The following is a 54,640-nucleotide window of genomic DNA, read 5'->3' as shown; positions in this document are numbered from 1 at the left end:
CGGCAGACAGCGTCAAATTTTGCATGCTGGATGTTCAGATTGCCGGAGATTTTTCAGGTTGCGGGTCAGGTGGTCTATGCTGTGGACCACCACGGTGTCTCCCCATCGGCATGGCTTAGCAGGGCAGTCGATATGCGCATTGCCCGCCTGACAACTGTTGTTGGCCAGAGGTCCTTGTTCCTGCCGTGCAGAATCCAACGTGTGGCCAGCCCGGACCCCCGGTTGCGGACGACACTCCCTGGGGTGACGCCGTGGTGTCGGGCTGAGTGAGCACTGACCTCAGCCCCTGGGCCGCCGCTGAGATTCGCAGCTGGGGCAGAAGAAGCTGACCCGCCCTACACCTCCTGAATCCACCGCCCGGACCGGAAGCGCCCCCACAGCACCGCCGCCCGCAAGTAGTTGTCCAGCCGGATCGCCAGCCAGACGCCCGCCAGTCCCAGGCCCCACCGCACGCCCAGCAGGTAGACCCCCACCGTCCGGACCCCCCAGATGCCAATCAAAGTGGTCCACATCGGGAAGCGGGTGTCCCCGCCCGCCTGCAGGGTGGCAGTCAGGGCCGTCACCACTCCTGTCGCAGGCTGGGTCAGCACGTCGATCCCCAGGGCCAGCACCATCAGGGTAACCACCTGCGCCTGACCCGTGAAGAGGTGGGCCCCCCAGAACGCGGCGGTCCAGGCCAGCAGCGCGAGCCCCGTCATCAGGCCGGCGGCTACCCACACGCCGGTCCGCGCGTAGCGCTGGGCTGCCCCCTCTTCTCCAGCACCCAGGCGCTGTCCGACGCGGGCACTGGTGGCCGCCGCGAGGCCCGTCCCGGCGACCGAGGCGAACAGCGTGAAGTTGCCGGTGAGGGTGTGGGCGGCGTAGACCTGGGTGCCCAGGCGCAGGATCAGCCCGAAGTACACGATCTGCCCGAAGCGCAGCGCCAGGCGTTCCAGGGCACTCGGCGTGCCCAGGCGGGCCATCCGCCGCAGCACCCTCCAGTCGGGCCGGGCGTTCCGCCAGGAGGGCGGGAGCGCCCCGGCCCGGGAGAGGCGCCGCAGCAGCAGGGCGAGGACCGTGGCGACGCCTGCGCCGACCAGGCCCAGGCCCGTGAAGCCCAGGCCGAAGATCAGCAGCGGGTCCAGGACGACGTGGGCAGCGTTCATTCACAATCCTGCCGTGAGGGCGGCGCGTGTGTCCCCCGATCCTCGGAGTACGGCCCCAGCGGTAGACATCACGGCGATGACCACCGAGGGGACGGCCACGATGCGGAAGTACAGCTCTCCGGCGGCCCGGACCTCCGGCGCGGCGCCCATGACGGTGAGCAGCGGTCCGGCCAGGATCAGGGCGAGCAGGCCGCAGGTGAGGCCCACGGCGACGGCCAGCCACAGGGCCTGCACGGTGGCCTGCTGGAAGGCGCGTGCGTCCCTGGCCCCGGTGGCCCGGGCACTGAAGGTCCCCGAGGCGGTGGCGACCGCCAGTACCACCGCCAAGAAGACCTGCAGCAGGGCGTTCGAGACGCCGACGGCCGCGACGGCCTCCAGACCCAGGCGGGAGACGAAGAAGCTGTCGGCAAAGCCGACGGCGCTCTGGAGCAGGTTCTCGGTGATGGCCGGCCAGGCGACCAGCAGCAGGTCGCGGGTCACGGAGAGCGGACGGGGGGCTGGGGTGCCGCATCCCATCATGTCCTGACCTCAGGCCCCCGCATCGGGACCCATGTTGGCAGACGGGGCCATACGGTGCGGGGAGTATAGGGGTCAGTCGGCCCAGGCGCTGGCAAGCGCCCCTGACTTTTTCTTGTTCCGTCGCTCGGCGATCAACCGCGGTTCGCTGAGAGCGGGTTAGATGGATTCTGCGCCCGGTCCGCCCGCAGCGGGGCTTCCTGCCTTGCCCTGGGGCCGCAAAGCGACCACCACAACCACCAGCAGCGCCACGGCCAAGCCACCCCCGACCAGAAAATTCGCCTGCGGCACGCGCGTCCCCAGCCATCCCGCCACGGGGTAGGTCAGGGCGTACCACAGGTGACTCCAGGCGAAATGCGCGCCGTACACCCGGCCCTGCGCGGCCTCCTCGGTGCGTTCAGCCAGCAGCGTTTCGGCGGGAAGGTTCACCCAGTTCTGGCCGACGCCCGCCAGCAGCCACAGAATCAGAATGACCGGCAGCGGCGCGATGTTGCCCGGCAGGATCGCCACACTGGTGATCAGCCCTCCCAGCAGAATGAATCGCGTGCGCGGCCAGCGTTTCCCCACGAACCCCACCACGAGCGACGCGAGCGTCGCGCCCAGGCCGTAAGCCGCCATCACCCAGCCGTAGGTGGCCTCACTGAGCTGAAGATCGCCCTGAATGCGAGTGACCGTGTTGACCAGGATCAGTGCGCCCGCGATGGCCGCCACCAGTTCCAGCAGCAGGGCAAAGCGGATCGGCGGGTCGCGCCACAGGCGGGCGGTGCCGTCCCGGATGCCCGCCCATGTGCTGCGCTGGTCCTCGCCCTGCGCAGCGCGCAGCGCCGGAAGGGTCAGGATCAGCAGTCCCGAGAGCAGGAAACTCGCCGCGTCCACGAAGAACAGGTTCCGCGTTCCCAGCAGGGCGGCAGTCGCGCCTGCCAGACCTGGGCCGATGATGTTGATCAGTTCGGTGGTCGCGCTTGAGAGCGCAAACGCTGGCCCCGCCTCGTCCTGACCCACCACCAGGGGCACCGTGGCCTGGTTGGTGGGCGTGAAGAAGGCGGTCAGGGCGTTGACCAGGAACAGGGGTCTGACTAGCGAAGGAACAGAAATCCGCCCTTGGGTTCCAGATCACAATTCAATCTGCTCAAGGTACGCCTGCACGGTGTCAGGATCACGCAGGGGACGCAGTTGACCTTGGGCAATCTCCTCTGGCAGCTTGAATTCGTAAGTTCCCAGCATGCGGATATGCCCATGCAAAAGCGGCGTCAGGCGGGAGATGTCCCGCTCGTTCTCAATCTTCCCGGCCTGTCTCAAGTCGTCCAGGGCAACGCCCATATACCGGGTGTTCCATAGCACGATGGCATTGACCACCAGCCCCAGCGCGCCCAGTTGATCTTCCATCCCTTCCCTGTATTTCTGCCGCAGTTCGCCCTTGCGTCCGTGGAACACAGCCCGGCCCACGCCGTGCCGCTGTTCGCCCCGATTGATCTGCCGCAGGATGCGCCGCCGGTACGCCTCATCCCCGACGTAGTTCAGCAGGAACAGGGTCTTCTCGACGCGGCCAAACTCAGCGATAGCCCGTCCCAGACCCGACGGGCTGCCGCCGCGCTGTAAGGTTCGCATCACCGCCGTGGCCTTGACCTTGCCCAGCTTGAGTGATCCGGCCAGGCGCAGCATGTCCTCCCAGTGGGCGGCGATCAGCCGCTCATCGACGACGTGACGGCTCAGGTCATCCAGCGCGCCGTAATCGGCCTCGCGGTCCAGTCTCCAGAAACGCTGATCGGGCAGATCGGCGAGGCGAGGGCTGAAGCGGTAGCCCAGCAGCGCAAACAGGCCGAATACCACGTCGCTGGAGCCGTGGGTGTCGGCCATGATCTCGCGGGGGTCCAGGCGGGTCTGCTGTTCCAGCAGGCCCGCCAGAATGAACAGCGAATCGCGCAGCGTCCCCGGAATCACAATGCCGTGAAAGCCCGTGAACTGATCGCTGGTGAAGTTGTAGTACGTCACGCCGCGCTGGGAACCGAAATACCTGCGGTTCCATCCGGCGTGCAGGGTCCTCACCGGCACCACGAAGCGCAGCCCATCGGCAGACGCCACCTCACCTCCGCCCCAGGTGTGCGCCAGCGGTAGGGCGAACTGGACGTCCACCAGGCGGGCATTGGCCGCCGTGATGGTCTCGGCCCGGACGTAGTTCTGCTGCACCCACGACAGGCGCGACAGGGTGAGCGCCTGAACCTCTGGCGCGGCCACCGCCGCCAGACCGATGTTGCATGCCTGAGCCAAGAGAACCGCCGTGACGCTCAAGGGCAGCTCCGGCAAGGTGGAGGTGCCATCGGTGACGTGCGTAAAGGCGTCGGCCAGCCCCGTGAAGGCATGCACTTCCAGCAACAAGGCGGCCAGCGGCACGGCAGGGAGGCGCTGGGCAACCGCGTGTTGAAGCCGCTGGAGGCTGGGCGGATCGGGAGCTGGTTCCAGGGGCGTCAGGCGCAGCCGGGTCAAACCCGGTGGGCCGTCCAGTTGCAGGGCCGTGTTCTGGGACAGGGTCAATTCCACTTCCCGGTAGGCACCATCCAGCTCAAGGCGCAGACGTTCCAGCTCTAGTTGGGGATCCAGCGAACGGTTCAGGGCGCGGCACACATCGTCGCTCACGGCGTCCCAGGACGCTCCTTGCAACAACTCGGCACGGGGATCGCCGTAGCGGTCACTGCCAGGGGCAAAGACCTCACGCCGCCGCAGGGCCTGTTGAAGCCGCTCCAGCAGACACAGGGTGTACGCCTGATGATCAGTCTTCCCGCCGTGCGGGAAAACCCGCCGCTGCCAGACCCGCGACACGAATCCCCTGGGGGCGTCTTTCCACTGCGGTCTATCCCGGCCACTCGTTTCCAGCTTTCTCAAAAAGGTCCAGGCGTCTAGCAGGGGCCGGGCGCTGGCCGTGCCGTCCAGCTCGACGGTATGGAGAAAGGCAGGCAGGAAGCGCCGCACAGTGCCATAAGCGTTGCTCAGCGCTTCTGGGCTGGTGTCGGCATCCTCGCTCGCCAGTGCGCTGACGGTGGCTACAGCCTGACGGAGTTCACCTGCACTCACCGCGCGGAAAGCCAGCTCGCGCAAGTCTCCATCTGAAATGGTTTCGTCTAGCAACACCCGCACGGCGTCACGCAGTCTCAGTGCAGCCTGGTCCAGATCCTTGAGTGTCCGTAGCCGTTCCTGCTTACGCCGCACTTCTCCCGTTAGGGTGAGGTGGGTCATAAATTGATCGAACAGATCCAGGGCGTCGTCGGTGGCGCTGCGCTCCAGGGCTTGCAGAAAGATCAGCAACGTGGCCTGACGACGTGCCGGGACCATCCGCAGCAGGGTCTGCGCCCAGGCGCTCTGCGCGTGGCGGGTCAATAGGGCCTGCCGTGACTGGGGAACCTCGCTCAGATCAATGTCGCTGACTCCAAGATCGCGAATCTGCTCAATGCGATGCAGCGCGGCTTTCAGAGCGGGTGAGGAGATGCGGGTGGGGGAGGTGCGAAGCACCTCCAGCGGCGTGAACCGCGCGTCTGACGGAAGGATCAGCAGATTTTCCAGCGCCTGTCGCTGTGCCGGGCTGAGCTTCTGGCCGAGTTGCTCGAAGGTTTGGGCGTGGAAGCGTTCGCGCACGCGGGCCACCAGCCGGGCCAGAACGGTGACGCCGGGCAGCACAACTTTTCTTTGGATCAACTGGGCGGTGGCGAGATCAAAAAGGACCGATGGCCGCAGCGCGGTCAGCGCCAGTTGGGCGTACAGCCAGCGAATCAGCCGCATGGCCTGCCCACCGTCGAAGTCGCGGTAGCTCAGGGCGGCCACGATGATCCGGCGGTGCTGGTAGCGGGTTTCCTCGCGCAGGGCGTAGCGGGCGATCACGCGGCTGGGCAGGTGGAGTTGATCGGCGAGGTGGCGCACCACGATGGACGGCACCTGCACAGGGTTGGGCAGGAATGAACCGAGAAAGCGCAGGGTGCAGAGCTGCACGGCAAAACCGAGCTGGTTGTGATCGCGGCGGCGTTCGGCAATCAGGGCCAGTTCGGCTTCGCTCAGGAAAAAGAAGTTGCTGAGTTGTTCGGGGGTGGGATCGCCCGCGTAGCGTCCGTACTGTGCGGCCTGTTCGTCGCTCAGAAACTCGACGGGCATCGCCTTAGCTCTGGCGTTGCAACAGTCGGGTAATGGTGCTGGGATGGACGCCGAACAAACGGGCGCACTGGGCCGCAGTGCGCTGCCCAGACCCCACCGACTCACGAATGTCCTGCTCCTGGTGCGGCAGCAACTTGCGCTTGCGCCCACCAACGCGGCCTTCCAATCGGGCCTGTTCCAGCCCAGCATTGGTTCGCTCGCGGATCATGGCCCGCTCAAATTCGGCGAACGCTCCCACCATCTGCATCATCATTCGGCCTGCGGGCGTGGTGGTATCTATGGCCTCAGTCAAACTTCGGAACCCCACGCCTTTCTCTCCCAGCAGCTCCATCAGGTGCAAGACATCCTTGAGGCTGCGGCTGAGGCGATCCAGTTTCCAGACCACCACCACATCTCCAGCGCGGAGCTGATCCAGCATCTTGTGCAGCTCAGGACGGTCCCAGCGGCCACCAGAAGCATGTTCGGTAAACACGCGCTCTGCTCCTGCCGTCTTCAATGCACGAAGTTGTGCGGCGGTGTCCTGCTCATTTTGTTTACTGACGCGGGCGTAACCGACTTGCATGGAGCCTCCAGTGTTGCGAAAACGTGTTGCCAGTGTAAATCATTGTGCAACAGAGTTTCGCAAGGCGGGGAGGCTGTCGGGATGGGAGCAGCCAATTCGTTGCGTTATCGGGCGTTATCGCACGCCTCGTCCCGGATCATTCAGATGGCTCTTCCTCTCTCAGACCTCCGCAAAAGGTTGGCTGACAGGCGGGGCCGAGATCTGGGACTCCCCTCCCCTCCCTCATCCGGCGGGTTCCAGGAAAGTCACGAAGACCTGCACGGCCCTCGACAGCAGTTCAGTGGGCGCGCCCACCACGTCCAGCCGGCGGTCCAGGCCGGGCAGTTCCAGGGGCGGATTGGCCAGCACCCCCGCCGCCACCTCCCGCCGGACGATCAGTTCCGACATGAACGCCGCCCCCAGGCCGCTGATCACCGCCTCCTTGACCGCCTCGCTGCCCGTCAGGGTCAGAACCTCCCGCGTCTGAATGCCCGCTCGCTCCAGCGCAGAGCGCGCCACTTCACGGGTTCCTGATCCCGGCTCCCGCCAGACCAGCCCCAGCCCACTCAGGTGCGCGGCGTTCAGCGCCGAATGCTGGGCCAGCGGATGCTGCGGGGCCAGCACCAGCCGCAGCGTATCCTGGGCGAAAGTGCGCCGGATCAGGTCGGCAGGCAGCGTTCCGGCCACCCCCTCGATCAGTGCCAGCTCACAGGCCCCGTCCAGCAGCGCGGCCAGCACCTCCCCGGTGTTGCCCTGCTGCACGCGCAGGGTGACCCCCGGGAAGCGGGCGTGGTACTGCGCCAGCACCCCCGGCAACAGGGCTGCGGCGATGGTGCTGCTGGCGGCGATGTTCAGCGTGCCTGTTTCCAGGCCGCGCAGATCGGCGGCGTAGCGCGTGGCCCCGGCCAAAGCGCGTTCAACGGCCACCGCGTGCGGCAGCAGGCCCTGGCCCGCCGGGGTCAGCCGGACGCCGTAACGGTGGCGGGTCAGCAGCGGCTCGCCCACCGCCTGCGTCAGCAGCTTGATCTGGCTGGACACGGCGGGCTGCGTCAGGTTCAGTTCGCCCGCCGCCGCACTCAGGTTGCCGTGACGGGCCACCCGCACGAAGGTCAGCAGATGATCGGGGTTCAGGGGCATGATCCAGATATACACCAAATTTGGGTTGCTATAGCGAATGGCTATTTGAGTTTATAAAGAGGCGGGCCTACGCTGACGTCATGATTGCCCACCCTTCCGCACCAGACACTTCCAGAACTGCTGCCAGCGACGTGCTGCGCGGGCTGACTCCCAACTGGTTTACCGCCAGCATGGGCACCGGTATCGTGTCCCTGATGCTGCCCCACCTGCCCCTCCCCGGCACAGCGGCGCTGGGCGAGGGCCTGTGGATCTTGAACATGCTGATCTTCGCCGCGCTGACCGTGCTGTCGCTGGCCCGCATCCTGCTGCACCCGGCAGACAGCCGCGCCACCCTGCTGCACCCGGCCCAGAGCATGTTCCTGGGGGCCATCCCGATGGGCCTGGCCACGATCATCAACGGCCTGATCGTCTTCGGCGTGCCGCGCTGGGGCGTGGACGCGGCGCTGCTGGCCCGTGACCTGTGGGTCTTCGACGCCGCGCTGTCGGCGGCGGTGGGCCTGCTGGTGCCGTACCTGATGTTCACCCGCCAGGACCACGCGCTGGAACGCATGACGGCGTTATGGCTGCTGCCAGTGGTGGCCTCGGAAGTGGCCGCCGCCAGCGCCGGGCAGATCGCGCCGCACCTGGGCGTGGCCGCCGCCACGCCGCTGATCTACGGCGGCTACGTGCTGTTTGCGCTGTCGGTGCCGCTGGCCCTGATGATCCTGACCGTGTTCGTGTTGCGGCTGGCCCAGCATAAGCTGCCGGGGGCCGAGCTGGGCGTGAGCATGTTCCTGCCGCTGGGGCCGCTAGGCACCGGCGCGCTGGCCCTGCTGCAACTGGGCGAGGCCGCCCCCCGCGTGCTGAGCGCACAGGGCCTGGGAGAACTCGGCCCGGTCCTGACCGGCGCTGCCCTGCTGGGCGGGCTGGTGCTGTGGGGCTTCGGAACGTGGTGGCTGGCGCTGGCCACGCTGACCACGCTGCGTTTCATCCGGCAGGGCCTGCCGTTCAACCTGGGCTGGTGGGCGTTTACCTTCCCGCTGGGCGTCTTCACCGCCGCCACCTTCAGCCTGGGCAGCCTGACCCGCCTGGGATTCTTCATGAATCTGGGGTACGTGTTCGTCCCCCTGCTGGCAGTCCTGTGGTTGCTGGTCACGGTCCGCACAGCGCACAGTGTCTGGCGTGGGGAACTACTGGGAAGCGTCCCCGTCTCGCCCGCCACTGGCCTCCCCCGCGTCTGAATCCTGCACCTCAGCCTCTCCCCCCACCCCGTTCCAGGAGGTCCACGTATGTCCGATTCATCCGCTCCACTCACCCGCCGCAGCGCTCTGGGACTGCTGGGCACCGCTGGCGCTGCCCTGACGCTGGGCCGCAGCGCCCTGGCCCAGCAGAGCCTGCTCAGCGCGCCCGCCCCCACCTTCAGCGGTCCCGGCCCCCTCGACGCCTGGAACGGTCTGGGGCCGCTGATCGCCCTGCCGCAGAAGGTGCCGCTGATCCGCCTGGTGGACCGTCCACCGCTGTACGAGACGCCGCGCAGCTACTTTCAAAGTGCGTTCACGCCCACCGCTGCGTTCTTCGTGCGCACCAATCTGTCGGGCTTTCCGGCCAGCGTCGACCTGGGCACCTGGCGGCTCAAGCTGAGCGGCAACGTGAACAAGCCGGTGTCGCTGAGCCTGGCTGAGTTGCTGCGTGACTTCGAGGCGGTCAGCGTGAACGCGGTGATGCAGTGCACCGGCAACAGCCGCGCCCGCTTCCAGCCGCGCCGTCCCGGCGGGCAGTGGGGCAACGGCGCGATGGGTTGCGCCACCTGGACCGGGGTACGCCTGCGGGACCTGCTGGACCGCGCGGGCCTCAAACCCGGCGGCGTACAGGTGCAGTTCCAGGGGCTGGACACCGGGGCAGGTGCGCCCGGCAGCGGTGGGGCCAGCTACCAGAAGAGCCTGAACCTGGACGATCCGGTGCTGGACGAGTGCATCGTCGCCTACGCCATGAACGGCCAGCCGCTGCCGCTGGTCAACGGCTTTCCGGTGCGGCTGGTGGTGCCCGGCTACTTCGCCACGTACTGGATGAAGACCCTGAGCTTTATCCGGGTGCTGACCCAGCCGGACGACAACTTCTGGATGACCACGGCGTACCTGCAACCCGACAACGCCCGGGGGAACACGACGCCGCAGGCGGTCAAGGACAAGACGGTCAAGCTGCGCCCGGTGGGGAGTATGCCCGTGCGCTCGTTCATCGTGACCCCGGACGAGACCGTCAAGGTGCCCGCCGGACTGCCCATGACCGTGCAGGGGCTGGCGATGAGCGGGCGCGGCAAGGTCAACAAGGTGGAGGTCTCCAGCGACGGTGGCAAGACCTGGAGCGCCGCGAAGCTGGGCGAGGACCACGGGCGCTACGCCTTCCGCCCCTGGACCTTTGCGTGGACGCCCAAGAAACCCGGTCAGTACACGCTGGCCGTGCGCGCCACCGACACCAGCGGCGGAAACCAGCCGGACGGGGCCATCTGGAACCCGTCGGGCTACCTGTGGACCACGGTGGAGCGTCAGACGGTCACCGTGGGCCAGGCCGGTTAAAGGAGCGTCATGAAATATCCTGAATTGATGGGGCTGCTGATGCCTCTGGCCGTCCTGGCCGTGGTGGTTCCGGTGGTCACGCTGAGCGTTCGTAACAACAGCGTGCCAGCAGCCACGGCCACCACTGGCGCAACTCCGGCTACGGCCCCCGTCTCCGCCCCTGCCCCCGCACCGTCCCCAGCACAGGCTGCCCCAGCAGCGCAGGCCGCTGCGAATCCCAAATCCGCCGCAGTGTCCGCGTCGCCTGAAACTGCGTCCGGCAGCGCTGAGACGGCCAGACCACAGACCTCCACGGCCCAGACCGCCACAGCTCAGACCACCAGCTCCCAGACCACCCAGCCTCAAAACACGATGGCCCAGTACGCCGAGCAGATGCGCGGCGTGATTGACCAGGCCGCCAGCGGCGCGTACACCACGGACGCCAGCTACGCCATCGGCCCCATTCCGCAGGACACCCCCGCCCTGGTCGAGGGGAAAGACGTGGAACTGGTTCGCAGCAATTGCAGTGTGTGCCACGCCACCACCCTGATCACGTCCCAGCCGCCTCTGCCCAGCGAGGTCTGGCACGCCGAGGTCTACAAGATGAAGGAGAAATACGGCGCGACGTTTATCAGCGACGAGAACGCCGACAGGATCGTGACCTACCTGAGCGCCCACTACACGCCGGAAACCCGCAAAGCGGAGAGCAGCACTGCGCCGGACCGCACCAGCCCGTGACACAGCGCCAGAACGCAACACCGGGCTAGAAAACGACATCGGGCCAGTAGCCCAGCAGGACATGGACGCCGTGGACGTCCCCGTTCAGGAGGTTTGCAGATGAATGACGCCGCCGCCCACCACCGCCCCCGGATGCTGGCCTCGTTCACCAACCACATGATCGGCGTGCTGGACGATCCTGATCACGCGGAGGCCGCACTGCGTGACCTGCGGGTGCAAGAACACCTGCGCGATCAGGATCTGGAGTTGCTGGTGGGGGACGCCGGCGAGGAGCGCCTCGACTTCACGGGTGAGCGGCACGGCCTGCTGGCCCGCCTGCGCCGCAACGTGCAGAAACTGACCGACGAGTACGAGCATGCGCGGCGCTACGAGCTGGAACTGGCGCGGGGGCACGTCCTTATCGTGGCCGCCGTGCGGTATGAAGTGCAGGCCCAGCGCATGTGTCACCTGCTGCGCGCCCACGGCGCTCACTTCATTCACTATTACGGGCCGCTGATCGTCGAGTCGTTCTGCCCGGACCCGGAAGCCTGACCGCGAGGGGCGAGACGTAGTCCTGGTTACTGGGCGCGTCGCGTGAGACCGTCGTGACCGGGCCAGCGTTGATCTGATCGCCCCCGGTCCACTGGAATTCGCCTTCAAGAAAAGGAGAAACCTGCTTTTGATGGGCGGGCGATCAGACGCGGCGTACTGTTCCAGCGCGGCGCAGCTTTCGAGGCCAGCGCAGGCAGATCGCAGTATTCATAAAGATCCGGTAAAGACGGTGGTGCATCCACAAAAGGCACGCGGGGCATACGGGTCATGAAGCCGTTCACCCGAGCAGTCTGCTCCGCCTCTACTCCATTTCTGAGCTGTCCCTTCGGAGGTTGTCATGTTCCAGATTCACCGTCCCGTCCTCATCACCGTCCTTGCCGTCAGCCTGACCGGCGCACTTGCTCTGGCTCAGCAGGCCAGGGGGGGAGGCACCCCGGGCCTGATCCCGCAGCCCCCGGCGCTCAGTGGCCCCGCCCTCTCCGCGCGCGACCGGGTCTATACCGCCGACCAGACCTCGAACACCGTGACCGTCATCAACCCCGCAACCAACGCCGTGATAGGCCAGATCCCGCTGGGCCATCCCCGGCCCGGGGTGCTGGGGGCGCTCGACGACATGCAGGTCAATGTCCACGGCCTGGGATTCTCACCCGACGGACGCTATCTGGACGTCATCAGCAACGCCTCGAACGGCGTGACCATCATCCGCACCCGCGACAACACGGTCATGGGAACGGTGTACATCGGGCGTGGCCCCCACGAGGGGTTCTTCACGCCGGACGGCAAACAGGTCTGGGTCACGGTGCGCGGCCAGGATTACCTCTCAGTCATCGACGTGGCGAGCATGAAGGAGGTTGACCGCATCAAGGTGGCCGGGGGTCCCGGCATGGTGGTGTTCAGCCCGGATGGACAGCGCGCCTTCGTGGATTCCAGCCGCACGGCACAGCTCGACGTGATCGACGTCCAGACCCGCAAGGTGATCGCCCGCGTGCCGGTGGTCAGTCCGTTCTCGCCCAACCTGGTGGTCACGCCGGACGGCAAGGAGGTCTGGTTGACCCACAAGGACGTGGGCAAAGTGAGCGTCATCGACGCCCGCACCTTCAAGGTGCTGCATGTGCTGGACACCGGCAAGGTCACCAACCACGTGAACGCCGTGACCACCAAAGCGGGCGACTTCATCTACGTTACGGTGGGCGGGGAGGACGTCGTCAAGGTGATCAAGCGTGGTCCGCAGCCGCAGATCGTGGCCACCATCCCCACCGGCTTCACGCCCCACGGCCTGTGGCCCAGCGGCGACAACACGCGCGTGTATGTGGGCCTGGAAGACCAGGACGCGGTGGACGTGATCGACACGGCCAGCAACACGGTCATCAAGACCATTCCTATCGGGCAGATGCCGCAGGCGCTGGTGTACGTGGCCAATGCGGTTCCCAGCGGCCCCGGCACCCAGAACCTGAAGACCGTGCGGGTGGGCCTGCCCTCGGTGAAGATCAAGCTGGGCGTGCCAGACAAGCCCTTCGCGTTCCTTCCGGCGGCCCTGAAAGGTCTTTCTGCCCACGTCATCGTCCGCTCCCTGGAGGGCACCGACGACCTGACCCTCAAGGCCGATGGCCTCACGCCCGGCGCTCAGTACAACCTGTTCCTGACCGAATCGGCGGTGGCCCCTTTCGGGATGATGCAGCATGTGCTGGATTTCAAGGCCGACGCCAAGGGCAAGGCTGAGGCGAGCGCGATGACCAGTGTGTTCGAGGCGTTCACGCTGCGGGGCACGGCAAAGGACGGGAAGCCCGACGGTGCGGCCATCAAGGCCAGCAAAGTCAACCTCGACCACCTGGTGGTCTGGCCGAAAGACCCCCAGACCACTGCGAAGCTCTTTGCCAATCAGGGTCAGCCGTATGCCGTCTCACCTTTCGACACCGATCTGGAAGCAGGTCCAGCGATCCTGAGCGACAGCAACGACGCTGCCGCCACCAGCCCCCTCACGCGCTAAAAGGACCTGTCATGCTGAGCCTCATCCGTTCCATGTTGCTGCCCGGCCTGCTGCTGACCCCTGCGGCGGCTCAGACCCCGGCCACCCCGACCCCGACAAGCCAGGTCTTTCCCTTCACCGTGGTGGGCAAAGTTGCCCAGGCGGCTGGGCAGCTCAGCGTCCGCACGGTCTCGGCGGCTCAGTCCCTGTCGGTGCTGAGCCTGCGCGGCCTGACCCCCGGTACGGCCTATGTGGCCCACTACCACGCCCTGGGAGCGGGGGGCGGCGAACCCTGCGCGTCCAACGGACCCATTACCCTGGGCTTTCCGGCCTTCAAGACCGATGCCCGGGGCCAGGCCACCGTGAGCCTGCGGGCCGATCCTGCACGTGTGCGCGGCACCCTTGGGGCCTACGTTAACGTCCACACCGCGTCTGATCTGACCGACATCCCCCTGTGTGCCGCTGTCCTGAAGACCGCTGCCACGCCAGCCAGTACCGCGTCCCCAGCAACGGCGATAACGGTCAACATCGCCGATAACCGCTTCCAGCCTGCCACCCTGAGCGTCAAGGTGGGCACCACGGTGACCTGGGTTCATACTGGGCAGGTCACGCACAACGTCCTGTCGGTCCAGGTGGCTGACCTGCGCTCACCGGACCTGCGTCCAGGGGACCGCTACAGCTACACGTTTAAAACGCCTGGCACCTACACCTATTACTGCTCGTACCACGAAGGCATGAGCGCCGCAATTACGGTGACCAACCGCTGAGGCGGAGTCAATGCACCATGGAGGAACGTATGTTTGTACACAAGATTGTTCTGGGACTGACCGCCACCGCCCTGCTCGGCTCATGCAGCATGATGATGGGGGCCGGGGGCAGCACCTACACCTTCAAGCATAAGGCCAATGCGGCTGACCCCACGGCAATGGGCAAGGCCGTGGCCACCACCAAGGACGGGATGGTCAGCACCACCCTGACCCTCACGGGCCTGACGCCCAACAAGGCCTACATCGCGCATTACCACGCCTTTGGACCGGAATCGAACACCGATCCGTGCGCCTCTAACGGCCCAGTGACCCTCGGCTTCCCGGGCTTCACGGCGGATGCCAGCGGCAACGCCACCACGGCGGTCACGGGCGACATGGCCAAGATTGCCGGTGACCAGGGGGCCTACCTCAACGTCCATTACGCCAGCGACCCCAGCGTCGTGCCGATCTGCGCGCCGGTCAAGATGACCAAGGGCTGAGCGCCCACATTGAGGCGGCCCACACGGAGTCGTGTGGGCCGCCCTTGGTCATCCACCGGGCAGGGTGACACGGCCCAGCGGGTGGGTCGGGGCCGGGCTGCCCCCGGCGGGTTCCACGCTGATGCCCACGGACGCGTAGCCCCGCCAGGCCACCTGCATCACGGTTCCGCCGGTGAAGCCCAGACTGACCGGCTTCCTGGCCTGCACCGCGTCGGTCTGGCGGCCCCACGCCTGGTACACCTGTCCGTCCGGCGCGGGAGTCAGGAGGACCACCAGGGCCTGCCCGTCTGCGCGGACGAGCAGGGTGCCAAATGCCTGGCCGTCCCGTGACGCGAGCGTGAGCCGTGACGCGCCCCGCGCTTCCCACTGCTGGACTGTGGCCTGCTGGGACGGCGCGGTCATGAGGCGGGTCCCGACGGTGCCCAGCGCCAGCACGATGACAGCGGCGGCGGCCAGCCACGGCCAGCGTGGACGCTGGCCGTGGGGTGATCTGCCGACTGGCTGCCAGAGCTTGCTGGTGCCAGGAGTCGCGATAAGACGGCGGGCCTGAATGCGGTCCCAGGCGTTGTCCGGCAGGGCCGCCCCGGGCAGATCGTCAGCCAGCGAGAACAGCGCGTCGCGCAGCCGGGCCACCTCGGCGCGGCAGGCGGGACAGGCGGCCAGATGGGTTTCGACCGTGTCGGCCTCAGACCCGTCCAGATCTCCAAGGACGTACCCGGGCAGCAGGTCCGTGGGATGGCCGTAGGCGGTCATGGCTGCATCCTTTCACGCAGTTTGAGCAGGGCGCGGCGCAGGCGACTCTTGACGGTGCCCAGGGGCAGCCCGGTGCGGACCGTGAGTTCGGCGTGGGTGAACCCACCGAAAAACATGTCCTCAAGAAGCTGCCGGTCTGACGCGTTCAGGGCGCTCAGGGCGGATTCAATCAGGGCCTGATTCAGGGGGTCATGCCTGGGAGCGGATGCTGGCAGATCAAAGGCTGGATCGCCCAGCGCGCCGTCCCGGGCCTGGGGCCGGGCGCGCCGGGCGCGCAGGCGCTCCAGGCACAGGTGATGGGCGATGGTCAGCACAAAGGTCTGCACCGTCCCGCGCGCCGGATCGTAACGCCCAGCCTGCGCTTCCAGGCGCAGGAAGGCGTCCTGGAGGACTTCCTCGGCGTCCTCTGGAGAGGCCAGCATCCGCAGGCACACACGGTAGGTCACGCCAGCGAAAGCGTCGTAGAGGGCTTTGAGGGCACCGTCCTGCCCCTGCTGGAGTTGCGCGATCAACCGCTGATGATCCAGAGCGGTCGGCAGGGTGGCGGGCATAACCGCAGTCTGCCGCACCGACTGCCCTTGCCGGGCATGAAGCCCAGAGGGAAGGGCAGATGCGGAGAAGATGGGCATACCTCTTGTATGCGCCCAGAGGGCTGGCTGGATGCACCGCTCAGGCAGGGAGGGGAAACGCTGCGCCTTGGATCAGCCCCGGCACAACCGAGCGACAGAACTGGTGAACGGCGGCGCAAATCTGGCCATCATCCACAAACGGCTGAGACACCAGCACTTTCAAACCACGCTCCGCTCCGCCGAAATCAGCGGTGGGGCCGCAGACCAGGAAGGGCGGCCATAGCGTTGCCAGCGCAACTGAAACGTAGGAGACCTTCACGAATGGCGGCGTGCCTACAGCGCTCGTCCCAGGAACAACAGCCCGACTACCAGAAGCGGCACCCGCGCTCAACACTCCATAGAACGGTCACGACATTGCCCAGGCAGCAACTGCCCTGCGGGTTGTTGACCTCGCACCCGCAACGCCCGGCCTGCACGTGCGCGCGGATCGACGCCTCCAGCGCCTGACCCGTGCCTGTCACTGCGGCCCGTTCAAGGTCAGCCCGCGTGTGAGCAAAGCAGTAACAGACCGGAACTCCAGCCGCCTGATCCTTCTGGAAGACCGGCACCTTGAGATCTCCCGTGCCGTAGGTCTGAGACGGGCTGAAGTACACCACGTCGCAAACCGGGTCCGGGCACAGCCGGAAGGTCTCTTCCGGCGTGAGTCGCGCCAGGGCAGGCGGGGTCAGCAGGGCCTTGAGCGTGATCAGCGGCACCGCTTTTCCACGGATGCCACTGGCCGGATAGGCCGTGGCGTCGTGGACTTCGGGGGCGCAGCAGTTGGATTCCATGCCCGAAGCTAAAGTCTCCCCCCAGGGGGAGAGTCAAGGGACCGCTGGATTCAGGTACACGCAGCCGGGGGAATCGCACTCGGGATCAGGGTGTGTCTGGGCATACGCCAGCCGCCCGGCGAGTTCCGCTTCCAGCGCCTGAAGCTGGGTCAATTGCCGCCGCACCGCCTGAAGATGCACGCGCAACTCTTCGTGCACCTCCGCGCACGGCTTGTGGCCGTCTGCGCGCACGCGCAGGATGCGGGCGATCTCGCTGAGGCTGAATCCGACATGCTGGGCGGACCGGATGAACTGCACGCGCTCGACACTCTCGGTGCTGTACGTCCGGTAGCCGCTCGCGGTGCGCCCATGCTTCAGCAGGCCGAGGTCTGTCCAGTAGCGCAGGGCCTTGACCCCTTCACCGGTTTCGGCGGCCAGGTGTCCGATGGAAAGCGGCGCGGGATGAAGGGTCATGTCCCGAGTGTCGCAAGTTTGTGGGCAGGGCATCGTGGGATGGGTTGCCCCGCCCAGGCTGACTGGAAGTGAGCTGGCCCCTTCCAGTGAGGGCACTCCCCGGTAGCCCTCCCCAGGTCTTATTTTCGTTCAGGATTGAAAATTTGCTGGATCGTGCCTTGACCCCTGCGAATTCAAACTCCCCAAAGAAATTGCCCAGGGCCGACTGCGTCCCCTGCGCGATCCTGACACCGTGCAGGCGTATTTTGAATAAATTGAATTGTAATCCGAGTGACAAGGGCGGATTCCTGTTCCGCTGCTAGTGGAGCGTCGAACATCAGCACGTACACCTGCCAGACCGCGTTGACCAGGGGCAGCAGCCCGATCACCACCACCCGCCCGAAGTCGCAGGCCACCAGCACCCATTTGCGGTTGATGCGGTCAGCCAGGACCCCCGCCAGAGGACTGAAGACCACGAAGGCCAGCACGCGCAGGGTCAGGGCCACGCCCAGCACCACGGCGGCGTCTTTGCCCCCGGTCAACTGGTAGGCCAGCAGCGCCAGACCGATCCAAGTCAGGGCGTCACCGATCTGACTGACCGTCTGGGCGGCATACAGGCGGGCGAAGCGCGGATGTCGCAGGGCGCTCAACATCGGCAGGCCGCTCAATGGACACTTCCTGCTGGGCTGGGGGTTGCGGTGTGGTCTGCCAGGCCCAGCCGCTCGTGTTGGGCCTGGCTGAAGGCCTGCTCGACGAGCTGCGCGACGTGGGCGTCCGCGAGTCGGTAATACACTGAGCATGGCGGACGTGCTGGGACCCGTTGGCGGCGCGCTTACGGTGCTGGTGTTGCCTGCAGCGGCACTGACCTGGGCCGCGCCCCTGGCCCTGACGCGCTGGGCTTTCGGGCCGCGCACCCTGCTGGTCCTGCCCTTCGCTTGGGTCCTGACTGAAGCGCTGCGGGCCACCGGTCCGTTCGCCTTTCCCTGGGGAGCGCCGGGGTACGCACTGGCCAGCGGGCCACTGGCCCAACTGGCCAGCCTGGGAGGCCTCTCGCTGTTGCCCTTGCTGGTGACCCTGACCGCCAGCGTTCTCGCTGGCCTGGAAACGGCGCAGCGGCCAGCACTCGGCGCTGGCCTGGCCGTCGTCTGGCTGGGCAGCCTGGCCTGGGGCCTGGGGTTCCCCCGCCTGAACAGGCTCCCACCCGCACCGCCGTCCTCGTCCAGGGGGCCGTTGATCCGCGCGTGAAAGCCCAGGGGCGTTCGGCAGCAGAGTGGAATCTGTACCTGAAGCTCACCCGCGCTGCACTGGCCGCTGGCCCAGCACAACTGGTGGTGTGGCCCGAGACGGCCAGCCCACGGGCACCTTCCGAACCTGCGGCCCTGAGCGCCCTTCAGCGCCTGAACGTCCCGATGGTCGTCGGCGCACCGGGAGACGTACCCGGACAGGTGCGCAACAGCGCCTACGGCGTGTACGGGCAGGTCACGGGCCGTCAGGACAAACGGGTGCTGGTCCCGTTTGGGGCAACCCTGCCGTTCGAACACGCGCTGGGCGGCGTCTACCGGGCGGTGCTGGGAGGGCTGGGGATGTCCGGCTACACCAGCACCACGCCGGGCACGGCCCTCACGGTGCTGCCGCTGGGGGCGCTACGCGCGGGCGTCAGCATCTGTTACGAGTCCGTGTTTCCCGCGCTGGCCCGGCAGGCGGTGCGGGCCGGCGCAACTGTTCTGATGGTGATCTCCAACGACGCGTGGTTTGGCCGGGGGGCCGGTGCGGAGCAACATTTTCAGATGGGCCGCCTGCGTGCCATCGAAACCCGCCGCTTTCTGCTCCGCGCCGGAAATGATGGGGTCAGCGCCGTGGTCGATCCCTGGGGCCGGACGGTGTTCCGTGCGCCCAGGGGGGAGCGCGCCGCCTACCGCGTTCCGTTCGATGTGGCGACTGGAGTGACGCCGTATGTGAAGTTCGGTGAGTGGGTGCTGATGGGCAGTGTGGTCACGCTGCTGGCGCTGCTCGCGGCCCGGCTGGTTGCCAGTTGCCTGCGCCTGAAACTCACCTGACCATCCGGCGCTCAACTTCTCTTTGGCTCCGGCACAGTTGCTTCGGTCCACATGCAGAGCGGCACTCTGGAGGGCCTGACGGGCTTCGATGTGATCCTGGGAGACCACACCAACTTTCAATACAGCGGCACCATCGGCGGCGCGCTGGTCGTCGAGAATCTGAGCAAGGGGGCCAGCTACGCCCGGGTCAGCGTGACCTATGACCCGGCCACCAAGAGTGTGACCAAAGCGGCCAGCACATTCATCACTCCCTTTGCCAGCGAGGTCACGCCTGACCCAGCAGTGGTGCAGGTGCTGGCCCCCTACCGCACCCAACTGGCCGCGCAACTCGATGCCAAGATCGGGGTCGCCACCGACACCTTCCCGCGCGGCAACAACATCGAGCGCCTGGGAGAAGTCGCGCTGGGTGACCTGATTGCCGACGCTTACCGCACGACTTATAACACCCAACTGGCGATTGTGAACGGCGGAGCCATCCGCAGTTCCCTGCCGTCCAGCTACGCGCCCCAGGACAAGACCCTGCGCCGCCCCGCGCCCGGCTACCAGGCCGGACCGCCCTACGACGTGGTCAAGGGCGACATCGACAGCGTGCTGCCCTTCGGCAACACCGTCACGACGCGCACCGTGACCGGCACGCAACTGTATGCCGTGCTGGAAAACAGCGTCTCGGCGTTGCCCGGCTCCAGCGGACGCTTTCTGCAAATCTCGGGCTTCTCGTACACCTATGACGTCAGCAAGCCTGTCGGCTCCCGGGTGGTCAGCGTCAAGCTCGACAGCGGCGCGGCCATTGGCAAGGACAGCGCCACCTACACCCTGGCCCTGCCGGACTTCACCAACGAGGGCGGCGACGAGTACACCATGCTGGCCGACGGACAGGGCGTGACCCGCGAACCCGACGCCCTGGTGCTGCTGAACTACGTTCAGAAACTGGGGACCATCACCCCCACGGTGGGCCAGCGCATCAACGCCGTCAAGTAGTCCACCTGGAAAGCCAGCGGCTCCGGTTACAGGGCCGCTGGCTTTCATCTGCTTCAGTTCTTCAGGGTGTCTGTGCCTGTTCGCCTGCGGGCAAGTTGCCCTTTGCCTTCACTGGAACAGGATTGTCCGGCTGCTGACGAATACGGATCAGCATGATGATGCTCACGATGATCAGCGGAATGCTGATCAGTTGTGTTTCGGTAAACAGGCCGATGCCTGCTTTATCCGGCCCCTGGCTCAGGTAAGTGTTGGGCAGGAGAGGGTTCAGGCGGAAGGTTTCTTCCCACCCGGCGCGCAGAATGCTGTACCACAGCCAGAACTGCCAGAACGCCCAACCTGCCTTGCGTGAGCGCAGCCAGAAGTACGAGGCGACGCTCAAAATGATGCCGATGATCACACCATAGAGCTGCGTGAAATGGACCGGGGCCGTCATCACCAGTTGTCCACCGATCTGCTGGCAATACTGCGACAGATCCATATTCGGGTTGGCATTGGGCTGGCACATGCCGTCGTGAAAGGCCCGCGCGCTGTCGGGCCAGCGGTAGCCAACTGCCCAACCGGTCACGCGGCCCACCGTATCGGTGCCGTTCATGATGTTGCCTAGCCGCCCGCCGATCACCCCGAAAGCCACGCCCGGCACGCACAGGTCCGCGTACTGGTAGAAGTTGAGCTTGTAGCGCCGGGTGTAATAGATCAGCACCAGGATGCCGCCGATCAACCCGCCGTGGATGGAGATGCCCCCGGCCCGCAGGTTGATGACGTCAAACAGAATGCGCGGAAACGGCGTGCCGGAAAACTGTCCCCAGGAGGTCAGCACGAAGACCAGGCGCGCGCCGACCAGCCCCCAGATGATCATCCATAGGATCATGTCGCTGAAGAGATTGACGTTCAGGCCACGCTGGCGGGCCATGCGCGTGCCGAGCCACACACCCGCCACGATGCCCAGCGTGATCAGCACGCCGTACCAGGCGATTGTGAAGGTGCCGATTTGAAGAAATACGGGATCCATCCTGCCTCCAGAAGTGAACGCATCAAGGGCGTCCGCAGGAACCCTAGCGGGCCTGTGTAAAGCGTGTATAAAGCGCGGCTAGCGTTGCGCGGGTGGCTGAATGTACTTGAGCTTTGTTTTCCAGTTGGTATGGCTTATAAGTTCATCGTCCTCCGACGATCAGGGCAGCCGGGACCGGGCCTTGAGAACGACGAGCAAGAGCACCACGAGCAGTGCTTCCAGAGCCGTAGTGGTCAACCCGAACACATCCCACGCCTCGATCTCACCGGACGCGGGACCGAATCCAGGAATGCCAGCCGTTCGGGTCACGACATAGAGCGCTGCAATCAGAAGATTCCCGATAATCCCAGCCCAGAGGTATGAGTTCTCCCAGGTGCTCTCTCCCACGCGGGGAAAAGGATCACGCTGCGCCGCCTTGGTTTCGAGGAAGCGGATGAGCAGGAGGCCGCCCCAGACGAATTGCGTGATCGTGGCCACCAGAAAGAACACACCGTATCCCACCCATTCCGTGAAATGTGCCCCCGTCACGCCCCCGTGCAGGGCCGCCGCCAGCATCGAGAGACTCGCTGCGAGTGGCAAGCGAGGATCGGTGAAGGAATGAATGGATCTGCTCACGGTGAACCGTCTTCCAGAAGCTGTGGATATTCGATGGTGCGGTTCACACCATACCCTGGGCCGACGATCCGTTCCCGGCGGATGCGGCGGTGCCCATCGACATGCAACTCGTACCACAGGCTTGATCCGGGGACAAACAGGGACAGCACGGTATAGCCCTGGGCATCGCGCCCGACCTCCCGGACATCTTCCGCCCCACCACCGACGTAGACATCGGTGGCCGCCAGGGTCTCCGCCGTCAGCGGAAAGGTGTGGGGCGTCGGATCCAGGCTCCTGGGTGCCTGCTCCGTCACATCGAAGGTTCCAGCGTGTTTCATGGCCTTCACCACCTGTGCAAGCTGCGCCGTCTGATCCGGGCCTGGCGGCCAGCGCAGCTTCACTTCGGCAGTTCCTCCAGGCCATTCTGGATCTGTCGCCTTTACGCGTACCGTTGTTTCCCCGGGTTTCCACCCGAAGGGAGCGTGGAAGCACCCCCGGCCACACGACCTCAGAGGCAGCGTGAAGGCCCCGCCCGGGGCCTCACCATTGACCCACAGCCGCGTCCGGTCACCAGGTTTCCCGGTGGGTTGCACCACCTCCACCCGCAGGTCTCCCTCGGCGGCGAGGACGTACACGCTGAGCGAACCCGCCTGATCCGCCGCGCGCACCGCTGGACCAATGGGGGGCGCAGCGCTGAGGATGTTCGCCGCCGTGAGCGCCCGGGGTGGGGTGGCGTTGACCAGTCCCGCGCTCAGGACCAGGATGACCAGCAGCGTGCCGACCTCCGCGAGGACGAGCCGTGCCAGGCGCAGGGGCTGAGCTGTCCGGGCAGGCACCAACCGGCTGCGGGCCAGCACGGCGAGTCCCAGGGCGGCGAGCACCAGCGTGACTTTGGCCAGCAGCAGTTGTCCGTACCGGGTCGTCCACAGGTCTCCCGGCGCGTCCACCTGTGACCAGGCCAGGAGCAAGCCGAGCAGCAGCAGCGGTGGGACGCTCCAGGCGGCGAGCTTCGCGTATCGCCACGCGCCGCGCCTGAGGGCGTCAGACCACGCGACATTTCGTCTGACCCACGTCACCTGCCCGAAATGTACGAGCGCGCCCACCCACACCGCCGCGAGCAGCAGGTGCGCCAGACCGAGCGGCGTGAGCCAGAAAGTCTCGGCGTTGCCCAGGTGCCCCTGCCAGGTCACGGCCAGTGCCCCGCCCACCATCGGAAGACCAGCCCAGCCTCGGAAGCGCCCGCGGGTGAGGCAAGCGCTCACCAGAAAGGCGAGCAGCGCCAGACCTGCCGCGACGCCGGGACGGCTGGTCAGGATCACGCTGGTGGCCCGTGGGCCGCTCCCAGCCAGGGCCACGAGATGTACGGCGCTGCCCAGCACGGCCAGAACCGCGCCCACCCCAATCCACGCGCGCGGGACGCCCTGCTTGCGCCACACGAACCGCTCGCTGATCCACCCGCCCAGCGCGAGGGCGAGCCCCACCAACAGCAGGGCGCTCCCCGTCACCCAGAGAAGCGGCACCCCGTCCACGTTGTCCTGCACTCCTGGAATAGCCCCCCCAGCACCCACGCCAAAGGCAAACTCCCCGCTGGACAGATGCCCGTCATCGGCCATCACCTGCCAGGACACGACGTACACGTCTGGCTTCAGCGGCGGCAGGGTCGCCAGCAGGTTCTGGGCGTCGGCTCCGGGGTGAAGTTCACGAACTTCCAGCGGACCTCCCTGCAACGCGCGGACCTTGACCTGGGCGGAGCGCGGGCTCACCGCTTCACTGAACTGCAACGCGAGTTCCTGCGGGGCCTCGGTGAAGCGCGCCCCGGCCCGCGGGAGGGTGTTGACCAGGAAGGCGTGCGCGGCGGCACTGGAGAGCCAGCTCAGACTCAGGGTCACGGACAGCGCCAGGACGGACCGCACCCAGCGCCCAGTGATGTGGGTCACGGGTGGAGTCGGCGCTCTAAGTCGTCCAGTTCCTCACCGGTGATCTCGCCACGGGCGAAGCGCTCACGCGCCATTTGCCGGGCCCGGTCTGGCCCGTCATCGCGGCGTCCGTCACGGGTCAACCGCGCCACCAGGTACACCACGGCCGCGATGACCGCCACCCACAGCAGCAGGCTCAGCAGCATGCCGCCGCCACATCCCATCATTCCCATCATCACTGCTCACTCCCTGCGCGTTCTCTTCACTGAAGGGCGAACCGGCCCTCACGCCGCTGAAGGCAGGCTATCGCTGCTGTGTTCAACTTCAATAAAGGGGGACCCACCTGCCCAGTGGGTCCCCGTGCCTTCAGCCTGGTCTCAGGCTTACGCCATCTGCCGACAGGACTCCGCGCAGCGGCGACAGGCATCCGCGCAGGTCCGCATCTGCGGGTCGTCGCCCATCCCCTCGCAGCTCTCGGCACAGCGCTCACACACCTCCGCGCACACGCTGCACACCCGCGCGTGCAGTTCCGAGCCGCGCAGCATGAAGTCCTCACTGGTGTGGCAGATCGCCGCGCAGTCCATCAGCAGGCGGAGGTGGGCGGCTTCCGCATGCCGCCCGCCCTGCTGGAGGCAGTAGTTGAGGGTCTGCAAGCACGCGTCGTGACAGTCGGAGCAGGCCTGAATGCAGTCCTGCATCATCGAGTTCATCCCGTTTGTTCCCATCTGCGGTGCGTTCGTCATCTGTTCCTCCGGTCGTGTTGAGGGCTTCAGGTCAAGGTGGATGTCCAGCGGAGCAACCTGTCTACATCATGGATTCCTCCTCAGCGGGCGATGAGCTTGCCCCGGTACATGTTCATCCCGCAGGTGAACTCGTACTCGCCGGGCTGCGCGGGCGTCACCTCCAGCGGCACGGTCTGGTTCTCCGGGAGGTGCGCCCGCTGCCCGAAGGCGGGGAAAACCACTTCCTCCCCGCAGGTGCTGGCCTCCCGCCGCGTGAAGTTCAGCCGCACCGGCTGCCCGGCCTGCACCTCAATCACGGCGGGCTGGTACCCGCCCTTCACCGTCACATCAATTTCCTGCATGCCACCCTCCTCTGCGCGCGCCTGCACACTTTGCCGCTCGTACAGCCAGAAGTACCAGACGATCCAGGCGATCAAGCCGAAACCCACCAGCGTCACCATCCACTGTGCCGTGTTCATGCCCGCACCTCCCTGGGGCGGAAGAACCGCAACCGGTTGGCGTTGGTCACCACGCTGACACTGGAAAACGCCATCGCTCCCCCAGCGAGGATCGGCGAGAGCAGCACCTCGGAGAACGGGTACAGCACGCCCGCGGCAATGGGAACGCCGACGACGTTGTAAGCGAACGCCCAGAACAGGTTCTGCTTGATGTTGCGCAGCGTGGCGCGGGACAACTCCACCGCCGTCACGACGCCGCGCAGGCTGCCGCCCACCAGCGTGACGTCCGCCGCCTCGATGGCCACGTCCGTCCCGGTCCCGATGGCGAAGCCCACGTCCGCCTGAGCGAGGGCAGGTGCGTCGTTGATGCCGTCCCCGACCATACCGACCAGCCGTGCCCCACGCCCGCCGCGGGACTTGTTTGGTACGTTTTCCTGCTGAAGTTCGGCTACGTGTCGGGCCTTGTCCTGGGGAAGCACGTCTGCCAGAACGTCCGTGATGCCCGCCTGCTGGGCAATCGCCCGGGCAGTGCGTTCGTTGTCCCCCGTCATCATCACAACCGACAGGCCAAGCGCCCGCAACGCCCGGATGGCCTCCACCGAATCCGACTTCAGGGTATCCGCCACCGCGATCACCCCCGCTGGCTGGCCGTCCACCGCCACGAACATCGGCGTCTTCCCCTCGTCCGCAAGGCGCTCGGCAAGTTCACCAAAGTCCTGTCCCGCCACTCCCGCGCGGCGCATCAGCTTCGTATTCCCCACCAGAACCCGTCGCCCGGCCACGGTCGCTTCCACGCCGTGACCCGGCACCGCCTCGAACGCCTCCGGCTCACCCAGAGTGATCCTCCGCGCCTGGGCCCCCCGCACAATCGCGGCGGCCAGCGGATGTTCGCTGCGTTTGTCCGCGACAGCCGCAAGCATCAGCAGTTCTGCCTCGCCAAAAGGTTCAAGGGGCCGCACCTCCGTCACTTCCGGCTTGCCCTGGGTGATGGTGCCGGTCTTGTCGAGCACGACCACCCCCAGCCGCGCCGCCGTCTCCAGTGCCTCCCCGTTTCTGATCAGCACCCCGTATTCGGCGGCCTTGCCGATGCCGACCATCAGGCCCATCGGTGTGGCCAGGCCCAGCGCGCAGGGGCAGGCGATTACCAGCACCGTCACGGCGGTCACGACGGCGAAGTTCAGGGCGGGGCCGAAGTTGAACCACGCCATGAAGGTGAGGATGGCGATGATCATCACGCTCGGCACGAAGTAGGAGCTGATGACGTCGGCGAGGCGCGCAATCGGTGCCTTGCTGCCCTGCGCCTGCTGCACCAGACGCACGATCTGCGCGAGGGCGGTGTCCTTCCCGACCTTCGTCGCACGGAAGGTGAAAGCCCCCGTCGTGTTCAGACTCGCCCCGATCACGCTGTCTTCCGGGCGCTTGTCCACCGGGACGCTCTCGCCGGTCACGACGCTCTCGTCCAGGGCGCTCTGGCCGTCCACGATCACGCCGTCCACCGGCACCTTCTCCCCAGGCCGCACCCGCACCAGGTCCCCGACCGCAACCTGCTCGATCGGAATTTCCACCTCCTGGCCGTCCCGGACGATCCGCGCGGTTTTCGCCTGTAACTCCAGCAGCTTGCGAATCGCGGCCCCCGACCGGGCCTTGGCGCGCACTTCCAGCGCCTGCCCCAGGACGATCAGGGCGATTACGATCACGGCGACGTCGAAGAACATGCCGGCGGTTCCTGCTGGGAAGAGGCGCGGGGCGAGGACCGCCGCCGTGGAGTACAGCCAGGCGGCACCGGTGCCCAGCGCAACCAGCGTGTCCATGTTGGCGTTGTGGTTGCGGAAGTTATTCCACGCGCCGGAGAAGAACTGCCCGCCGGACCACGCGAGTACCGGCAAGGTCAGCACCGCCGCCGCCAGGCCGATGACGCGCTCGTAAGGCATCAAAGCTGCCCCGAACGCGGGACTGAGTTCCATGAACATCGTGACGAGGACGGGCACGCCGACGATCACCGCGAACCAGAACTTGTGCATCAGCGTCCGGTACTCCTGGGCGCGCGCAGCGTCTTGCGGGTCAAGCCCCGAGGCGGACACGTCCGGCGCGGCCAGATGTAATCCCGCCGCGTCGGCTACCGCCACGAAATCCGCCAAGTCAAGCTCGCCGCTCAGGTGCTGCACGTCCACTTTCCGCGCGTCCAGATCCACCTGCGCCTGCACCACGCCCGGCACCCTCGCCAGCACCCCCTCCAGCTCTGCGGCGTTCACGAACGGTTCCACGCCCACCACGTCCAGCGTTCTTTCGCCGGTTCGGACGCCATACCCGCCGCCTTCCACCGCCCGCTTGAGCTGCGCCAGGTTCACCTGCGCCGGGTCGTACTCCACGTACGCTTTTTCCAGGGGCAGGTTCACCTCCGCCCGCTTCACGCCGTCCGTGCGCGCGAGTTGCTTTTCCACGGTCTGCACGCAGCTCGCGCAGGACAGTCCCTCCAGCGGCAATTCTGTCTTCTCGGTGCGCTGATCTCGCGTTGTCATGGCCTTTCCTCCTCGCCAGGGCGTCCCTGCTAGCCTCGCCAGCGTAAAAGCAGTGTGTTCAGCTTCAATAAAACAGGGTCCGCTGCTTTGCTTCACCCACCGCGCAGACCCAATGAATCACGTGTCTCCGGGGTTTATCGAAGTTGAACAGACGCTCCCTACAGTAGAGATCATGAAACTCCTCGGGATGTGTCTGAACTGGAAGGTGCTCGCGGGCCTCGCCGCCCTCGCCATAGGTCTTTATTTCGCGGTGTCTCCGGGCACGTTCACCGCCGCGCTGCCCTTTCTGCTGGCAGCGGCGTGCCCGCTCTCGATGCTGCTGATGATGCGCTCCATGCCCCATGGGAGTCACGCGGCGAAGCCGGAAGCTGCCCCGCAGCCTGAACTCGCCCCAGCGTCCGTTTCCGTGCAGGCCACGGCCTTCAGGGAGTGACATGACGACGAAGGCTCGAACGGTCACTGCTGCACCTCCCAGCCGGTTCCGTGTGTTGTTGCCGGCGGCCCTGCTCGCGGCAGCTTTGCTGGGCGGTACGTTGTGGTGGCAGACGCAGGACAACCAGGGGAAGGCCGCTCAGCGCCTGAGCGGCGACTTCCACGCCTTGCGGGTTCTCCCGGATGGCCGCCTGCTGTACGGGCAGCATGCGGGCGTCTCGGTCAGTTCGGACGGGGGGAGAACGTGGGGCCCGACGGATGGTGCTGGAGATGCCATGTCGCTCGCCTCGTCCATGCGGACACCCGGCACGCTGGTCCTGGCCGGGCACGACGTCCTGAAGACCAGCCGCGACGGCGGGCAGACCTGGCAGGACAGCGGCTTCGGGAACCTGCCGGGCACGGACATCCACGGGTTTGCCGTCCTGCCCGCCCAGCCGGACGTGTGGTACGCGAATATTGCCGGGCGGGGCCTGTACCGCACGGAGAACGGCCAGGACTGGCGGTTCGTGTCCCCGGCGACGGCGGGAGCGATGACGCTCTCGGCGGGGCCGGGCGAAGCCCCGCGCCTCTATGCCCTCACCATGAATGACGGGTTGATCGTCTCGGACGACGGCGCGACCTGGCAGCGGGACGGGGGCGCACCACAGGCAGCCGGTTCCGGCCTGGACGTTCACCCGGTCAGCGGCAACGTGTACATCGCGGGTCCCGCTGGGGTAGCGAGATCCGAGGACAAGGGGGGGAGCTGGACGAACCTGAATCTCCCGGAAGGCGCGCTGCTGGTCACCGCCGATCCTCGGGATGAAGCGAAGCTGTACGCCGCAGGGGAAAGCGGCATGGTTTACCGCTCGGTGGACGGGGGGAAGACTTGGAGCGAGTGAGGACACGCTGGCTGCTCGCGGCGGGCGGTCTCGTCGTCACGCTCCTCCTCGCGTGGCCGTCCATCTCCCCGGTTCTACGCGAGTTGGCTCTGGACCTGTACCGGCTGAGCGGTTCCCTGAACGCCGCCCTGGCCGGTCCCGTCACCGCCCTGCGATCCCGCACGGGCGTTTCGCTGCTCACGCCGTTCCTGTTGGGCCTGCTGGCCGCCACCGCGCCCTGTCAGCTCTCCACCGGCGCGGCCACCCTCGCGTATGTGGCGCGGGACGGCCACGCCGGGGGAGCGTGGCCACGCAGCCTGGCCTTTGTGTTCGCGCGCCTGCTGGTGTACCTGGTATTCGGCGCAGTGGCGGTGTACGTCTTTGGCGGGAGCGTGCTGGCCTCGGGCGACTTCTTCACGGGCGTCCGGCGGGTGCTGGGGCCGCTGATGTTCCTGGTGGGCCTGGTGATGGTCGGCGTGATCCGCCTGCGCTTCACGGTCGGCGCGAGACTCGCGGAACGGCTCGAAGAGCGCGCCCGGGTGCAGCGGGGCACCCTGGGGGCGTTCGCCCTGGGTCTGGCCTTCAGCTTCGCGTTCTGTCCGACGCTCTTCCTGCTCTACTTTGGCCTGACCCTCCCCCTGGCGATCACCGCACCGCTGGGCGCGCTGTATCCGGTCGCGTTCGTGCTGGGGATGATGCTCCCTCTGCTGATTCTGGTCGCATTCCTGCCGGCGGCAACGGCCAGCGGGCGGCAGACGTACCTCACTGGACTCCGGCGCGTCCACCGGCTTGCCGCGCCCCTGGCGGGAGCCGTATTCGTTCTGGCTGGGCTGTACGACACCTTCATCTACTGGCTGCTCTGAAGCGGATCAGGAGGGGCGGAATGCGGGCTGAAGCGTTCAGGTGTGTGGCCGTGACACGCACAGACCAGCGTACTGAACGATTTCAAAGGTGGCGACGGTCAACACGGCCAGTTGCACCAGTGGCACCACGCCCACCCCGATGAGCGGAACGAGCGGCATCAGCGAGCTGTACGACCACCAGCCCCACGCCTGTGAGAGCCGCTCGCCCAGCACCGCCACCAGGAGACCGCCCGTGACCACCCACCCGACGTCACGTGCGTCACGCTGGCAGACCCACCCGGCGTCCCGGTGCCAGAGGGCGAGTGCGGCGTAGGCGGCGGTCGAGAACGCCGCGTCGCCCAGCGAGGCCGCCGCACACAGGGCCCACGAGGCGGGGGACCAGTCCAGGCCCTGAAAAAGCGGCATTTGCAGCATCTCCCAGATGAAGTTGAGAACGAAGGCGATACCGAAGACGGCCACCAGAGCGGTGTTGAGCGTCCGGCGATGCAGGGTCACGTTCAACCGTCCGTGCCGGGAAAAGCTTCGAGCGTCACGAGGACGCCGCCCAGGTGACGTTCCCGCATCTCTACCACAAAGCCCGCCGCGCGCAGCAACTCGGGTGTGGGCCGGTTCGGGTGGCAGCCCACCACCTGATCAAACACCGGGTCAATCAGATCGGCCATCCGGCCCAGCCACGGATTGGGAGGGCGGATGTGTTCAAGTGCCAGCAACCGCCCACCGGGCCGCAGCACCCGGCCCACCTCCGCGAAGAGGCGCGCCGGATCGGGAATGCCGCATAGTCCGAGAGAACTGACGACAGTGTCGAAGCGCGCGTTCCCAAATGGCAGGGTCTGGACATCGTGCTGCACGAAATGCACCGGGAACGGGAGGGACAGGGCCTTGAGGTGCGCCTCGTGGAGCATCCCGCCGCTCAGGTCGAGGGCCGTGAGACTCTGGACGGCTTGTGGGTAGTGCGCGAAGGTGGCACCTGTCCCCACCCCGATTTCCAGCACGTCTCCATGGGCACTCGCCAGGAGGCGGGAACGCAACTCGTCCAGAAGGCGAAGCCGCATGGCAGCGTCGTAACGGGCAGCCACACGGTCATAGAGGCGCTGGACGCGCTCGGCGTTTGCCATAGGGTTCTCCAGTAATGGCGGGGGCACACCCGTTCGGTGGCCCCCGCCTGGACGCGGCGTGTTACTGGCTGGATATGTTCGGAGCGCTGTCCGTCGGCTGGGAGACTTCCCGCACCACGCTGCCGACCTTGCCGCTGGTGTCGAGGGCCACATCGGCTTGCGAGACCATGCCGCAGCAGCCGCCCTGGTGGTCCACCACGGCGACACGGCGCACCTGGTTGTCCTCCATCGCCTTGCAGCACTCATCCACGCTGTCTTCCGGGGTCACGGTCACGACGGAGGTGGACATGCAGTCGCGCGCGGTCATGCTCTGGGTGTCCTGGCCCGAGGCCACGCCGCGCAGGGCGATGTCCCGGTCTGTGATCATCCCGACGGGCTTCTTGCTGTCCTGGTTCTCCACGACGGGAATGCAGCCGCAATCGTGCTGTTCCATCATCCGGGCCACTTCGGGCAAGGGCGTGTCGGGCGTGCAGCAGGTGGGGTTACTGGTCATCACGTCTTTGACTTGCATCTGTTCCTCCTTGAATCAGGGCAGCGGCGGCGTGGCTGAACCCTCAGTGTTTCAGTCAGGCCCGGACAGGGGATGACGGGAGAGCCAACCGGGCCTCATCAAGGCCGCGAGACCGTGACGTTCCCGGTGGTGGCGTCAATATGCAGCACGCCCGCCGCCTTGCCCTGCAGATAACCCACCTGGAAGGTGTTGCCTGAACGGCGCACCTCGGTGATCTGGAGCGTGCCTGCCCCGGCCTTACCCTGTCCCTGAAGAAAGGCGCGGGCCACCGCCTCGGCGGCTGGCCGGTCCAGGCCCGGGGCCGTGGCAGGGCGGGCCATCATGTTCCCGTCTCCGGCCTGCATCATCTGCATGCACTGCTTCATCATGGCGTTCATGTCCCCACCCATCATGTCGCCCCCCATCGTCTTGCCCGGCATGGTCATGTCGTGAGAGGACGTGCCGGGCGGGGTGGCCGTCTGGGCGAGGGCGGCGGACAGCGTCAGCATGGACGCGAGTACAAGGTGTTTCATGGAACCTCCAGTCGTTCGGTGTGAATCCCGAACGTGTTCACCGTATCTGCGGCCTGTTCAGGCTCAATAAAGGTGAGAAGAGGCTTCAGGGTTCAGTTGAGGTTGCGGTGGACGGCCCCCTGCTCGTCCACCCAGACGGCCTCACCGGGCCGTTTGGAATTCACGCCGATCACGATGGGCGCTCCATCGGCCACGCGTGACCAGGCACCTTTCTGCTGACGCCACACGCCGCTCTTCCCTCACACCCAGAGGGTACCCGTCCGCCGCCAGGCTGAGGGTGTAGGACTGGCTTTCGGGGGGCTGGAGCGTGGCGAAGGACTGGCCGCCGTCGGTGTGCGATTCACTGCCGTGGGCACCCGCCGTGGTCAGGACGAGGGCGGCGAGAAGAATGGAGAGACGCTTCACAGCAGGCAGGCCCGCGAAGCACTGTTCAGCTTTGATAAAGCGCAGAGGCTGAAATGGGATGAACTGCGTACATGACGTGACTCCCGGTTTTATTGAGGTTGAATACCTGCCGCGTAGCGTGGGTGCGTGACGAAAGCGAACAGGACAACCAACCTGAAGTTCTCCGCAGCGCCGCAGCGCCGTAACCCCTGGCCCGCCGTGCTGGTCGGGGCACTCGCCCTGACGCTGGTGGGCGGGACGTGGTGGGCCCGGTCCGGTGGAGAGACAGGAGAACTGGGTCAGACCTTCCCCAATCAAGGGCAGGAACACATCGCTGTTGGTGCCCAGCACCCGGCGTACAACTCCTCCCCTGCCACCAGTGGCTGGCATTACGTGCAGCCGCAACCGTGGGGAACTTTCGTGTACGAGATCACGCCAGAGACCCTGATCCATAACCTGGAGCACGGCGGCGTGGTCATTCAGTACAATCCGGCGCTGCTGAAGGGGGACGTGGCTAGGTTGGAGGCGATTCAGAAACGCTTTCCAAACAAGACGGTGGTGGCCCCGAACTCGCAGCTCCAGGTGCCGCTGGCCCTGACCGCCTGGCGGCGGCTGTACACCCTGGACACGCTGGACGAGGCAAAGATCGTGGACTTCACCGAACGGTACAGGAACCGTGCCCCTGAACGCCTCCCCGACTGATCCCCGGCGGCCCGGTGGCGTGCGGCGTTGGCTGCCGCCGCTGCTCGCCGCCGCTGTGGTGGTGACCCTGGCGGTGGCACTCCTGAAGCCCAGCAAGGGCGTAGAGTCAGCACTTCTTGGCCAGCCTGCCCCGGACTTCACGCTCGTTACCCTGGACGGTCAGCCGTTTCGGCTCCAGGATCACCTCGGTCAGCCCATGGTCGTGAACTTCTGGGCCTCCTGGTGCGTGCCCTGCCGAGAGGAGGCACCGATGCTCGCGGAATTCGCGCGGGAGGCGCGTAATCTCACGATGGTCGGTGTGGTGTTCCAGGATCAACCGGACGCCGCGCGGGCATTCACGCGGGAATTCGCCGTGCCGTACCCCAGCGTGATCGACCGGCAGTCCCGGGTCGCCATCGATTACGGGGTGGCGGGTATACCGGAAACGTTCTTCATCGATGCCAGCGGAGTGATTCGCGAGAAACACAGTGGACCCTTCACCCGGGATAACCTCTGGAACAGTGCCCGGCGGATCGGAGTGCAATTCTGATGACGCGCGGTGGTGCGGGCTGACATACTGGAGTGACACATGAATACAGTGCTGGTGGTGGACGACGAGCCAAGCGTGCGCAAGGTCGCCTCGGCGTACCTGGGACGTGAAGGATTCCAGGTACGCACGGCGGCAGACGGCCTTGACGGCCTGCGTCAGGCGGAGGCGGGCGGTCTGGCGCTGGTTGTACTCGACGTGATGCTGCCGAAGATGAACGGACTGGACGTCTGCAAGCGCCTCCGGGCATCTTCGGACGTACCGGTCATTTTGCTCACCGCCCGGGGCGAGGAGTTCGACCGGGTGCTGGGCCTGGAACTGGGCGCAGATGACTACGTGGTCAAACCGTTCAGCCCCCGCGAACTGGTCGCGCGGGTGAAGGCCATCCTGCGGCGCACCTCCGGTGAGGCGGCCCCCCTGACCATGGTGTACGAGGATTTGCGGGTGGACCCCGTGACGCGCACCGTGAGCGTGGCCGGGCAGCCGCTTGAGTTGAGTGCCCTGGAATTTGACCTGCTGTACGAACTCGCCAAAGCGCCGGGACGGGTCTTCACCCGCAACGAACTTATCGGGCGGGTGTGGGGGGAGAATTTTCCTGGCGTGGACCGTGTGGTGGACGTGCACATGGTCAGTCTGCGCAGACACCTCGGAGAATCCGGGCAGTTGCCACACTTTATCCACTCGGTGCGGGGGGTGGGGTACCGCTTTGGCCACGCCTGAGACCGCTTCCGGTCTGGGTCTGAGGGCAAAGCTGCTGCTCTCGTACCTGGCGGTGATCACGCTGGCCGCGACGACCATGATCGTGATTGCGGAATGGACGGCCCCATTCTTCTACCGGACGCACATCGAGCAGATGGTGCAGATGTTCGGGATCCGTGACATTCCAGAGATGCGCCGTCAGCTCTCCGAGGGCTTTACCGGGGCCTTTGGGAGCGCGCTGATCGTGGCGAGCACCGTCACGCTGCTGGTGGCCCTGGTGGTGAGCGCCTTCGTCAGCCGGGAGATTCTGCGCTCGGTAAAGCGCGTGAGCCACGCGAGTACGCGCATCGCGGCTGGCCACTACGCGGAGCGACTCCCCGAGATGGGCCGGGACGAACTCGGCGAACTGACGAGCAGCTTCAACCGCATGGCCGAAGCCCTGGAGGCGACGGAGGTTCGGCGGCGGGAACTGATTGGGACGGTGGCCCACGAACTCCGCACGCCATTGACCGGCATGCGTGGACTGACCGAGGGGCTGCTGGACGGCGTGTTCCTCATCGAGGAGGCCGGGCCGGACCTGATCCGGGAAATTCGGCGGCTGGAACGGCTGACACAGGACCTGTCGCTCGTCACGCAGGCAGAGGCGGGCGTCATTCCCGTGGTGCCACGGATGCTGCCGCTGGCGGAACTTGCTGGCGTGGCCTGCGCGCAGTTTCAGCGGGCGTTCACGGGTAAAGGCCTCACGCTGTCCCTGGAAGTGCAGCGCGACGTCCAGGTTGTGGCTGATCCGGACCGGGTCACCCAGGTGCTGGTGAACCTGCTGTCGAACGCCCTGCGACACACGCAACACGGGGGCGTCACCGTCCAGGTAGACGGCAGTGGAAGGTCCGGGTGTTTGGAGGTGCGGGACACCGGGGAGGGCATCTCCACGCAGGACCTGCCCCACGTCTTCGAGCGCTTCTACCGTTCGGATCAATCGCGCGCACGGGACGCGGAAGAGAGCATCGGGGCGGGTGTGGGGCTGACGGTGTCCCGACACCTCGTCGAGGCCATGGGCGGCACCATCCAGGTGACCAGTACCGAGGGCGTGGGATCGACCTTCACTGTGCTGCTGCCGCAGGTTCTCATGGGTGAACTGGTAGGACGATCACAACAGGTTCGTTGAGGGGTGCCGCTGGCCCTGCCAGGTAAGGTGGAACTCTGATCTATCTGCACGGGTTGACGATGTCTTCCGCGTAAAGCCACGCCAAGGAATTGAGGCAAGCGGGCCTTGCAGTTGTTTCCGCACTGCTGGAGAGCCCCCGGTCATCGCGCACCTGCTCAGTACCCGACACTTTTTAAGGGAACTCGAATTCGTCGCCCAGCAGGGGTCTGACTAGCATAGGAACAGAAATCCCTCTTGGAATCTGTATTGCATTTGAGCGTCTGTCCTCAACTTGTGTGGAGGTTCCACCATTCGTCTGTCAGTCATCGTGATCAGCCGCCCGGTCTGCGTCTCCATTGTCGGGTCACGCATGACCACATTCGAGCCGGTGCCTCCCCAGCCTCAGGCCCACGCTTTACACGCTCTTAACATCACTGCCCCACGCTGCAGCCATGAAACGCCTCGCCCTGCTGCTGACCCTCAGTCTCACGCCCCTGGCCCACGCCCAGATGACCATGCCTGGCATGAACCACGGCACCCCTATGAACAGCAGTCTCGAGACCCTGAAGGGCAAGGCATTTGACCGCGCCTTCCTCTCCATGATGATCGTTCACCACCAGGGCGCCGTCGACATGAGCAAAACGGTCCTGAACAACGTCAAGGACCCCCAGGTCAAACGCTGGACGGCGGACATCATCGGCGTGCAGCAAAAAGAGATCGGCCAGATGAACACCTGGCTGAAGACCCTCGGCGGCGTGGACAAAAGCATGCAGACCGCGATGACGGGCGAGATGAACACCATGATCACCGCGCTCAAGGCCAGCAAGGACAGCGACCGTGGCCTGGTGGAGGGCATGTTGCCGCACCACGCCAGCGCCATCGACATGGCGAGCCTGGCGCTGCAAAAGAGCAGCGACGCGCGGGTGCTGGGGCTGGCCCGCGACATCGTCCGCACCCAGGCCGACGAGATGTACGCTTACCGCCAGTGGCTGATCAAACGCGGGTTGTGACCCCGGGGCTGGGCGGAAGGCGGGCATGGCCCGCGTTCTGATCGTCGATGATGACCCGGCCATCCTGGAAATCCTGCACGCCTATCTGAGCGGCGAGGGGTACGAGGTCTTGCAGGCGGCCGACGGCCACCAGGCCCGCGAACTGCTGCCGCGCGTCGATCTGGCGATCCTGGACTGGATGTTGCCGGGCGTCAGTGGCCTGGACCTGGCCCGCGAGGCGCGCACGGCGGGGCTTGAGCTGCCCCTGTTGATGCTGACCGCGCGCGGGGAGGAGGAGGACAAGCTGCGCAGCCTCGATCTGGGCGTGGACGATTACGTGGTCAAGCCGTTCAGCCCACGCGAGGTGGTGGCCCGGGTCCGCGCCCTGCTCAGACGGGCAGGGGTCCATCATGAAATTCGCAGCGGTGACCTGGAGCTGGACCTGCGTGCCCGCCGCGCCACGCTGGCAGGGCAGCCCCTGGACCTGTCCAAGCTGGAATATGACCTGCTCAGCACCTTCGCGCAGCATCCGGGGCTGGTCTGGAGTCGGGAACGGCTGCTGGAGCGGGTGTGGGGTCACGACTTTCCGAGCACGACGCGGGTGGTGGACGTGCATGTCACGGGCCTGCGCCGCAAGCTGGGCGATGACGCTGAAGCTCCGCGGTTTATAGAGACCGTGCGCGGGGTGGGCTACCGCTTCATGGAAGCCCAGGAAGGGGGTGAGGGCGGCTGAAGCTTTACCCCCGGCTGTTCCTGTCGCACCTGCTGGTGATCTGCATCGCGCTGGGCGCGGTGCTGCTGATCAGCGAGGTGCTGGCCTCAGCGTTCATTCGACACCACGTCGAACAGATGATCACGCTGATCGGTCCGGACGGCGCGTCCCTGCGCCCTGATCTGGAGCGCGGCGTGCGGCGCACCCTGAACGCGGCGCTGCTGGCCTCGTTGCCCCTGGCGCTGGTGGTGGCGGCGCTGACCGCGCTTTACTCGGCGCGGCGCGTGGTGCGGTCGGTGGAGCTGCTGCGCGACGGCAGCCACGCCATCGCCACGGGCGATTACGAGCGGAGGTTGCCGGAAGAAGGCCGGGATGAACTGACCGACGTGGCCCGGCACTTCAACCGGATGGCCGCTGCATTGCAACAGGTGGAACAGGGCCGGGTGGAACTGATCTCCAACGTGGCGCACGAATTGCGGACGCCCCTGTCGGCGCTGCGCGGGTACGCCGAGGCCATGAAAGACGGCGTGATGCCGCCGGAAGCCGTGTCTGGGGCCATCCTGCGTGAGACGGCCGCCATGGAACGGCTGGCGCAGGACCTCAGCGTGGTGTCGCGGGTGGAGGCGGGCGCAGTGGAGTTGCATTCCAGTGACTTTGCCCCCGCCGCGTTGATCGCCGACGCGTTTGAGCGTTTCGCAGGGGCCTACGAGGACCGCGGCGTCACGCTTAGCGCTTCACCTGAGGCGGCGCTCCCGCAGGTCACCGCAGACTTTGAGCGGGCCTCGCAGATTCTCGCCAACCTGCTGGGCAACGCCCTGCGGCACACGCCACGTGGGGGTCAGGTGACGCTGGGGGCCGAACACCGTGGCGGTGACATGCTGTTCACGGTGGCCGACACGGGCAGCGGCATCGCTCCCGAACACCTGGAGCGGATCTTCGAGCGCTTTTACCGCGTGGACCCGGCGCGCACCCGGGGAGACGGCAGCGGGGTGGGCCTGACCATCGCCCGTGGACTGGCGACGCGGATGGGCGGAAGCCTGACCGTGAGTTCGTCTTCGCAGGGCAGCGTTTTCACGCTGAAACTGCTGGTGGCCCCTCCTCACTGAGGGTTGCTAGGCTCCATTTCTAGTCCTTGCTCTCCAGGTCAGCGATCAATGCCTTCATCTCGGCGATCTCACGGACCTGAGCTTCGATGATTTCGTCAGCCAATTCGCGCACACGGGGGTCCTTAATCTGGGCGCGGTTGCTGGTCAGGATGGCGATCGAGTGGTGCGGGATCATGGCCTTCATGTACGCCACGTCGCCCACCGTGGCCTGTGAGCGCAGCAGCCACAGGGACCCCGCGAAGACCACGAGGCTGCCCAGAAAGATTCCCAGATTGACGCGGCTGTCCTTGTACATGTTCAGCATGTACCCGAGCATGATCACCGCCATCACGGCCCCCATATAGATCGCCATGAACACGCGCGTCTCGCTGAAGGAGACGTGATCGAGCTGATAGGTGTTCAGGTACATCAGGCCGTACATGATCACGGTGGAGGTGGCGATCATGGCCGCAAAGCGGCCATAGCTGCCGCCCATCTTGCCCATCGACTTCTCGTCTGAGTCTTGCGGTGTAGCCGAGCGATTCATGGATTCATTCATGGGGTCCTCCTCAACAAAGTCGCCTGCCGCAGAAAATGTGCGGGCAGGCGACAGAAGCTCTTCAGGCAGGTTCAGGCGCTCAGACCATCCAGCATCTTCTGGCACGCCTGTTCACAGCGGCGGCACGACTCGGCGCAGACCGCGCAGTGCTTCATGTTCATCTTCTCGGCATGCTCCTGGCACTCGTCGCCGCAGGCTTTGCAGGCCGCCAGGCAGGCCTGGAGCTGCGCGCGGATCACGGCCATCTCCGGCTGGGTCTGACGCACGAGGACGCGCCCGGTGGTGGTGCAGATGTCGGCGCAGTCCAGGTTGAGGCGGATGCAGTGGGTCAGGTGCCCAGTGTGTTCGGTTTCGCCCAGACAGGCGTCCGCGCAGGAGGTGCAGATCTGCGCGCATTCGAAGCAGGCCTCGATGCATTCGGTCAGGGCGTTCAGATCGAATGGCGACTGGCCGCTCTGGGGATGGGTCTGCAGCATGCGGGTGATGGTCAAGCTGGCGTTCTGGGTCATGGAAAACCTCCGGAGAATAGGGCGAAAAGTGGTGTACGCGGACGTTCGCTTCCCATCGTGCAAGGTGGCGTGTTAAGCCTGTGTAAAGCGCCACCTTCCCTCAACATCGGCTTAAGACGGTACAAGGCCCCCACCGACAGGGGGCGGGCGACCACAAACAGGCCCCCTCGCAAGAGGGGGCCTATGCATGTCATCCAGCTCAGGTGCCTGAGCCCCCGGGTTCCAGACTTTCCCGGAGCCGCACCAGGAGTTCCTCGCCGCGCTCGTAGCCAGGCCGCACGAAGACCATGCCCATGTTGCTCCAGTCCTGCACTGCCGCAACTTCCTGGCCACCCTCGTTCAGCTTCAGGTGTGGGTACGCGCCGTACTCCACGAAGCAGTCGAATTCGGTGGCCACCTCTTCCAGGGCGAGGGTGCTCTGCTCGGTCCAACGCACCAGATACGGCAACAGGAACGCGGGCTTGCCGCAGGAGCCGCCCAGGCCCACCAGGGGCAGGCCAGCGACGGTGGGCACCTCGTCACGCAGACGAGCGCGTTCCAGGAACGCCTGGCGGTCACGGACAAGGGCAGGGCCGGTCTTCAGGGAGGCAACGTAGGGGCCAACAGTGAGCTTGGTCATGGGGGTTCTCCTCAGGAGAGCGTGGGAAGTCTTTAGCTTTCCGCGCAGATGGACTTCAGGCGTGGGCGGGCAGGGCAGGCTGGGCGGCGACGGCCACCGCGTCCGGCTTCACGGGGGGCTGGAAGCCGCGCAACCGCAGGGCGTTGCTGAGCACGAAGACGCTGGAGAAGCCCATCGCGGCGGCGGCGAGCACTGGGCTGAGCAGGAGACCGAACGCGGGGTACAGCACGCCAGCCGCGACGGGAATCAGAACGATGTTGTACGCGAAGGCCCAGAACAGGTTCAGCTTGATGTTCCGCAGGGTGGCGCGGCTGAGGGCAAAGGCGTTCGGCACGCCACGCAGGTCACCGCTCATCAGGATCACGTCGGCGGTCTCGACGGCCACGTCCGTGCCGGTGCCGATGGCCAGACCGACGTCCGCTTGGGCAAGTGCCGGGGCGTCGTTGATCCCGTTCCCGACAAAGGCTACTTTCTGTCCCTTCGCCTGGAGTTCCTTCACGGCGTCGCTCTTGCCGCTGGGCAGCACCTCGGCCAGCACTTCGTCGATCCCCAGCTGCCGGGCGATGGCGTTCGCAGTCCGCCGGTTGTCCCCGGTGATCATCGCGACCTTCAGGCCCATGCGGTGCAGGGCATTGACCGCCTCCAGACTGCCTTCCTTGATCGGGTCGGCGACGGCGATGATGGCTGTGAGCTGCCCGTCGACGGCGGCGTACAGTGGACTCTTGCCCTCGTCGCCCAGCCGTTCGGCCTGCGCCGTGAAGACGCTGACGTCCAGTCCCAGCCGGGTCATGAACCGGTCGGCGCCCACCTGCACGATACGGCCTTCCACCCGCGCTTCCAGGCCGTAGCCGGGCACCGCTTCAAAGGCTTCGGGTTTCAGGATAGACATGCCTTCCCTTTTCGCGGCGTCCACGATGGCCCGGGCGATGGGATGCTCGCTTTGCTCTTCAGCGGCAGCCACCAGGCTCAGGACGTCATTGCGGTTGAAGCCGGTGGCGGTCACCAGATCGGTCAGTTCTGGCCGCCCCTTGGTCAGCGTGCCGGTCTTGTCGACCGCAACCACCTGCACGTCCTGGAGACCCTCCAGCGCGCCCCCGCCCTTGAACAGTACACCCAGTTCGGCGGCCTTGCCGGTCCCGACCATGATGCTGGTGGGGGTTGCCAGACCCATGGCGCAGGGGCAGGCGATGATCAGCACGGCCACTGTCGTGATCAATGCAAAGGAGAGAGCTGCCTGCCCGCCGAGGAGCAGCCACAGTGAAAAGGTCAGCGCGGCGATGCCCAGCACGACCGGGACGAAGACGGCGACCACCCTATCGGCGAGACCCTGGATGGGCGGCTTGCTGCCCTGGGCGGTCTCGACGAGTTTGATGATCTGGGCCAGCGCGGTGTCCGCGCCAATGCGAGTGGCGCGGAAGGTCAGGGCGCCGTTCTGGTTGATGGTGCCACCCACGACACCCGCGCCAGACTGCTTGCTGACGGGAACCGGCTCACCGGTGATCATGCTCTCGTCCACGAACGAGTTACCGCTGACGACCTCGCCGTCGACCGGGATCTTCTCGCCAGGCCGGACGGAGATCAGGTCACCCACCAGCACTTCATCGGTGGAGAGTTCGAGTTCCTGCCCGCCCCGCACCACACGCGCCGTCCTGGCTTGCAGGCTGAGCAGCTTTTTCATGGCCTCGCTGGAACGGCCCTTGGCGATGGCCTCGAAGTACTTGCCTAGCAGGATCAGGGTGATGACGACGCCCGAAGCCTCGTAGTACACGTGCGCCGTGCCCTCCGGGAAGATGCCGGGAGCGACGGTGGCGACCAGTGAGTACAGGAATGCGGCCGAGGTGCCGATGAGGGTGACCCGGTTCTGCGGTTCTTCCGTTGATTCCGTGCAGCGTGTCAGCTTGCGAGCAGAACACGTTGGCGGAGAGTCTCGAAAGATCCGCGCCCGTACATCTGACGCTTGATCAGTTTGATCTTGTTCACCACGCCTTCGGTCGGCCCATTGCTCCAGGGCAGGGTTTTGCAGCCAGAAGGGCTTCTCGTTCCCTGACAAGGCTGGTCGCGAGCGTTTGAATGTCGGGCAAGCCGCTTCTTGCGGCTTGCTCCAACCACCCGTCCAGACGCTGAGCATTCCCATCCCGGAACAGCTGACGGAAGTCGAGGGCCAGGCGACGCATTTCGTTCACGGGCGCACACTTCTTCGTGAGCGCATCCAGCAGGGTCCGTTTGTCGGGTTGAAGCCCAGCATCCTCCTTCAACAGCAACCAGACCACCTGTCCCGCGAGGAAATCCGCTCGTCGCCACCTGGGCTTCCTCTCGGCGGGCACCGCCTCGGTGGGGGGCTCTGGTTGTTCCGCTTCCTCGATCCGGCGGGAGAGCGTCCACTGATGGACTGCTTTGTAGCCGCCAGAAAATCCTTCCTGCTGCACTTGTCGCAGCAACGCCATGGCGTTGCGCTCGCCCGCGTTCCAGCGTTCCCAGAGCCGCTCGTGGGAGGGGTCCAATCTGCTTTTGCGCGGTGGGTGGCGGGTTTCGGGAACTTTTTCTACCCGGAGGCTGAAACGTACGAAGTGGTGGCTGCGCCGGAGATCCCGGGCAATCTGTGCTGCAGATTGCCCCTGGGCTGCCAACGATTTGATCTGCGCCACCTCGGCACAGCGACGCTGGTATCGCGTGCTCCGTGCCGCTTCTTCTCGAAGGGATCTGCGGGGTGGGGAGACGGGAACAAAGGCTTTGGCGATGTCGTCGAGGGTCTGTTGCGAGCGCTTGGGTTGCCGTTCTAGGGCTTCACGGAAGTTTTTCAGCACGTGCCAGCGGTCCAAGACCGCCCCCCGCCTGTGGTGCGCCTTCCCGGCTCGCCCGCTCATACTCGGTGGACCGATCCCGGCTGATCACCTCAATCTCGGGATGCTGCGCCAACCACAAGGTAACGGTGGCGGCCTTGCGGTCAGGGAGCAGATCAATCGCCCGGCCCGTCTCCAGGTTGGTGATGACGGTCCCGTACCGTAGGCCCTTTTTGAAAGCGAAGTCGTCAATGCCGATGACTCGCGGAGCTTGGTCGAGCGGTGGGAGAGCCACGTGCTGTTCAGCCAGAAGTCGATCACCGCTCGCATGGAACGGGAGGGAGGCCAGAAGCTTCTGGCCTCCCTCCCCACCCACTCGGAGGACGAACTGCTGGAAGAGGCGACAGACCGCAGTGCTGTAGCGCGCATAGGGTGCCACGAGGTTGGGGAACTGTTCGGCAAACGTGCGTACTGGGCAGCCGTTCCGGCAACCCAACCGGCGCACTTGCAACTGGATGTCAACGGCCAGGCCGCCCCAGGGCAAGTGTTGAAATCGCCGTTCATAGTGGCTGTGAATGCTTCCCGAGAGAGCCTGGCACCTCGGGCAGGGCTGCTCTGCAGCGCAACTCGACAGGTGGAGGCTGACCACGTCAGCCTCCACCTCACACTGATCCACCACAACCCCAAATTCGGCGGGAAACAGCCTGCCGAGCACATCACTCAGGGTGTCCATTCCCTCAGGGAGCACACCCACTCAACACGCTGCACGGAATCAACGGAAGAACCGCAATAGCGGGACAAGCCCACGCGTCCGCAACCCCTTGGAGTGCTTGGAGAATGCGAAGCCAGGTTCCGTCGCGTTCCCAGCGGGCGAGGCGATCGTGGCACGTGTGTCAGGGGCCATAACCCTTAGGAATGTCACGCCAGGGAGCGCCGAGCTTGATGCGCCAGAGGATACCGTTGATGACGCGGCGGTGATCCGAGTACGGATGACCCCGCTGCGGATTTTTCGGAAGGTGAGGCTGTAGAGCGTTCCACTGATTATCTGTGAGATCAGTGCGGCACGACAATCTCTGAGGCTACGGCCACCACATGAGTTCAGTCGCACAGAGCCTAGCCATCTCTGGGCTGCTTTCAGATTGATAGGAAAGGCGATCCCACGAGAGTAGGAACAGAATTTCCCGCTAGGCTGGGAGGTTCAAGAGACCGTTCGCAAGTGCTTGGGCACTCCTCCTGTACCAAGCAGGCAGCGGGGAAGTTTTGAGGGAAGAAACGGTCCAGCTGCTCGAACGTCTGTGTTCTGCCGTGATGTCTGCCCTCCTTCACCCCCTTGATCTAGCAATCCTGACTAATCCACTTGCCTTTATCAGCTTTGTCCTTTATGTTCTTCACATGAAGGTTCGCTCAGGTGTTCTGCTGCTCAGTTTCGTCCTCCTGTCCACCGCTTCCGCAGCTCCCCGGGACGCCGTGAAATTCGCCGGTGTGCTCGAACAGATGCGGGGCCACTACGACGCCATGTTGTCCAACCACCAGAAGGGCGATATGGCCATGGCCCTTAAGCACTCCCGTCACCCCGCCAACGAGCTGTACGACGCGGTCAAGGCGGATTTGAGCCCGGCTCTACAGAGCGCATTCAAGCGTGATTACGCCCGCATTGAGGCGGTGCTTGCCGGCCACAAGTCCACCAGCGAACTGAGTCAGGCACTGAATACCTTCTCCAGGGATGTGGACAAGGCGCTGGCGACTGTTCCCGCCGCCACCCGGCAGGACCCGAAGTACGGCGCGCGCGTGATCGCGTTGATCCTGGGCAACACCAAGACCGAGTACGGGAGCGGTGTGAGTGCAGGCAAGGTGGCCAACCTCGCGGAATACCAGGACGCGCAGTTCTATCTGGCTGGGGCCGGACGCTGGCTCGCCCAGTACATGGGCCGCTTCCCGGCGGATCAGGGTGGGCAGGCGGCGACCGCCGTGGCCCAGGCCAGGACCCTGCACCTGAGCAAGGCCGATCCGAAAATCTTCAACGTCCAGATTGACCGCGCCCGGACGGAACTGGCGGAGATCAGCGGGGACACCCTGGCCCCCACGACGGGCCCCGCCGCAGACTTCGCCACCATCCGTGAACTGCTCACCCAGGCCAAGGACCATTACGCGGGCGGCATGCAGGACGCGGCGAATGAGGCCCTGATCAGCGCCTACCTTGATCACTTCGAGCAGCTCGAAAGCCCGCTGGCGGCCAAGAACAAGGCGCTGGAGCAGCAGCTCGAAACCACCCTGCGCGACACCCTGCGCGGTCTCGTGAAGCAGAAGGTCAGCGCTCCCCAGTTCAGCGCTGCGGTTGACCAGGCTCTCGCGGATCTGCGAACCGCACAGGACCTGCTGAAATGAATGTCCGGGCGCTGGTCCTCCTCCTGCTGGTGCTGACTGGACTGGGCGGCGCGAGGGCTGCCCCGGAGGTCAAACCGGCTGAGGCGCTGCGGACCACCCACGATCTCGTCACGCAGTCGCTCCGCGAGTACGCCCGGGGCGAGCAGGAGCAGGCCTTCAAGACGGCCCGCAGCGCGTACCTCGACCACTTCGAGTACGCCGAGCCGCCCCTGCGCGTCCTGAACCCGGATCTGATCCTGGAGATGGAATACCGCTTTGCGGACCTGCGCAATGGCATGAAGGCCGGGCAGCCGCTGAGCGAATTGCAGCGCATCGCCGGAGACATCAACGGCAGCCTGCGCCAGGCCGAGAGCATCGTGAGTGGAACGGGCGTTCTGGGACCGACGCTGGCCGCCACCGGTGGGTTTACGATCCTCTTCCGGGAAGGGCTGGAAGCGGCCCTGCTGATGGCCGCGATCTTCGCCTACCTGGACACCAGCCGCAACACCCGCCTGAGGCGTGCCGTGTGGTGGGGCGGCGGCGCGGCCCTGCTCGCCACGGTCCTGACCTGGGCGCTGGCCACCTACGTCCTCTCCATCGCGCCCGTGTCCCGCGAACTCATCAGCGCCATCACCAGCGCCGTCGCGGTGGTCATCCTCTTCTCGCTCTCCTTCTGGCTGCTGCAACAGGCTGACCGCAAACGCAGTACCGAATTCATGCGTGCGCGCGTGAGCCAGGCGGTGCAAGGGGGCAGCCTGCTGGCCCTGGGGCTGGTGACCTTCACGACCATCTACCGCGAGGGATTTGAGACGGTGCTGTTCTATCAGGCACTCGCGGTCGCCAGCGGCCCCGTCACCCAGTACATGTACCTGGGGATTGCCCTCGCCGTGGTGGCCCTGGCCGTGACCTTCTTGCTGCTCTTCCGGTTCGGGCGTCGGCTGCCGACTGCGAAGCTGTTTCCGGTGCTGGTGGCCGTCACCGCCCTGTTTGCGGTCGCTTTTGTGGGCAATGGCGTGCGGGCGTTTCAGGAAGCGGGGTGGCTGGGCGTCACCAATCTCTACGGCACGGTCCCGGCGCTCGATCCCAATGTGGCGGCCCTGACGGGTATTCATCCCACGGTGGAGACATTGGGTGCTCAGGGACTGATGCTGCTGGTCTACCTGGTGGGCTGGGCCTACGTCTCGGTGTCCGGGCGCAGTCGGAAGGCGGTTCAGGGTCTTGGCCGTTTCTGAAACTGGAGTTCGGATTGGCATCGACGTGGGCGGCACCTTTACCAAGGGCGTCGCCCTTGGCCTGGACGGACAACTTCAGGCTGTGTCCCACGCTCCCACCACCCATGACCACGCGCAGGGGGTCGCTGCGGGTGTGCTGGAGGCCCTCGACCGCCTGCTCACCAAGCTTCCCGCAAGCACGCCAGTCCTGCTCGTCGCCCACTCGACGACGCAGGCGACCAACGCACTGCTTGAAGGGGATACCGCCAGGATCGGCGTGCTCGCGCTGGGCGAGAAACGAGACAAGGGCCGAATCCGCAAGGTGACGCAGCCCCCCGCTGGCTTGCGCGCCGAGTGGGCTTTTGTGGCCTCCGATCAGCCTGATTTCCGGCAGCGGGCGCAGGCCGTGCTGGAAGGCTGGCAGGCGACCGGGGTCCAGGCCGTTGCGGTCAGCGAAGCTTTCGGCGTGGATGATGGAGCGGCGGAGCGGGAAGCGGGAGTGGTGGCTCGGAGCCTCGGGCTTCCCGTCACCCTCGGCAGCGATCTCAGCGGCAGTTACGGCCTGGAAATGCGGACGGTCAGCGCGGCCATCAACGCGAGCATCCTGCCCACCATGCTCAGGACCGCCGGGCACGTCCGTGAAGCGGTCAACCAGCGGCTGCCCGGCGTCCCCCTGCTGATCATGCGCGGGGATGGCGGAGCCGCCAGCCTGGAAGCCTTCGAGGAGACACCCATTCACACGGTGGTCAGTGGCCCAGCCGCTTCCCTGGGCGGCGGCATTTTGCGCGAAGGGCTGATGGACGGGATCTTCTTCGAGGTGGGTGGGACCAGCACCAATGTGGGAGCCGTGAAGGATGGGCGGCCTGTGCTGAAGTACATGACGGTGCTGGGCGCGCCCACCGGCTTGCGTGCGGTGGACATCCGCATCGCGGGGGTCGCAGGGGGCAGCCTGGTCCGCCTGAGCCGCAAGAGGATCGAGGAAGTCGGTCCCCGCAGCGCCCATATCGCCGGATTCCCCTACGCCAGCTTCGCTTCACTCCAGCAGCTGGAAGGGGCCCGCCTGGTGGAACTGCCCCTCACCGAAGGCGGCCCTGGTGGCTACGCCCTGCTGGCCACTCCAAGTGGCGAGCGCTTCGCCATTACGCCGACCTGCGCGGCCAATGCCCTCGGGGCCATCGGGGAGGACGGCCGCGCCTTTGGAGAAGCTGGGAGTGCCCGGCTCGCCCTGACCCTCCTGGGTGAGCGGCTGGGGGCCAGCATGGAGGCGGCAGCCACCGCCGTTCTCGAAGCGTGTGCGGAGAAACTGACGGCGCTGGTGCGGGAACTGGCCCGGGAGCACGGTCTCCAGGGCATGCCGCTGTACGGCGGCGGTGGGGCCGCGAGCGTCCTCGGTCCCGTGATTGCCCGGCGGCTCGGCGTACCCTTTCAGGCCGTTGCGCAGGCAGACGTCATTTCTTCGATTGGGGCTGCGCTCGCCGTGATCCGCGTGGAGCGGGAGCGTTCGGTGACGCGGCAGGACCCGACGATTCTGGACCTGCTGGAGCGGGAAGTGGGCGATGAGGCAGTGCGCCTGGGTGCTGATCCGGGCAGCCTGCGGGTGGAGACCGCGTATCTGCCGCAGGAAGGGCGTTTGCGGGCGGTGGCCGTCGGTGCCCATGCCCTGAGTGCCCGAACCCGGGTGCTGGACCATGACGAACTGCATGCCCAGGCGCGGTTGGTTCTGGACGACACCGCCCGGCTGACGTTCGGCGGGCAATACCACAGCCTGTTTACGGCGACGCACGAGCTTCGGTCCCTCTTTCGCCGTCGCCGCCGTCATCCTGCATTGGTCCTTGATCCGTGTGGAGTCCGGCTTCTGCGCTTCGAGGACGCCACGGTCTTTGTGGGGACCCCCGCTGAAGTCCTCGCCCAGTTCAGCGCGGTGGCAGCAGGTCCAACCGCGCCCCACGTGGCGGTTCTGACGCCCACCCGCCTCCGTGACTACGCCCATCTGCATGACCGCGCCGCCCTGAATCAGCAATTGCACGACAGCCTGCGCCTGGAGCCCCAGGTCGCGCTGATCGTGCGCCGGGAGTAACCGTGCTCTACCGTAAACAACGCGCCCCACTCAACCTCTGGCTTCTCCTGGGCACCGCCTTGCTGACCCTGGCTCTGGGATTCCTGGCGGGCCGCATGACTGCGCCTCCCGCCACGCTGGCCGCCCTGGTGGCTCCGGATCAGCAGCACCTGCGTCAGGCCTCTGGAGCACTCGATATCGTCGATCTGGAATACGCCCGTGCCCTTGAGGGCAACGCGCAGAGCGCCGCCGCCAGCTTGAGTGCCGTGGAGCAGGCGCAATCGGAGGTGGCCCAGTTGCAGGTCGTGAAGCAGCTGATGCCGGCCCAGGTTCGGGCGGCAGAAGAGGCGTTGGCCGGGCTGGAACGGGCCGTCAGGCAACGGGAAGGCAAGAGCAAGGTCACGCAGTGGATTCAGGACGTGCGTGAACGGCTGACGCCCCTCTCGGTGTCCTCGCCCTCCGTTCATTTGCCATCGACGATCACCTGGATGCGGCAGGAGAGGCCGCAGGCTTCCTACCAATCAGAACCTCTCCAAGTGTGGGCATGTTGATGATGGAAAGGCAGAGTGCTGTGCTCTCAGTGTGGTCCATAAGGCAGCTGGCAGCGGCAACGGGAAAGAAATCAGGGTCCTAAGGTACTGGACGAACGTCGGGCTGCTGCGTCACACCCGGCTGGAGAATAGACACCGGGTGTATGCGCCGGAGGTCGCGGATGACGTCCGTTTCTTGAGAGCTGCCCAGCAGGCAGGATTCTCGTTAAATGCAATTGAACACGTTCTTAGCTGTACTTTGGGGAATATTCGGGCGAACCACTTGGGCCGGCATCTGCGATGCTGGCCTTCTTGCTGAAGCGCACTCAATCCCCGCGGTGGACCCGTCACTTCCACACCTGGTTTTCCCCATTTCTCACCTGTTTTCGCCATCAAGCTCAAAGGCTGTGGGCACCAACATACGTTCAGGGCCTCTGTAGCTCAGCGCACCGGAAAAGCATGCAGCCCCTGGCCGCCCAGGTGGCTCCAGGCACATACGACCAGATCCAGCATTTCATCACCGACAGTCCCTGGAACATCCAGGGACTGGAACAAATCGTTGCCGACCGTGCACAGCACCTTCTGGGCGGCAAAGGTGCCGTACTAATCATCGACGATACCTGCCTCACCAAATTCGGTACCCGTTCAGTCGGCGTGGGGCGGCAGTACTCCGGGCAGGTCGGGAAAATTACCAACTGTCAGTGTCTCGTTTCCATCACGCTAGCCCGCGACGAGATCCCGATTCCACTGCGTTTGAAGTTGTTCCTGCCCTCAGAGTGGTCCACCAACGTAGAACGTTGTGTTAGAGCGGGTGTTCCACAGGAACACCCGCTTCAGTCCACCAAATGGGAGATTGCCTTGCGGGAGATTGATGACCTGAAGGGCACAATTCAGTATGGGATGGTCCTGGCAGATGCTGGTTATGGCGTCAGTGCACGGTTCCGGCGAGCCCTCACGGAACGTGGATTACGCTGGTCCGTCGGAACGGTCAAAACCCAGCGGGTCTATCCCGCCCACGTGCGCCTCATCCCCATTCCCAAACATTTTCGAGGCCGTCCCCCACGGCATCCGACGCCATCGGAGGATGCCGAAACCATTGAGTCGGTGCTCGACCGTGAATCCTGGCGACGTGTGATGTGGCGCCAGGGAACCAAAGGACCGCTCATTGGCACGTTCGCCGCGAAGTACGTGCGTCTCGCCGATGGCAACGAGAACGCACGCGGTCAGCACCTTCCCGGGGAAGGTGCCTGGGTGATCGGGGAGCAACGAGCCCGCGATGAGAAGAAATATTACCTCTGCAATCTGCCGCCTGAAACGGCATTCGAGCACCTGATCCAGGTCACCAAGCAGCGCTGGTCTTGTGAACTGGGACACCGGGAACTGAAGCAGGAAGTCGGGCTGAATCATTTCGAAGGACGAAACTGGCAGGGCCTGCACCACCACGCTGTGCTCTGTCTGGCGGCGCTGCTGTTTCTCCAATGGCTGCGCCTGTCGCAACCAGACGGACTGTTTGGTGAGACCGTACCAGCCGTTCGACGTGAGATCGCCGGGGAGACTCCCCGGCGGCCTAGAACACAGATTCAATATTGTCCGTGCTGCACAGCCTTATTTAGCGGTCCGTGAATACCCCCAAAGTACAGTTAGAGGCTGCCAAGGACGTTATGCGAAAAGCGGCTTGAGATTGTTGCAGAGCAGAACGCAGGCGGCCAGGAAGTGAAAACCGACCAGCGTCGATGGCAAACGTTCCAGGTCCCGCCCTCAGTGCCTGAAGCGAGAGAGCCACGCGAATGAGCGCTCGGCCACCCACCTCCGGGGCAACAAAGTGAAGCCCTTCGCTTCGTTGCCCCGGGCCGCTTGCCCACCTGTGGCGCGGCCCCACCTCATCGTTCGGGCAATTTGTGCGTTCATACCAACCTTCCTTTCGCAGTCTGGAACCGGCGTGCACGTGGGCCATTGGCCAGACCGTACTATGGTGTCCGTGCGTGCGTTGTGCAGGCACACTGGGCTCTCCGTGGGGTGCGTTCTTTTGCTGGCCACTCGCGTCTCCGGGCCGTTCCCAGAGCGTATTGTCCGCGTGAGTTTAGCGGCATGCTTCTGACGTCCCCTTCAGACATCAGGAGCGTTGACTTGGGGAGCGACCCAAACAGGGGATATGGCTGGCCGCCCCGGAGGTCAACCCCCGGTGCCATTCCCCTCGCTGTGGATGGGTGGCTGAACATAAATCCTCTGATGCGTTCCCACCCACCACGCCGCCAGCCCAGTACTGAGCGGTACGGCCAGCAGCATGGTGATCAGGGCAATCAGGAGGCCGGCCAGTTCGGAGAACAGCGCCTCGCCGTTCAGCGTTACCCACATGGGCTCCTTTGGGTCGGCCCGCAGCAACAGCATCAGGGGCAACGCGCCCGCCGCGTACCCCAGTACCAGAACCGTGACCATGCTGCCCACGTGATCCCTGCCCACCTGCATTCCCAGGGCGTACAAGCGGTGGATCGGCTGACCCGGCTGGTTCTGGGCGACTGTCTCCACCACAGAGGCCTGGGTCACGGTGACGTCGTTCATCGCGCCCATGGCCGAGAGGACGACCCCAACCACATATAGACTCAGCGCATTGATGCCGTACGAATTCTGGGCGACCACCGCCGCCCGGTCGGCGCCACCACTGAGGTGCGTCAAGTGGGCGAGGAGGAGGGTGATGAAATACCCGGCAGTGGTCGCGCTCCAGAGGGCCGTCAGCGCCGCATGACTCTTCCAGTTCAGGCCGTGAACCAGATAAACGCAGACGGCCAGCACCGCACCCAGGGCCGAGATGGTCAATGGCGCGCTGTCATGTCCGGAGAGCAGCGCCGGTAGGATGAATAGCCATAGGGCCAGCAGGGTGAGGCCGCTGCCCAGGATGGCCCGGAGGCCCTTGCCGCGGGCTACCACGACGGCGATGACCATCACAGCGCCGAGCAGCCAGCCAAGGTACGGGGTTCGAACCGGGTCATTCAGGACGTAGGTCGTGCCAGTCTGGTAGATGACCACCGCCTCGCCCTGAGTGTAGGTTGGGCCGTCCGCATAGGCGAGCGCATTGATGACCTCGCCGTTTTCCAGGGTCACCACTACCTCACTCTGGCTGTACTGCTGCTCGTAGGTGCCGCGCAGGTACGTGCCGATGGGCAGGGGCGAATCAGGGAGCTGGACGCAGCCGCCCAGTAACAGGGGGAGCAGGGCGAGGAGCGGCAGGAGGCATAAGCGGCGCGCGCGCTTCGATATCACTAATATGGGAGCGTTGGGGGGCATCGATCTCCTATTTTATCTGGTAGTCTGTACAGATTACCTTCTCCTGTCCGCGGAATGGGCTGGCCCAGGGCGACCGATCACCGCTGCTGACGTGATCCTTACTTCCCGGAAGTGCTTACCGTGAGGCCGGTCACCAATGCCTCCCGGACGCCCTGGGCGATGCCGAGCGCCACCCGGTCAAGGTAGTTGGAGTTCTGGAGGTTCAGGCCGTCCACCGGGTGGCTGATGTACCCGATCTCAATCAGCGCCGCAGGAATGGCACTGTTCCGCAGCACTGCCAGCGAACGATTGTTTTTCAGCCCCTTGGAGAACGCACCAGTCACCGCGACGACGTTCTTCTGGATGACAGCTGCAAAGTTGCTGGAGAGCGGGTGGTTGGGATTCCACCAGGTCTCCAACCCGTAGCCCTGGAGGGCACTTGCAGGCGGCATGGCATTGACGTGGATGCTCACGTAGAGCTGCGTGCCAGGAGTGCCCATCCCCGCCCGCAGGTTCAGATCTGTGGCTTTATCCGGCGACAGCTCCTGGTCGGTCTCGCGGGTCATCACCACCTCCACCCCGGCGGCGCGCAGCAGGTCACGCACCCGCAGGCACACGCCCAGCGCCACCTGTTTCTCGACGACCGCACCGACGCCCCCGGGGTCGTGGCCGCCGTGTCCGGGGGCGATCACCACGCGCGGCTGCACCATGGCCGCGCTGAAGGCGAGGAGCGCCATGCCGCGCAGGGTAAGCGGAGGCACGGCGGCCACCACGCGCTCACGGGGGCTGAGCGGCTTGAGGTCAGCCAGAGCGGGCGAGAGGTCGATGGCGAGCCGGGAGCGGTCGGTGCCCGCCAGCGGCGGTACGAGCTGCGCGCCAGCCGCTGCGATCCGTCAGGGTCGCGCTGGTCAGCAATGTCATCACGGCCCCGTCCGAGGTGGGCTCCGAGCGCCAGGCCTGCACCTCGGGCGTCACGTTCTGCGCGGAAAGAATCGCCGCGCTCACGCCGGTCAGCTCCACACGGAGTTCCATCCCGCTGGGCACCAAGCGGTAGCGGGTGCCGGGCGGAAGATCCAGCACCACACGGGTCAGCCCGGGGTTCTTGCCCAGGCGGGGCGGCAGCACGGCAGCTCCGAACTGAAGCGTCCCTTGCGCTGACCCGCTCAGGGTGCTGGGCTGCCCCGGCTCCTGTCCAGGCAGAGGGGGGGGCAGCGTAGGTGCCTCCACCCCAGAGGTGGCGGACAGGGCGTCGCCGGGGGTGAGGCCCTCCGGGACGGAGGGGCGCAACGTCACCGTTCCGGACGGATGAGGCGAAGGGGCGTTCGTCGTCTGACCGTTCCGAGAAAATGCCGTCAGGCTGCTCTCGATCCAGGGCGTGGTCAGCAGGCTGTTCGGGCCTGCCAGTGCCCGGAGGGAGTCCCCGCCCCGCCCGCCAGGGTCGGTCGCCCCGAAATCCAGGATGAGGACGCGCGAGCCACCTGCCAGCGTCGCCTCGCTGGCCCGCCACCCGTCTACGAGCGCGAGCGGGAAGGGGGTGACGAGCATCACCTGACTTCCTGAAGCCTGATACCCCGTCACGCTGGAGCCCAGTCCCGTCCGCGTCTGAGCCAGCACCGAGGCTCCGGAGACGTCAAGGCGCAGACCACCGACAGTAGGGGTAAGCCGGTACGTGACCCCAGCGGCCAGGTCGAACACAACTCGCGTCCTGGTGCTGTCACTGCTGGCGCGCGGGTCGCCGAACGTTACACCGGACGCGGTGGCTCGACGCGGCCCGGCAGAAGGGGGTGCATCCCTGACCTGCGGGGTCGTGACGGGCTGAGCAGGTTCCGCCTGAGCTGTGCTCCACGCGCTGAGCAGGCTCCAGGAGAGGGCAATGACCCTGGAGAGGGAGGACGGTCTCGACGTGGAATCCTTGGCCACCATGTTCACCTCTGGAGACGTCTGGGGCAGCCTGTCTCCAGACTGCGGAAGAGGTGGGAAGACGGAACCGAAATCGCATCCATTGAACGGATGCTCCTGGGCGAACTCCAACTGGATGGGATGCCATTCCAGAATCCGTCCAGCGAGCAGTGAGAGAGGCAGGGGGAAAGAGACGAGACCGTGGTTCGTGCCAGAGGGGTAGCTTGCCCGCTGGCACAGGTCAGGGCCCAACCAAGGCCCCGTGTTGCGCGCGAGCACTGGTGCAGGCGAAAGGCCGAGCCGAACAGGTGCGATATCAGAACCGACGTCATTGGTTGCTGAGATAGTAGGCGATATATGTACAGACTTACAGTTGAATTGTCGACACAAGTCGTGATCGCCCGCCCCGCGTGGCCGGTTCCCTCCTGCAGGTGCCGACAGACAAACTCTGGGCTCAGGGGCGGAGTGGTATTGATCCGGACGACGTCAGTGGCGAGGTGGGAAATGGTATGCCTCACAGCAAAGAGAGCGGCAGAACTCTGCGCCTGACCAGGAAGGATTGAGTCTATCCAAGGGCAGAGTCAACTTCAAGAAACGAACAAACTGTGGCTTTGGTCTCTGGTCAGGAGCGCGCGCTTTTCGGGCCCTCGCCGGGGGTGGAGTTGCTCGAAGGCGGCGGGAGGAGGGCAATAGTCCCTCTGTGGGAGGTTTGTTCCTGCTGGTCTTCTCGCTGATCCCAGACGCTCACAGCGGCCAGCAGCAGCAGGGCAAGCACGAGGCCGATAGCCGCCTGGACGTCACGGGGATCCCGGCTGGCTGACATGCCCTACCCTCTGGCACGCCCGGCTCTGAAGAGTTCGGCCAGGTGCAGCTTTCTGCGGTTCAGCAGCAGGAACCCGGCAGTGAGTGCCAGGTAGAGCCAGCCCAGCGCGACATGAACGCCCTCGACCGGGATGAAAAACTGCATCAGGAACAGCCCCGCGAGGAGCAGCGCAC

62 protein-coding genes and 2 pseudogenes (1 of these 64 only partly in view) are annotated in these 54,640 nt (G+C 65.7%); 27 read left to right on the top strand and 37 right to left on the bottom strand.

Features of this window, described 5'->3' with window-relative positions:
* Window positions 1–335 precede the first annotated feature (335 nt).
* From HNQ08_RS27170 to HNQ08_RS17250, 6 genes are all read right to left on the bottom strand, one after another.
* A complete protein-coding gene (locus tag HNQ08_RS27170; RefSeq protein ID WP_221284264.1) occupies window positions 336–1,145 on the bottom strand; it encodes an MATE family efflux transporter in 810 nt (269 codons plus the stop codon).
* Window positions 1,146–1,625: an MATE family efflux transporter gene (locus HNQ08_RS27165; protein WP_221284263.1), complete on the bottom strand. Its 480-nt coding sequence runs from the start codon at window positions 1,623–1,625 to the stop codon at window positions 1,146–1,148.
* 195 nt (window positions 1,626–1,820) lie between these two features.
* Window positions 1,821–2,756, bottom strand: a complete 936-nt coding sequence (locus HNQ08_RS17265) for an MFS transporter (RefSeq protein WP_184134981.1) — start codon at window positions 2,754–2,756, stop codon at window positions 1,821–1,823.
* Window positions 2,757–2,774: 18 nt separating this feature from the next.
* Window positions 2,775–5,798 carry a Tn3 family transposase gene (locus HNQ08_RS17260; protein ID WP_184134858.1) on the bottom strand — a complete coding sequence of 1,008 codons (3,024 nt, stop codon included), beginning with the start codon at window positions 5,796–5,798 and terminating at the stop codon, window positions 2,775–2,777.
* A 4-nt stretch (window positions 5,799–5,802) separates the two neighbouring features.
* Complete coding sequence (locus HNQ08_RS17255) at window positions 5,803–6,360, bottom strand: recombinase family protein (protein WP_019008509.1); 558 nt, start codon at window positions 6,358–6,360, stop codon at window positions 5,803–5,805.
* A gap of 222 nt (window positions 6,361–6,582) precedes the next feature.
* A complete protein-coding gene (locus tag HNQ08_RS17250) occupies window positions 6,583–7,476 on the bottom strand; it encodes a LysR substrate-binding domain-containing protein (RefSeq protein ID WP_184134856.1) in 894 nt (297 codons plus the stop codon).
* An 80-nt stretch (window positions 7,477–7,556) separates the two neighbouring features.
* On the opposite strand from HNQ08_RS17250, the gene HNQ08_RS17245 reads away from it, so the two are divergent.
* The 4 genes from HNQ08_RS17245 to HNQ08_RS17230 all read left to right on the top strand — a co-directional run bounded on the left by HNQ08_RS17245 (window position 7,557) and on the right by HNQ08_RS17230 (window position 11,276).
* A complete protein-coding gene (locus HNQ08_RS17245) occupies window positions 7,557–8,696 on the top strand; it encodes a TDT family transporter (RefSeq protein WP_184134854.1) in 1,140 nt (379 codons plus the stop codon).
* 48 nt (window positions 8,697–8,744) lie between these two features.
* Window positions 8,745–10,028 carry a molybdopterin-dependent oxidoreductase gene (locus tag HNQ08_RS17240; protein ID WP_184134852.1) on the top strand — a complete coding sequence of 428 codons (1,284 nt, stop codon included), beginning with the start codon at window positions 8,745–8,747 and terminating at the stop codon, window positions 10,026–10,028.
* Window positions 10,029–10,037: 9 nt separating this feature from the next.
* Window positions 10,038–10,745, top strand: a complete 708-nt coding sequence (locus tag HNQ08_RS17235) for a cytochrome c (protein WP_184134849.1) — start codon at window positions 10,038–10,040, stop codon at window positions 10,743–10,745.
* Window positions 10,746–10,844: 99 nt separating this feature from the next.
* On the top strand, window positions 10,845–11,276 hold the full coding sequence (locus HNQ08_RS17230; RefSeq protein WP_184134847.1) for a hypothetical protein: 432 nt from the start codon (window positions 10,845–10,847) through the stop codon (window positions 11,274–11,276).
* Between the two features lie 104 nt (window positions 11,277–11,380).
* Here HNQ08_RS17230 and HNQ08_RS17225 read toward each other — a convergent pair whose 3' ends face one another.
* The gene (locus HNQ08_RS17225) at window positions 11,381–11,557 is read right to left on the bottom strand and encodes a hypothetical protein (protein WP_184115562.1); all 177 of its coding nucleotides are present in this window, start codon (window positions 11,555–11,557) and stop codon (window positions 11,381–11,383) included.
* A gap of 56 nt (window positions 11,558–11,613) precedes the next feature.
* Here HNQ08_RS17225 and HNQ08_RS17220 point away from each other — a divergent pair, with 56 nt between their 5' ends.
* Genes HNQ08_RS17220 through HNQ08_RS17210 form a run of 3 tightly spaced genes read left to right on the top strand, consistent with a single transcriptional unit; the run spans window position 11,614 to window position 14,488 of the window.
* Window positions 11,614–13,263, top strand: a complete 1,650-nt coding sequence (locus HNQ08_RS17220) for a YVTN family beta-propeller repeat protein (RefSeq protein WP_184134845.1) — start codon at window positions 11,614–11,616, stop codon at window positions 13,261–13,263.
* 11 nt (window positions 13,264–13,274) lie between these two features.
* On the top strand, window positions 13,275–14,009 hold the full coding sequence (locus tag HNQ08_RS17215; protein WP_184134842.1) for a plastocyanin/azurin family copper-binding protein: 735 nt from the start codon (window positions 13,275–13,277) through the stop codon (window positions 14,007–14,009).
* Window positions 14,010–14,038: 29 nt separating this feature from the next.
* Window positions 14,039–14,488, top strand: coding sequence for a CHRD domain-containing protein (locus tag HNQ08_RS17210; RefSeq protein WP_157451516.1), 450 nt, complete (start codon window positions 14,039–14,041; stop codon window positions 14,486–14,488).
* A 48-nt stretch (window positions 14,489–14,536) separates the two neighbouring features.
* On the opposite strand, the gene HNQ08_RS17205 is transcribed toward HNQ08_RS17210, so the two are convergent.
* The 5 genes from HNQ08_RS17205 to HNQ08_RS17185 all read right to left on the bottom strand — a co-directional run bounded on the left by HNQ08_RS17205 (window position 14,537) and on the right by HNQ08_RS17185 (window position 17,740).
* A complete protein-coding gene (locus HNQ08_RS17205; protein WP_184134840.1) occupies window positions 14,537–15,241 on the bottom strand; it encodes an anti-sigma factor in 705 nt (234 codons plus the stop codon).
* Complete coding sequence (locus tag HNQ08_RS17200; protein WP_184134838.1) at window positions 15,238–15,792, bottom strand: RNA polymerase sigma factor; 555 nt, start codon at window positions 15,790–15,792, stop codon at window positions 15,238–15,240. The genes HNQ08_RS17205 and HNQ08_RS17200 overlap by 4 nt, the downstream gene beginning before the upstream one ends.
* A gap of 383 nt (window positions 15,793–16,175) precedes the next feature.
* A complete protein-coding gene (locus HNQ08_RS17195; RefSeq protein ID WP_184134836.1) occupies window positions 16,176–16,640 on the bottom strand; it encodes a putative iron-sulfur cluster-binding metallochaperone in 465 nt (154 codons plus the stop codon).
* A 33-nt stretch (window positions 16,641–16,673) separates the two neighbouring features.
* Entirely contained in the window at window positions 16,674–17,093 is a 420-nt protein-coding gene (locus HNQ08_RS17190; RefSeq protein ID WP_184134833.1) for a MerR family DNA-binding protein, read from the bottom strand.
* A gap of 173 nt (window positions 17,094–17,266) precedes the next feature.
* Window positions 17,267–17,740 (bottom strand): MFS transporter, encoded by a 474-nt coding sequence (locus HNQ08_RS17185; RefSeq protein WP_184134830.1) that lies wholly within the window; start codon window positions 17,738–17,740, stop codon window positions 17,267–17,269.
* Between HNQ08_RS17185 and HNQ08_RS27970 the strand changes: the two genes are divergently transcribed.
* Genes HNQ08_RS27970 through HNQ08_RS17175 form a run of 4 tightly spaced genes read left to right on the top strand, consistent with a single transcriptional unit; the run spans window position 17,740 to window position 20,107 of the window.
* Window positions 17,740–17,868, top strand: a complete 129-nt coding sequence (locus tag HNQ08_RS27970; RefSeq protein ID WP_268240021.1) for a hypothetical protein — start codon at window positions 17,740–17,742, stop codon at window positions 17,866–17,868. The two genes, HNQ08_RS17185 and HNQ08_RS27970, sit on opposite strands and share 1 nt — an antisense overlap.
* A 2-nt stretch (window positions 17,869–17,870) precedes the next feature.
* Window positions 17,871–18,317 (top strand): carbon-nitrogen hydrolase family protein, encoded by a 447-nt coding sequence (locus HNQ08_RS27160; protein WP_221284262.1) that lies wholly within the window; start codon window positions 17,871–17,873, stop codon window positions 18,315–18,317.
* Window positions 18,218–19,129: an apolipoprotein N-acyltransferase gene (lnt, locus tag HNQ08_RS17180; RefSeq protein WP_342355708.1), complete on the top strand. Its 912-nt coding sequence runs from the start codon at window positions 18,218–18,220 to the stop codon at window positions 19,127–19,129. Before HNQ08_RS27160 ends, lnt begins: the two co-directional genes overlap by 100 nt.
* Window positions 19,130–19,180: 51 nt before the next feature.
* Window positions 19,181–20,107: a bifunctional metallophosphatase/5'-nucleotidase gene (locus tag HNQ08_RS17175; protein ID WP_184134827.1), complete on the top strand. Its 927-nt coding sequence runs from the start codon at window positions 19,181–19,183 to the stop codon at window positions 20,105–20,107.
* A 61-nt stretch (window positions 20,108–20,168) separates the two neighbouring features.
* Here HNQ08_RS17175 and lgt read toward each other — a convergent pair whose 3' ends face one another.
* The 7 genes from lgt to HNQ08_RS17140 all read right to left on the bottom strand — a co-directional run bounded on the left by lgt (window position 20,169) and on the right by HNQ08_RS17140 (window position 27,325).
* The gene (lgt, locus tag HNQ08_RS17170) at window positions 20,169–21,116 is read right to left on the bottom strand and encodes a prolipoprotein diacylglyceryl transferase (RefSeq protein WP_184134824.1); all 948 of its coding nucleotides are present in this window, start codon (window positions 21,114–21,116) and stop codon (window positions 20,169–20,171) included.
* A gap of 159 nt (window positions 21,117–21,275) precedes the next feature.
* Window positions 21,276–21,731, bottom strand: a complete 456-nt coding sequence (locus HNQ08_RS17165; protein ID WP_179164951.1) for a hypothetical protein — start codon at window positions 21,729–21,731, stop codon at window positions 21,276–21,278.
* Window positions 21,728–23,647, bottom strand: coding sequence for a copper resistance CopC/CopD family protein (locus HNQ08_RS17160; protein ID WP_184134821.1), 1,920 nt, complete (start codon window positions 23,645–23,647; stop codon window positions 21,728–21,730). The genes HNQ08_RS17165 and HNQ08_RS17160 overlap by 4 nt, the downstream gene beginning before the upstream one ends.
* Window positions 23,644–23,862: an SHOCT domain-containing protein gene (locus HNQ08_RS17155; RefSeq protein ID WP_179164949.1), complete on the bottom strand. Its 219-nt coding sequence runs from the start codon at window positions 23,860–23,862 to the stop codon at window positions 23,644–23,646. The genes HNQ08_RS17160 and HNQ08_RS17155 overlap by 4 nt, the downstream gene beginning before the upstream one ends.
* A gap of 147 nt (window positions 23,863–24,009) precedes the next feature.
* On the bottom strand, window positions 24,010–24,369 hold the full coding sequence (locus HNQ08_RS17150) for a four-helix bundle copper-binding protein (RefSeq protein ID WP_184134818.1): 360 nt from the start codon (window positions 24,367–24,369) through the stop codon (window positions 24,010–24,012).
* An 80-nt stretch (window positions 24,370–24,449) separates the two neighbouring features.
* Window positions 24,450–24,827, bottom strand: coding sequence for a cupredoxin domain-containing protein (locus HNQ08_RS17145; protein ID WP_221284260.1), 378 nt, complete (start codon window positions 24,825–24,827; stop codon window positions 24,450–24,452).
* Window positions 24,824–27,325 (bottom strand): heavy metal translocating P-type ATPase, encoded by a 2,502-nt coding sequence (locus tag HNQ08_RS17140; RefSeq protein ID WP_184134816.1) that lies wholly within the window; start codon window positions 27,323–27,325, stop codon window positions 24,824–24,826. The genes HNQ08_RS17145 and HNQ08_RS17140 overlap by 4 nt, the downstream gene beginning before the upstream one ends.
* A gap of 172 nt (window positions 27,326–27,497) precedes the next feature.
* On the opposite strand from HNQ08_RS17140, the gene HNQ08_RS17135 reads away from it, so the two are divergent.
* Genes HNQ08_RS17135 through HNQ08_RS17125 form a run of 3 tightly spaced genes read left to right on the top strand, consistent with a single transcriptional unit; the run spans window position 27,498 to window position 29,477 of the window.
* Window positions 27,498–27,758, top strand: a complete 261-nt coding sequence (locus HNQ08_RS17135; RefSeq protein ID WP_184134813.1) for a DUF2933 domain-containing protein — start codon at window positions 27,498–27,500, stop codon at window positions 27,756–27,758.
* A 1-nt stretch (window position 27,759) separates the two neighbouring features.
* Window positions 27,760–28,635, top strand: a complete 876-nt coding sequence (locus HNQ08_RS17130; protein ID WP_184134811.1) for a WD40/YVTN/BNR-like repeat-containing protein — start codon at window positions 27,760–27,762, stop codon at window positions 28,633–28,635.
* Window positions 28,632–29,477 (top strand): urease accessory protein UreH domain-containing protein, encoded by an 846-nt coding sequence (locus HNQ08_RS17125; RefSeq protein WP_184134808.1) that lies wholly within the window; start codon window positions 28,632–28,634, stop codon window positions 29,475–29,477. The genes HNQ08_RS17130 and HNQ08_RS17125 overlap by 4 nt, the downstream gene beginning before the upstream one ends.
* Window positions 29,478–29,513: 36 nt before the next feature.
* Here the strand turns inward: HNQ08_RS17125 and HNQ08_RS17120 are convergent, their stop codons facing one another.
* From HNQ08_RS17120 to HNQ08_RS27965, 5 genes are all read right to left on the bottom strand, one after another.
* Window positions 29,514–29,972 carry a hypothetical protein gene (locus HNQ08_RS17120; RefSeq protein ID WP_184134806.1) on the bottom strand — a complete coding sequence of 153 codons (459 nt, stop codon included), beginning with the start codon at window positions 29,970–29,972 and terminating at the stop codon, window positions 29,514–29,516.
* Between the two features lie 2 nt (window positions 29,973–29,974).
* Entirely contained in the window at window positions 29,975–30,592 is a 618-nt protein-coding gene (locus tag HNQ08_RS17115; protein ID WP_184134804.1) for a class I SAM-dependent methyltransferase, read from the bottom strand.
* Between the two features lie 61 nt (window positions 30,593–30,653).
* The gene (locus tag HNQ08_RS17110) at window positions 30,654–31,103 is read right to left on the bottom strand and encodes a CBS domain-containing protein (protein ID WP_184134802.1); all 450 of its coding nucleotides are present in this window, start codon (window positions 31,101–31,103) and stop codon (window positions 30,654–30,656) included.
* 98 nt (window positions 31,104–31,201) lie between these two features.
* On the bottom strand, window positions 31,202–31,615 hold the full coding sequence (locus HNQ08_RS17105) for a hypothetical protein (RefSeq protein ID WP_184134800.1): 414 nt from the start codon (window positions 31,613–31,615) through the stop codon (window positions 31,202–31,204).
* A gap of 92 nt (window positions 31,616–31,707) precedes the next feature.
* Complete coding sequence (locus HNQ08_RS27965; RefSeq protein ID WP_268240022.1) at window positions 31,708–31,842, bottom strand: hypothetical protein; 135 nt, start codon at window positions 31,840–31,842, stop codon at window positions 31,708–31,710.
* A 304-nt stretch (window positions 31,843–32,146) separates the two neighbouring features.
* Here HNQ08_RS27965 and HNQ08_RS17100 point away from each other — a divergent pair, with 304 nt between their 5' ends.
* From HNQ08_RS17100 to HNQ08_RS17070, 7 genes are all read left to right on the top strand, one after another.
* Window positions 32,147–32,701 (top strand): thioredoxin-like domain-containing protein, encoded by a 555-nt coding sequence (locus HNQ08_RS17100; RefSeq protein ID WP_184134797.1) that lies wholly within the window; start codon window positions 32,147–32,149, stop codon window positions 32,699–32,701.
* Entirely contained in the window at window positions 32,676–33,230 is a 555-nt protein-coding gene (locus tag HNQ08_RS17095) for a TlpA family protein disulfide reductase (protein WP_229790087.1), read from the top strand. The genes HNQ08_RS17100 and HNQ08_RS17095 overlap by 26 nt, the downstream gene beginning before the upstream one ends.
* A gap of 39 nt (window positions 33,231–33,269) precedes the next feature.
* Window positions 33,270–33,947: a response regulator transcription factor gene (locus tag HNQ08_RS17090; protein ID WP_184134794.1), complete on the top strand. Its 678-nt coding sequence runs from the start codon at window positions 33,270–33,272 to the stop codon at window positions 33,945–33,947.
* A complete protein-coding gene (locus HNQ08_RS17085) occupies window positions 33,934–35,091 on the top strand; it encodes a sensor histidine kinase (protein WP_229790088.1) in 1,158 nt (385 codons plus the stop codon). The genes HNQ08_RS17090 and HNQ08_RS17085 overlap by 14 nt, the downstream gene beginning before the upstream one ends.
* A 431-nt stretch (window positions 35,092–35,522) precedes the next feature.
* Window positions 35,523–36,080: a DUF305 domain-containing protein gene (locus tag HNQ08_RS17080; protein ID WP_184134792.1), complete on the top strand. Its 558-nt coding sequence runs from the start codon at window positions 35,523–35,525 to the stop codon at window positions 36,078–36,080.
* A 25-nt stretch (window positions 36,081–36,105) separates the two neighbouring features.
* Window positions 36,106–36,792 (top strand): winged helix-turn-helix domain-containing protein, encoded by a 687-nt coding sequence (locus HNQ08_RS17075; RefSeq protein ID WP_184134789.1) that lies wholly within the window; start codon window positions 36,106–36,108, stop codon window positions 36,790–36,792.
* Entirely contained in the window at window positions 36,789–37,877 is a 1,089-nt protein-coding gene (locus HNQ08_RS17070) for a sensor histidine kinase (RefSeq protein WP_184134968.1), read from the top strand. Before HNQ08_RS17075 ends, HNQ08_RS17070 begins: the two co-directional genes overlap by 4 nt.
* A gap of 19 nt (window positions 37,878–37,896) precedes the next feature.
* On the opposite strand, the gene HNQ08_RS17065 is transcribed toward HNQ08_RS17070, so the two are convergent.
* The 8 genes and pseudogenes from HNQ08_RS17065 to HNQ08_RS17030 form a co-directional block, all read right to left on the bottom strand.
* Window positions 37,897–38,415, bottom strand: coding sequence for a DUF305 domain-containing protein (locus HNQ08_RS17065; protein WP_221284258.1), 519 nt, complete (start codon window positions 38,413–38,415; stop codon window positions 37,897–37,899).
* A 71-nt stretch (window positions 38,416–38,486) separates the two neighbouring features.
* Window positions 38,487–38,924 (bottom strand): four-helix bundle copper-binding protein, encoded by a 438-nt coding sequence (locus tag HNQ08_RS17060; RefSeq protein WP_221284257.1) that lies wholly within the window; start codon window positions 38,922–38,924, stop codon window positions 38,487–38,489.
* A 199-nt stretch (window positions 38,925–39,123) separates the two neighbouring features.
* On the bottom strand, window positions 39,124–39,543 hold the full coding sequence (locus HNQ08_RS17055; protein WP_184134786.1) for a hypothetical protein: 420 nt from the start codon (window positions 39,541–39,543) through the stop codon (window positions 39,124–39,126).
* Between the two features lie 55 nt (window positions 39,544–39,598).
* Window positions 39,599–41,404, bottom strand: a pseudogene (locus HNQ08_RS17050) (copper-translocating P-type ATPase); the annotation flags it as partial.
* A 32-nt stretch (window positions 41,405–41,436) separates the two neighbouring features.
* Window positions 41,437–41,523: a hypothetical protein gene (locus HNQ08_RS28290; RefSeq protein ID WP_425321358.1), complete on the bottom strand. Its 87-nt coding sequence runs from the start codon at window positions 41,521–41,523 to the stop codon at window positions 41,437–41,439.
* Window positions 41,520–42,347, bottom strand: coding sequence for a transposase (locus HNQ08_RS28285; protein WP_184134784.1), 828 nt, complete (start codon window positions 42,345–42,347; stop codon window positions 41,520–41,522). The genes HNQ08_RS28290 and HNQ08_RS28285 overlap by 4 nt, the downstream gene beginning before the upstream one ends.
* The gene (locus HNQ08_RS17035; protein WP_184134772.1) at window positions 42,328–43,056 is read right to left on the bottom strand and encodes an ISL3 family transposase; all 729 of its coding nucleotides are present in this window, start codon (window positions 43,054–43,056) and stop codon (window positions 42,328–42,330) included. The genes HNQ08_RS28285 and HNQ08_RS17035 overlap by 20 nt, the downstream gene beginning before the upstream one ends.
* 160 nt (window positions 43,057–43,216) lie before the next feature.
* Window positions 43,217–43,393, bottom strand: a complete 177-nt coding sequence (locus HNQ08_RS17030) for a transposase (RefSeq protein ID WP_221284256.1) — start codon at window positions 43,391–43,393, stop codon at window positions 43,217–43,219.
* A gap of 322 nt (window positions 43,394–43,715) precedes the next feature.
* On the opposite strand from HNQ08_RS17030, the gene HNQ08_RS17025 reads away from it, so the two are divergent.
* The 6 genes from HNQ08_RS17025 to HNQ08_RS17000 are packed head-to-tail and all read left to right on the top strand — an operon-like array spanning window position 43,716 to window position 50,107.
* Window positions 43,716–44,708, top strand: a complete 993-nt coding sequence (locus HNQ08_RS17025) for a hypothetical protein (RefSeq protein ID WP_184134769.1) — start codon at window positions 43,716–43,718, stop codon at window positions 44,706–44,708.
* The gene (locus tag HNQ08_RS17020) at window positions 44,705–45,919 is read left to right on the top strand and encodes an FTR1 family iron permease (RefSeq protein WP_184134767.1); all 1,215 of its coding nucleotides are present in this window, start codon (window positions 44,705–44,707) and stop codon (window positions 45,917–45,919) included. The genes HNQ08_RS17025 and HNQ08_RS17020 overlap by 4 nt, the downstream gene beginning before the upstream one ends.
* A complete protein-coding gene (locus HNQ08_RS17015; RefSeq protein ID WP_184134764.1) occupies window positions 45,906–47,975 on the top strand; it encodes a hydantoinase/oxoprolinase family protein in 2,070 nt (689 codons plus the stop codon). Before HNQ08_RS17020 ends, HNQ08_RS17015 begins: the two co-directional genes overlap by 14 nt.
* Window positions 47,976–47,977: 2 nt before the next feature.
* Window positions 47,978–48,505, top strand: a complete 528-nt coding sequence (locus tag HNQ08_RS17010) for a hypothetical protein (RefSeq protein WP_184134762.1) — start codon at window positions 47,978–47,980, stop codon at window positions 48,503–48,505.
* A 31-nt stretch (window positions 48,506–48,536) separates the two neighbouring features.
* Window positions 48,537–48,803 (top strand): MerR family transcriptional regulator, encoded by a 267-nt coding sequence (locus tag HNQ08_RS28280; protein WP_184134759.1) that lies wholly within the window; start codon window positions 48,537–48,539, stop codon window positions 48,801–48,803.
* Window positions 48,785–50,107, top strand: coding sequence for an IS701 family transposase (locus tag HNQ08_RS17000; protein ID WP_229790089.1), 1,323 nt, complete (start codon window positions 48,785–48,787; stop codon window positions 50,105–50,107). Before HNQ08_RS28280 ends, HNQ08_RS17000 begins: the two co-directional genes overlap by 19 nt.
* Window positions 50,108–50,143: 36 nt before the next feature.
* Here the strand turns inward: HNQ08_RS17000 and HNQ08_RS16995 are convergent.
* The 5 genes and pseudogenes from HNQ08_RS16995 to HNQ08_RS16980 all read right to left on the bottom strand — a co-directional run.
* Window positions 50,144–50,314, bottom strand: a pseudogene (locus tag HNQ08_RS16995) (IS5/IS1182 family transposase); the annotation flags it as partial.
* A 342-nt stretch (window positions 50,315–50,656) separates the two neighbouring features.
* The gene (locus tag HNQ08_RS16990) at window positions 50,657–51,742 is read right to left on the bottom strand and encodes a YibE/F family protein (RefSeq protein ID WP_229790090.1); all 1,086 of its coding nucleotides are present in this window, start codon (window positions 51,740–51,742) and stop codon (window positions 50,657–50,659) included.
* 122 nt (window positions 51,743–51,864) lie between these two features.
* Window positions 51,865–52,506, bottom strand: a complete 642-nt coding sequence (locus HNQ08_RS27500) for an N-acetylmuramoyl-L-alanine amidase (protein ID WP_229790091.1) — start codon at window positions 52,504–52,506, stop codon at window positions 51,865–51,867.
* A 40-nt stretch (window positions 52,507–52,546) separates the two neighbouring features.
* Window positions 52,547–53,440 carry a hypothetical protein gene (locus HNQ08_RS27495; protein WP_229790092.1) on the bottom strand — a complete coding sequence of 298 codons (894 nt, stop codon included), beginning with the start codon at window positions 53,438–53,440 and terminating at the stop codon, window positions 52,547–52,549.
* A 1,030-nt stretch (window positions 53,441–54,470) separates the two neighbouring features.
* Window positions 54,471–54,640: the 3' portion of a hypothetical protein gene (locus HNQ08_RS16980; RefSeq protein WP_184134755.1), read on the bottom strand. The gene runs 1,162 nt beyond the window's last position; the window shows 170 of its 1,332 coding nt (coding positions 1,163–1,332); its start codon lies off the right edge, out of view; the stop codon is at window positions 54,471–54,473.

The sequence above is a fragment of the Deinococcus humi genome (assembly GCF_014201875.1).
Lineage (GTDB): Bacteria > Deinococcota > Deinococci > Deinococcales > Deinococcaceae > Deinococcus > Deinococcus humi.
This window is presented reverse-complemented; position numbering and strand designations above follow the sequence as displayed.

What these genes read in the sequence shown, in the direction of transcription:
- HNQ08_RS17105 (WP_184134800.1), bottom strand. Translation starts at nt 31,615, where the DNA reads ATGAAACACCTTGTACTCGCGTCCATGCTGACGCTGTCCGCCGCCCTC.
- HNQ08_RS17075 (WP_184134789.1), top strand. Translation starts at nt 36,106, where the DNA reads ATGGCCCGCGTTCTGATCGTCGATGATGACCCGGCCATCCTGGAAATC.
- HNQ08_RS17140 (WP_184134816.1), bottom strand. Translation starts at nt 27,325, where the DNA reads ATGACAACGCGAGATCAGCGCACCGAGAAGACAGAATTGCCGCTGGAG.
- HNQ08_RS17200 (WP_184134838.1), bottom strand. Translation starts at nt 15,792, where the DNA reads ATGCCCGCCACCCTGCCGACCGCTCTGGATCATCAGCGGTTGATCGCG.
- HNQ08_RS17195 (WP_184134836.1), bottom strand. Translation starts at nt 16,640, where the DNA reads ATGGAATCCAACTGCTGCGCCCCCGAAGTCCACGACGCCACGGCCTAT.
- HNQ08_RS27970 (WP_268240021.1), top strand. Translation starts at nt 17,740, where the DNA reads ATGGACACTTCCTGCTGGGCTGGGGGTTGCGGTGTGGTCTGCCAGGCC.
- HNQ08_RS17020 (WP_184134767.1), top strand. Translation starts at nt 44,705, where the DNA reads ATGAATGTCCGGGCGCTGGTCCTCCTCCTGCTGGTGCTGACTGGACTG.
- HNQ08_RS17080 (WP_184134792.1), top strand. Translation starts at nt 35,523, where the DNA reads ATGAAACGCCTCGCCCTGCTGCTGACCCTCAGTCTCACGCCCCTGGCC.
- HNQ08_RS17145 (WP_221284260.1), bottom strand. Translation starts at nt 24,827, where the DNA reads ATGAACACGGCACAGTGGATGGTGACGCTGGTGGGTTTCGGCTTGATC.
- HNQ08_RS17150 (WP_184134818.1), bottom strand. Translation starts at nt 24,369, where the DNA reads ATGACGAACGCACCGCAGATGGGAACAAACGGGATGAACTCGATGATG.
- HNQ08_RS17175 (WP_184134827.1), top strand. Translation starts at nt 19,181, where the DNA reads ATGCAGAGCGGCACTCTGGAGGGCCTGACGGGCTTCGATGTGATCCTG.
- HNQ08_RS17235 (WP_184134849.1), top strand. Translation starts at nt 10,038, where the DNA reads ATGAAATATCCTGAATTGATGGGGCTGCTGATGCCTCTGGCCGTCCTG.
- HNQ08_RS17190 (WP_184134833.1), bottom strand. Translation starts at nt 17,093, where the DNA reads ATGACCCTTCATCCCGCGCCGCTTTCCATCGGACACCTGGCCGCCGAA.
- HNQ08_RS27170 (WP_221284264.1), bottom strand. Translation starts at nt 1,145, where the DNA reads ATGAACGCTGCCCACGTCGTCCTGGACCCGCTGCTGATCTTCGGCCTG.
- HNQ08_RS17230 (WP_184134847.1), top strand. Translation starts at nt 10,845, where the DNA reads ATGAATGACGCCGCCGCCCACCACCGCCCCCGGATGCTGGCCTCGTTC.
- HNQ08_RS17215 (WP_184134842.1), top strand. Translation starts at nt 13,275, where the DNA reads ATGCTGAGCCTCATCCGTTCCATGTTGCTGCCCGGCCTGCTGCTGACC.
- HNQ08_RS17110 (WP_184134802.1), bottom strand. Translation starts at nt 31,103, where the DNA reads ATGCAAGTCAAAGACGTGATGACCAGTAACCCCACCTGCTGCACGCCC.
- HNQ08_RS17245 (WP_184134854.1), top strand. Translation starts at nt 7,557, where the DNA reads ATGATTGCCCACCCTTCCGCACCAGACACTTCCAGAACTGCTGCCAGC.
- lgt (WP_184134824.1), bottom strand. Translation starts at nt 21,116, where the DNA reads ATGGATCCCGTATTTCTTCAAATCGGCACCTTCACAATCGCCTGGTAC.
- HNQ08_RS17220 (WP_184134845.1), top strand. Translation starts at nt 11,614, where the DNA reads ATGTTCCAGATTCACCGTCCCGTCCTCATCACCGTCCTTGCCGTCAGC.
- HNQ08_RS27160 (WP_221284262.1), top strand. Translation starts at nt 17,871, where the DNA reads ATGGCGGACGTGCTGGGACCCGTTGGCGGCGCGCTTACGGTGCTGGTG.
- HNQ08_RS17115 (WP_184134804.1), bottom strand. Translation starts at nt 30,592, where the DNA reads ATGGCAAACGCCGAGCGCGTCCAGCGCCTCTATGACCGTGTGGCTGCC.
- HNQ08_RS17060 (WP_221284257.1), bottom strand. Translation starts at nt 38,924, where the DNA reads ATGACCCAGAACGCCAGCTTGACCATCACCCGCATGCTGCAGACCCAT.
- HNQ08_RS17205 (WP_184134840.1), bottom strand. Translation starts at nt 15,241, where the DNA reads ATGACCGCCTACGGCCATCCCACGGACCTGCTGCCCGGGTACGTCCTT.
- HNQ08_RS17090 (WP_184134794.1), top strand. Translation starts at nt 33,270, where the DNA reads ATGAATACAGTGCTGGTGGTGGACGACGAGCCAAGCGTGCGCAAGGTC.
- HNQ08_RS17035 (WP_184134772.1), bottom strand. Translation starts at nt 43,056, where the DNA reads ATGGACACCCTGAGTGATGTGCTCGGCAGGCTGTTTCCCGCCGAATTT.
- HNQ08_RS17155 (WP_179164949.1), bottom strand. Translation starts at nt 23,862, where the DNA reads ATGATGGGAATGATGGGATGTGGCGGCGGCATGCTGCTGAGCCTGCTG.
- HNQ08_RS17255 (WP_019008509.1), bottom strand. Translation starts at nt 6,360, where the DNA reads ATGCAAGTCGGTTACGCCCGCGTCAGTAAACAAAATGAGCAGGACACC.
- HNQ08_RS17065 (WP_221284258.1), bottom strand. Translation starts at nt 38,415, where the DNA reads ATGAATGAATCCATGAATCGCTCGGCTACACCGCAAGACTCAGACGAG.
- HNQ08_RS17260 (WP_184134858.1), bottom strand. Translation starts at nt 5,798, where the DNA reads ATGCCCGTCGAGTTTCTGAGCGACGAACAGGCCGCACAGTACGGACGC.
- HNQ08_RS17000 (WP_229790089.1), top strand. Translation starts at nt 48,785, where the DNA reads ATGCTGGCCTTCTTGCTGAAGCGCACTCAATCCCCGCGGTGGACCCGT.
- HNQ08_RS17210 (WP_157451516.1), top strand. Translation starts at nt 14,039, where the DNA reads ATGTTTGTACACAAGATTGTTCTGGGACTGACCGCCACCGCCCTGCTC.
- HNQ08_RS17055 (WP_184134786.1), bottom strand. Translation starts at nt 39,543, where the DNA reads ATGACCAAGCTCACTGTTGGCCCCTACGTTGCCTCCCTGAAGACCGGC.
- HNQ08_RS17250 (WP_184134856.1), bottom strand. Translation starts at nt 7,476, where the DNA reads ATGCCCCTGAACCCCGATCATCTGCTGACCTTCGTGCGGGTGGCCCGT.
- HNQ08_RS17130 (WP_184134811.1), top strand. Translation starts at nt 27,760, where the DNA reads ATGACGACGAAGGCTCGAACGGTCACTGCTGCACCTCCCAGCCGGTTC.
- HNQ08_RS17135 (WP_184134813.1), top strand. Translation starts at nt 27,498, where the DNA reads ATGAAACTCCTCGGGATGTGTCTGAACTGGAAGGTGCTCGCGGGCCTC.
- HNQ08_RS17025 (WP_184134769.1), top strand. Translation starts at nt 43,716, where the DNA reads ATGAAGGTTCGCTCAGGTGTTCTGCTGCTCAGTTTCGTCCTCCTGTCC.
- HNQ08_RS17240 (WP_184134852.1), top strand. Translation starts at nt 8,745, where the DNA reads ATGTCCGATTCATCCGCTCCACTCACCCGCCGCAGCGCTCTGGGACTG.